Annotated in this window: 30 protein-coding genes; 13 read left to right on the forward strand and 17 right to left on the reverse strand. The window is 70.1% G+C overall.

From position 1 onward, the window contains the following. Positions 1 to 62 precede the first annotated feature (62 nt). Positions 63 to 1,244 (reverse strand): acyl-CoA dehydrogenase, encoded by a 1,182-nt coding sequence (locus AB0B66_RS25245; protein WP_360534447.1) that lies wholly within the window; start codon positions 1,242 to 1,244, stop codon positions 63 to 65. Positions 1,245 to 1,516: 272 nt separating this feature from the next. Between AB0B66_RS25245 and AB0B66_RS25250 the strand changes: the two genes are divergently transcribed. Both AB0B66_RS25250 and AB0B66_RS25255 read left to right on the forward strand, forming a co-directional pair. Continuing rightward, a complete protein-coding gene (locus tag AB0B66_RS25250; protein WP_360534449.1) occupies positions 1,517 to 2,263 on the forward strand; it encodes an SDR family oxidoreductase in 747 nt (248 codons plus the stop codon). Between the two features lie 38 nt (positions 2,264 to 2,301). Beyond that, the gene (locus AB0B66_RS25255) at positions 2,302 to 3,141 is read left to right on the forward strand and encodes an NAD-dependent epimerase/dehydratase family protein (protein ID WP_360534451.1); all 840 of its coding nucleotides are present in this window, start codon (positions 2,302 to 2,304) and stop codon (positions 3,139 to 3,141) included. Positions 3,142 to 3,215: 74 nt separating this feature from the next. Here AB0B66_RS25255 and AB0B66_RS25260 read toward each other — a convergent pair whose 3' ends face one another. Beyond that, on the reverse strand, positions 3,216 to 3,914 hold the full coding sequence (locus tag AB0B66_RS25260; protein WP_360534453.1) for a DUF899 domain-containing protein: 699 nt from the start codon (positions 3,912 to 3,914) through the stop codon (positions 3,216 to 3,218). A gap of 142 nt (positions 3,915 to 4,056) precedes the next feature. Next, complete coding sequence (locus AB0B66_RS25265) at positions 4,057 to 5,292, reverse strand: cytochrome P450 (protein WP_360534455.1); 1,236 nt, start codon at positions 5,290 to 5,292, stop codon at positions 4,057 to 4,059. Between the two features lie 246 nt (positions 5,293 to 5,538). Between AB0B66_RS25265 and AB0B66_RS25270 the strand changes: the two genes are divergently transcribed. Further along, positions 5,539 to 6,297 carry an LLM class F420-dependent oxidoreductase gene (locus AB0B66_RS25270; protein WP_360534457.1) on the forward strand — a complete coding sequence of 253 codons (759 nt, stop codon included), beginning with the start codon at positions 5,539 to 5,541 and terminating at the stop codon, positions 6,295 to 6,297. A gap of 19 nt (positions 6,298 to 6,316) precedes the next feature. Here AB0B66_RS25270 and AB0B66_RS25275 read toward each other — a convergent pair whose 3' ends face one another. Together AB0B66_RS25275 and AB0B66_RS25280 are read right to left on the reverse strand one after the other, a co-directional pair. After that, a complete protein-coding gene (locus tag AB0B66_RS25275; protein WP_360534459.1) occupies positions 6,317 to 6,802 on the reverse strand; it encodes a histidine triad (HIT) protein in 486 nt (161 codons plus the stop codon). 94 nt (positions 6,803 to 6,896) lie between these two features. Continuing rightward, a complete protein-coding gene (locus AB0B66_RS25280) occupies positions 6,897 to 7,124 on the reverse strand; it encodes a hypothetical protein (RefSeq protein WP_360534461.1) in 228 nt (75 codons plus the stop codon). Between the two features lie 186 nt (positions 7,125 to 7,310). Here AB0B66_RS25280 and AB0B66_RS25285 point away from each other — a divergent pair, with 186 nt between their 5' ends. After that, entirely contained in the window at positions 7,311 to 7,874 is a 564-nt protein-coding gene (locus AB0B66_RS25285; RefSeq protein WP_360534463.1) for a GNAT family N-acetyltransferase, read from the forward strand. 30 nt (positions 7,875 to 7,904) lie between these two features. Here the strand turns inward: AB0B66_RS25285 and AB0B66_RS25290 are convergent, their stop codons facing one another. From AB0B66_RS25290 to AB0B66_RS25315, 6 genes are read right to left on the reverse strand one after another with little or no spacing between them, the layout of a single operon-like run. Next, positions 7,905 to 8,894 carry an LLM class flavin-dependent oxidoreductase gene (locus AB0B66_RS25290; RefSeq protein ID WP_360534465.1) on the reverse strand — a complete coding sequence of 330 codons (990 nt, stop codon included), beginning with the start codon at positions 8,892 to 8,894 and terminating at the stop codon, positions 7,905 to 7,907. A gap of 16 nt (positions 8,895 to 8,910) precedes the next feature. Next, positions 8,911 to 19,995 (reverse strand): amino acid adenylation domain-containing protein, encoded by an 11,085-nt coding sequence (locus tag AB0B66_RS25295; protein ID WP_360534467.1) that lies wholly within the window; start codon positions 19,993 to 19,995, stop codon positions 8,911 to 8,913. A gap of 53 nt (positions 19,996 to 20,048) precedes the next feature. Then, on the reverse strand, positions 20,049 to 20,258 hold the full coding sequence (locus AB0B66_RS25300) for an MbtH family protein (RefSeq protein ID WP_360534469.1): 210 nt from the start codon (positions 20,256 to 20,258) through the stop codon (positions 20,049 to 20,051). Positions 20,259 to 20,302: 44 nt separating this feature from the next. Then, positions 20,303 to 21,622 carry an MFS transporter gene (locus AB0B66_RS25305; protein ID WP_360534471.1) on the reverse strand — a complete coding sequence of 440 codons (1,320 nt, stop codon included), beginning with the start codon at positions 21,620 to 21,622 and terminating at the stop codon, positions 20,303 to 20,305. Positions 21,623 to 21,652: 30 nt separating this feature from the next. After that, positions 21,653 to 23,026 carry a condensation domain-containing protein gene (locus tag AB0B66_RS25310; RefSeq protein WP_360534473.1) on the reverse strand — a complete coding sequence of 458 codons (1,374 nt, stop codon included), beginning with the start codon at positions 23,024 to 23,026 and terminating at the stop codon, positions 21,653 to 21,655. A gap of 11 nt (positions 23,027 to 23,037) precedes the next feature. Then, positions 23,038 to 23,301 (reverse strand): phosphopantetheine-binding protein, encoded by a 264-nt coding sequence (locus AB0B66_RS25315; RefSeq protein WP_360534475.1) that lies wholly within the window; start codon positions 23,299 to 23,301, stop codon positions 23,038 to 23,040. Positions 23,302 to 23,533: 232 nt separating this feature from the next. Here AB0B66_RS25315 and AB0B66_RS25320 point away from each other — a divergent pair, with 232 nt between their 5' ends. Next, positions 23,534 to 24,361, forward strand: coding sequence for a hypothetical protein (locus tag AB0B66_RS25320; protein ID WP_360534477.1), 828 nt, complete (start codon positions 23,534 to 23,536; stop codon positions 24,359 to 24,361). Positions 24,362 to 24,518: 157 nt separating this feature from the next. Then, positions 24,519 to 25,250, forward strand: coding sequence for a DUF899 family protein (locus tag AB0B66_RS25325; RefSeq protein WP_360534479.1), 732 nt, complete (start codon positions 24,519 to 24,521; stop codon positions 25,248 to 25,250). Positions 25,251 to 25,504: 254 nt separating this feature from the next. Here the strand turns inward: AB0B66_RS25325 and AB0B66_RS25330 are convergent, their stop codons facing one another. After that, entirely contained in the window at positions 25,505 to 27,385 is a 1,881-nt protein-coding gene (locus tag AB0B66_RS25330; protein WP_360534481.1) for a hypothetical protein, read from the reverse strand. A 228-nt stretch (positions 27,386 to 27,613) separates the two neighbouring features. Between AB0B66_RS25330 and AB0B66_RS25335 the strand changes: the two genes are divergently transcribed. From AB0B66_RS25335 to AB0B66_RS25345, 3 genes are all read left to right on the forward strand, one after another. Then, entirely contained in the window at positions 27,614 to 28,711 is a 1,098-nt protein-coding gene (locus AB0B66_RS25335; RefSeq protein WP_360534483.1) for a hypothetical protein, read from the forward strand. Between the two features lie 301 nt (positions 28,712 to 29,012). Beyond that, positions 29,013 to 29,435, forward strand: coding sequence for a DUF6188 family protein (locus AB0B66_RS25340; protein WP_360534485.1), 423 nt, complete (start codon positions 29,013 to 29,015; stop codon positions 29,433 to 29,435). Positions 29,436 to 29,583: 148 nt separating this feature from the next. Next, positions 29,584 to 30,183 carry a HEAT repeat domain-containing protein gene (locus AB0B66_RS25345; RefSeq protein ID WP_360534487.1) on the forward strand — a complete coding sequence of 200 codons (600 nt, stop codon included), beginning with the start codon at positions 29,584 to 29,586 and terminating at the stop codon, positions 30,181 to 30,183. Here AB0B66_RS25345 and AB0B66_RS25350 read toward each other — a convergent pair. Then, positions 30,161 to 30,325: a hypothetical protein gene (locus AB0B66_RS25350; protein ID WP_360534489.1), complete on the reverse strand. Its 165-nt coding sequence runs from the start codon at positions 30,323 to 30,325 to the stop codon at positions 30,161 to 30,163. The genes AB0B66_RS25345 and AB0B66_RS25350 overlap by 23 nt on opposite strands. A gap of 254 nt (positions 30,326 to 30,579) precedes the next feature. Next, a complete protein-coding gene (locus tag AB0B66_RS25355) occupies positions 30,580 to 33,642 on the reverse strand; it encodes a BTAD domain-containing putative transcriptional regulator (RefSeq protein WP_360534491.1) in 3,063 nt (1,020 codons plus the stop codon). Positions 33,643 to 33,774: 132 nt separating this feature from the next. Between AB0B66_RS25355 and AB0B66_RS25360 the strand changes: the two genes are divergently transcribed. Beyond that, entirely contained in the window at positions 33,775 to 34,320 is a 546-nt protein-coding gene (locus AB0B66_RS25360; protein WP_360534493.1) for a redoxin domain-containing protein, read from the forward strand. Continuing rightward, positions 34,317 to 36,176, forward strand: coding sequence for an ABC transporter ATP-binding protein (locus tag AB0B66_RS25365; protein WP_360534496.1), 1,860 nt, complete (start codon positions 34,317 to 34,319; stop codon positions 36,174 to 36,176). The genes AB0B66_RS25360 and AB0B66_RS25365 overlap by 4 nt, the downstream gene beginning before the upstream one ends. Here AB0B66_RS25365 and AB0B66_RS25370 read toward each other — a convergent pair. Next, positions 36,173 to 38,974 (reverse strand): BTAD domain-containing putative transcriptional regulator, encoded by a 2,802-nt coding sequence (locus AB0B66_RS25370; RefSeq protein WP_360534498.1) that lies wholly within the window; start codon positions 38,972 to 38,974, stop codon positions 36,173 to 36,175. The genes AB0B66_RS25365 and AB0B66_RS25370 overlap by 4 nt on opposite strands. 33 nt (positions 38,975 to 39,007) lie before the next feature. Then, on the reverse strand, positions 39,008 to 39,529 hold the full coding sequence (locus tag AB0B66_RS25375; RefSeq protein WP_360534500.1) for a S26 family signal peptidase: 522 nt from the start codon (positions 39,527 to 39,529) through the stop codon (positions 39,008 to 39,010). 116 nt (positions 39,530 to 39,645) lie between these two features. Between AB0B66_RS25375 and AB0B66_RS25380 the strand changes: the two genes are divergently transcribed. Beyond that, entirely contained in the window at positions 39,646 to 39,858 is a 213-nt protein-coding gene (locus tag AB0B66_RS25380) for a hypothetical protein (RefSeq protein WP_360534502.1), read from the forward strand. 113 nt (positions 39,859 to 39,971) lie between these two features. Here the strand turns inward: AB0B66_RS25380 and AB0B66_RS25385 are convergent, their stop codons facing one another. After that, positions 39,972 to 40,568, reverse strand: a complete 597-nt coding sequence (locus AB0B66_RS25385) for a MauE/DoxX family redox-associated membrane protein (protein WP_360534504.1) — start codon at positions 40,566 to 40,568, stop codon at positions 39,972 to 39,974. Between the two features lie 237 nt (positions 40,569 to 40,805). On the opposite strand from AB0B66_RS25385, the gene AB0B66_RS25390 reads away from it, so the two are divergent. Continuing rightward, positions 40,806 to 46,646: a ThuA domain-containing protein gene (locus AB0B66_RS25390; protein WP_360534506.1), complete on the forward strand. Its 5,841-nt coding sequence runs from the start codon at positions 40,806 to 40,808 to the stop codon at positions 46,644 to 46,646. Positions 46,647 to 46,694: the final 48 nt, after the last annotated feature.

The following is a 46,694-nucleotide window of genomic DNA, read 5'->3' on the forward strand; positions in this document are numbered from 1 at the left end:
GGCCCCCGGGGTGCTGCTGGTGGTGCGCCTGCCGGTCGGCCGCCCGCCGCTGGCGTCGTGGCTCAGACGAAGAAGGTGTTGGGCTCCAGGCCGCACAGCACCCGGCCGTACAGCTCCAGCGTGGTGGTGGGCAGGTGCAGCGCATGCAGGGTCACCGCTCGCACGTCGCGGCGGATGCGCTGGACCGGGTCGTTGAGGTAGATCGAGGACGCGCCCAACCCGCCGGCGAGCAGGTCGACGGCCTCGGCAGTCAGCTGCGGCACCCGGCCGCCGACCGCGCGCGCGAACGCCCGCTCCTGCAGCGTCCACTCCTGCCCGGTCAGGCCTTTCTCGTCCACCATCGTCGCGATGCGCCGGGCGTGCCCCTCCGCCTCGTCGATCTTGAGGGCCGCGTCGGCCGCCTGCAGGTGGGTGATCGGCGCGTCGGCCTGCCGCTCGTAGGTGGTGTTGGCGATCGGGCGGCGGTTGATGCGGTCGTAGAAGTGCTCGGAGGCCGCGCGGGCCATGCCGATCATCTTGCCCGCGGTCGACGCGGCCACCGCGCCGACCAGCGGGGCGCGGAACATCGGCAGGTCGATGTTGAGCTTCGAGCCGTACTCCCCCGCAGTGAACGCGGCGATGCGCATGACGTGCGACATCGGCACGAACAGGTCCTCGGCCGCGGCCGACACGCTGCCCGTGCCCGACAGTGCGGAGACCTCCCAGTCGTCGATGAGCCGCAGTGACTTCATCGGCACCACGGCCATCACGGGCTCCGGGGCGCCCTCGGCCGGGATCATCAGGGTGGACAGCAGTTTGTACTTGCTGTGCGCGGCGCCGCTGTTGAAGGCCCACTGCCCGTTGACGACGAGGCCGCCGGGCCGTGCGACGCCGGTGCCGTTGAGCGCCAACGTGCCGGCGATACGCGTGTCGGGGTCGGCGAAGACCTCGTCCTGCACCTCGTCGGGGAACAGCCCGACGTTCCACGACGTGATCCACCAGGCGGCGACGTCGAAGGCGCATGCACCGTCGCCGCGGCCCAGTTCGATGCCGACGTCGACCATCGTGTGCGCGTCGGACTCGTAACCGCCGTAGCGGGCCGGGGTGCGCATCCGGAAGATCCCGGCCGCCGTCATCGCCTCGACGCTCTCGTCGGACAGGCGGCGGTTCTGTTCCTGCCAGAGGCTGTTCTTGCGCAGCAGCGGCACGAGATCCGCCGCCCGCCGGGCCAGTTCGGTGCGCTGTGGTGCTTGAGTCGCTTGCACGGATTCCTCCTCCTGGGCATGGCGATTTCGCTCGCGAAGGTCATTCGCCGCAGCAATGCGAAAGCGCGCAAGGCGTGTCGTTCCGGGCCTGCGAACAGCAACTCCGAGCGCCCGGGGCGAATGCCACGCTAGCGGGCCGACACAGGCCGGAAAAGGGGTTCGAAAGCGCATGACGACAGTGCGCAATATGGAAGAAGAATCGCACGGACCGCTGCGTAGAGTGGGCGTGGCCGATAGCGGATCCCGTATGCGAAATGGCGAGGCGACATTCCATGGAAGACCTGTCTGGACAGACCGTGTTCGTCGTCGGCGCCAGCCGCGGCCTGGGCCGTGGCGCCGTCGACGCCTTCCTCGACGCCGGGGCGCGGGTGATCGCGCTCGCCCGCGAAACCTCCTCGCTGCGTGCGCTCGCCGGGCAGCGGCCGGAGCTGACCGTGGAGGCCGCCGACGCCGCCGATCCCGGGCGCGCCGCCGACCTGCTCAAACGCCACGATCCTGACGTGCTGGTGCTGGTCGCGGGGGCGCAGCCGGTGCTGCGGCCGCTGACCCACCAGACCTGGGAGACGTTCTCCGTCAACTGGCACAGCGACGTGCGCATCGCCTACACGTGGCTGCGCGAGGCACTGCTGCGGCCGCTGCGGCCCGGCAGCCGCGTCATCGTCGTCAGCAGCGGCGCCGCGCTGCGCGGCTCGCCGATCAGCGGCGGTTACGCCGGAGCGAAGGCCACCGTGCGGTTCCTGGCCGACTACGCCGCCGAGGAGTCGGCGCGCGCCGGTCTCGGTCTCACCGTCACGACGGTGCTGCCGCAGCTCACCGGCGAGACCGCGCTGGGCCGGCCCGCCGTCGAGGCGTACGCCGAGCGGGCCGGGATCAGCGTCGAGGAGTTCCAGACCCGGCTCGGCCCCGCGTTGACCCCGCAGCTCGCCGGGGCCGCGCTGCGGCGCCTGGCGGCGGGGACCGCCGCCGGTGACGCCCCTGCCTACCTGCTCACCGGCCAGGGCCTGCAACCGGTGCGGTGAACCGCGATCCGGCCGGCCCTCTACAGAACGGAGACACCGTGGACTTCAAGGATCCGCACGAGACCGATGTCCTGGTCATCGGCGCGACGGGCTACGCGGGCGGCTACGCGGCCGCCGCGCTGGCCCGAGCCGGATACCGGGTCGCCGCCCTGCAGCGTCCCGGCGGCAAGCCGGTTCCACCGGAGTACCGCCCGGTGCCGGGCGACCTGGCCGACCCGCCCTCGCTGGCGGCCGCTGCCCGGGGGTTCGACATCGTGGTGCAGGTCGGCCGGATCGAAGGCGATCTGGAGAGCGTCGGCGCTGAGGCGATCATGGACACCGGCGCCCGGCTGATCCACACGTCCGGCGCGGACGTGCTCGGCCCGGGCCGGACCCACGAGGACACCGTGCCCGTCCCGCCCGCGGTCGTCGCCTGGCGCGCCGACGTGGAGCGGCGTGTCCTGGCCGGTGGCGGCATGCTGGTGCGGCCCGGCCTGATCTACGGCAACGGCGGTGGCGTGGTGCAGGACATGCTGGTGCCGCTTCAGGAGCGCGTCGGGGCCGGGGTGTACCTGGGCCGCCGCGGCATCCACTGGCCGGCCGTGCACGTCGAGGACCTGGCCGACCTGTACGTCCTCGTCGCGCAGCAGGCCGCACCGGGCACGGCCTGGAACGCCGTCACCGACAACGTCGCCATAGACGAGCTGGTCGCGGCCGTCGCGGGCGGTCACGCGGTGTGCTGGCCGGCCGACCGCGAGTGTCCCGAGGAGATCCGGGTCATCGAAGAGCTGTACCTGATGGACCACATCGTCAGCGCCGACAAGACCCGCCGGGAGCTGGGCTGGAAGCCGGTCCACCCGTCCGTGCTCGACTACTACCGGGCCGCCGTCGCCGGTTAGCCCACTCCGGCACGTGTACGCCGCCACCGTCGGTGGCGGCGTACACGTGTACTGGCTCACCCCCCGGACAGCGGCTACCGCCGGTAGCGGTCGTGGTGGCGCAGCCACGGCCGCTCGGCCGGGCGGCCACTCGGCGTCAGGTCCAGGAAGTTGAACGTGTTGTGGAACACGTCGATGCCGTCGCCGTAGCACGAGTAGGTGTGCAGCACACGGTCTCCGTCGCGCACGAAGACGCTCATGCCGCCGGCCTCGCCCTCGGTGAACCAGTTGCCGTGCGCGGCGAGCGTTTCCTCGTCCTGATAGTCGTACTCCACCGGGGTGATCGACCTGTCGAGCGTGGCGTGGTAGTCGTAGTTGAACATGCTGTCGTAGGACGAATACCACGGCACCTGCCAGCCCATGCGCTGGTGGAAGGGGCCGATCTTCGAGTACGGCGCGCGCGACACGATGGCCAGCGTCGTGTCCAGGGCGTGCAGGTGCGAGGTGTCGCCGATGCCGTCGCTGAGCATCGAGCAGTGCCGGCAGCCCTCGTCCCAGCTCGGGTCGAACATGAAGTGCTGCACGATGAGCTGACCGCGCCCCTCGAACAGGTCGATCAGCGTCGCCTTGCCCGCCGGTCCCTCGAAGACGTATTCCTTGTCGACCACCACGGCCGGCATCTGCAGGCGGGCGGCGTTGACCTCGTCACGGACCTTGAGCAGCTCACTTTCGCGGTGGCGCAGCTCCTTGCGGGCCGCCAGCCACTCCTGCGGTGAAACGACCTGTGGCACCATTTCCGCTCCTCTCCACGAGTCGCCCTGTCGGGCGCCTTCATGGGGTAGTCGGAGCCGGCGGTCCCGCCCTCGACATCGGCCCGACCCCGCACATGGTTGCGCCCCGGCACCTGGCGGGGGGGCCGGGGCGCGGTGGCGGCGGTCAGGCGAGCGCGGGCACCGGAGCGTTGAGGTACACCGGGACGCTGCCGTAGCCGTTCATGATGAAGGTGCCCTGTGGCGGAATCTCGGACACCGGAACGGCCAGCCGCATGTTGGGGAAGCGCTCGAACAGCGCCGGCATGGCGATCATCGCCTGCATGGTGGCAAGCGACCGGCCCAGGCAGTAGTGCGGGCCGTGGCCGAAGGCCAGGTTGGTCTTGTCGGCGCGGGTGAGGTCGAACTGGTCCGCGGTCTCGCCGTGCAGCTCGGGGTCACGGCCGATGCCGGCGTAGGCGATCAGCACCAGGTCCCCCTTGGTGATCTGCACGCCGGCGACCTCGGCGTCCTCGGTGGCGTAGCGGAACGGCAGCTGCGCGATGGCCGCATCCTTGCGCAACGCCTCGTTGAACGCGTCCTGCCAGGTGTACTGCCCGCTGCGAACCAGCTCCAACTGCTGCGGGTTCTCCAGCAGGTCGACGACGAGGTGGGACATCACATTGCCCAGCGTCTCCGAGCCGGCGCCGAGCATGACGTGCAGCGTGCCCACCAGCTCGTCGTTGGTCATCATCGAGCCGTCTTCCTTGGCCTGGACCAGCACGCTGGTGAGGTCCGTGCCCGGGTTGGCCTTCTTCTCCGCGACGAGTTCCTCCATGGCCTCATGCCACTGGTGCAGGTTGGCCCCGGACTCCTCGCGCGTGTTGGTCGTCTTGCTGTTGGTGACCGCGCCCTGCAGCATCCGGTCGCGTGCCTGCGGCGGCACCCCGAACAGGTCGCAGATGACAAGTGCGGTCAGCAGGTAGGTGAACTGGCCTTTGATGTCCACGACCTCGCCGGGCGGCACCCGCTCCAGGTCGTCGAGCAGGCCCGCCACCAGCTTCTCGATGTGGCCGCGGGCGGCCTCCACCTGCCGGGGAGCGAACGCGTGCGCGACCAGCTTGCGCAGGCGGTCGTGGTCGGCGCCCTCACGGGTCGTGACGTTGTCCATCATCACCCAGGTGATGAGCTCCCAGTCCGGCGGAACCTCGCCGTTGATCAGCGCCGGCCAGTGCTCCCTGGCGTTCTTGGAGAATCGCGGGTCGGCCAGGATCTGCCTGCCCACCGTGTAGTTGGTCACCGACCAGGCCAGGTAACCACCGGGCACCTCTACCCGGGTCACCGGCCCTTCGGCCCGGATCCGGGCCGCCTCGGCGTGGATGTCTTTACCGGTCCGGTCCAGCACGATCGGACATTTACCCATCGCGGGCCTCCACAGAATGGGAGATATGTACACCGGCACTCCTACGCACCGATGACGCCGATCATTCACGGCGCTTGTACGAGCGTATCCACAGCGCTTCTCAAACACTTCTTCCAACGTGCCGCAAGGCCTTTGCCGACGGTCCCGGAAAAGCATTTCGGAAGATGCCGGAACCCGGTGTGGAATGGACACTGTAACGGCTGAACGGACCTGTTCGGCGACGGCTGCCCGGTGGAGGTGGAGCGCATGGCCAGGTTCAAGGTCGGGGTGCAGATCAGGCCGCAGCACTGCTCGATGGAGCAGCTGCGAGAGGCATGGCAGGCGGCCGAGGACCTGGGGGTGGACTCGGTCTGGAACTGGGACCACTTCTACCCGCTCTACGGCGACCCCGACGGCGCGCACTACGAATGCTGGACGATGCTCGCCGCGATCGCCGCCGACACCAACCGGGTCCAGTTCGGTCCCCTGGTCAGCTGCCACGGCTACCGCAATCCGGACCTGGTCGCCGCGATGGCCGGCACCGTCGACCAGCTCAGCGGCGGACGCCTGGTGGTCGGGCTCGGCGCGGGATGGTTCGAACGCGACTACACCGAGTTCGGGTACGAGTTCGGCACCGCCCCCGGCCGGTTGCACGGTCTGGAGGCGGCCACCCGGCGCATCCAGCAGCGGCTGCCGCGGCTCAACCCGCCCGCGCCGGCGATCCCGCTGCTGATCGGCGGCGGCGGCGAGAAGGTGACGCTGCGTATCGTCGCCGAGCGAGCCGACATGTGGAACGACTTCGGCTCGCCCGAGCGCTTCGCGCACAAGAACGCGGTGCTCGACCAGTGGTGCGCGAAGGTGGGGCGCGACCCGGCCGAGATCGAGCGCACGACGATGATCGGACCCGACGAGATCGACGGCCACGAGGCCTACCTGGCCGCCGGGGCCACGCACATCATCCTGGGCTGGGACCCGCCGTTCGACGTGAAGGACGTGCAACGGCTGCTCGACCACGCCAAGGACTAGGTCCTGCCTCGACGTCCGCTCATGAGGTTCGTTCCGGAGTCGAGCCTTCGTCGAGGTAGGGCCGCAGCCTGCTGCACAGTCCCACCACCGCCGCTGTCGTGCCGCGGGGCGCATCGGGCCATTGATCGCCGGACATCCAGCCGTACTCGGCTGGTGTGCCGGTATGGCGGACGAACACATGTTGATGGAAGTGCGCGTGACTCATCCCGGCGATCGCGGCGAACACGAAGTCCGCCGCCAACTCCGTCCGCAATCCCAGCGCTGCTCGTCGAACCGCACGGCCGATCGCCTCAGCCTCGCTGTCCGTGAGGTCGGCCAGGTAGGGCACGTGGCGGCGGCTCTCCACGAACAGGTAGCCGAGCACGGTCGTGCCGTCCTCCCCCACAGGACGGTGGGAGATCACCAAGTGCTCGTCCTCCCAGACGGTCGGCCCGACCAAGGGCCCGTCGCTCCGATGCTTGTCGCAGATCATGCAGTCCAGCTGCGGTCCCCCGGCCGATACCATGCCCGCACGGTAGCGTCCCCGAGCGCAACTCGCCGACCTGGCGGTCCAAGCCAGCCCGCGTGGATGTGCGGGTCGGCCGGCTCTGGCCCAAGCGTCAGAGAAGTCGGAAGCTCCGGTTGACCGCCGCCGAGCCGGAACGGGGGCGCACCGTGGTGCCGTCGAGTCGTTCCACGACGGGCTCCGAGCCGTCCAGCCACAACGTCTCGCCTTGGCGCAGGAACAGCGCTTCCTCAAGGGTGATGGTCAGGCAGCTGCGGGTGACCATGATCTCGCGGATCATGAGGTTTCTCGGGGCGACGATTCGGTCTCCGGACAGCTGCATGCACTCATGTTGCATCTCAGCCGGTCGCGTGTCGACCGGCATAGTGGTCGAGTCAGGCGAGGTCCGTGAAAGTCGGTGGCGGCGGCCCACTGGCCTACGCGTAGTCTCCTGCGGATGATCTCCGATGAAGTAACAGGCGTACTCCGCAGTTGGGCAAAGGGTTTGGCCGCGGTCAGACGCAACTCCGTGCCCGTCGAGACCGCGTGGGGCCTGCGGATCGACGAGGTCCGGCCGAAGACCCGCGCCCGCTGTCTGGTGTTTCGCGACGACCTCGACGCGGTACGCAGCGCGGCGGATGACGCGCCCGCCCCGCACGGGGTGGTCATCGTCGTCGCCGCCGAAGATGCGGCAGCGGCCCTGCTCGGGCCGGCCTGGCCGAGCACGCCGCCGGAGCCGATCATGACGACCGCGCTGCGGCGGATGCCGTCGAGCGTCCCTGCCGGGTACGAGCTCAGCATCACGGTCGACGCGGGCGTCATCAACGTGCGCGTACATGCCGAGGGCGAGGTCGTCGCGGCAGGGTATACCGCAGTTGTGGACGGTATCGCCGTCGTGGATCGGGTCGGCACCGAACCCGCACATCAGCGCCGTGGTCTGGGCACAGCGGTGATGAACGCATTGACCGCCGCGGCCATGGACCAGGGGGCGGTGAGCGCCGTACTCCATGGGACAGAGGAAGGACGCGCGCTCTACGAGGGCCTCGGCTGGCAACTGCACTCAAAGATCACGAGCTTCAGCCACGCGGCATGATCTCGCGCAGGTACGGCGGCCGAATACCGCTCAGACCGCGGCGCGCGCCCGCCGGAGCGCGAACAGGATGTGGTCCAGGTCCTCAGGGTCCTCCGGGGTGTTGAGGATGATGGTGTTCACGCCCGCGTTGAAGTACTCGGCGAGGGCGGCGGCGACCTCGTCGTAGTCACCGACCAGGTACGGGCAGAAGGTGTGGTACGCCCGGAACGGGTAGAGCCAGTAGACCTGGTCGAGGACTCCGGTCCGCCGGACGTCGTCGGCGAGGTTGCGGTGCCAGCGCGACTCCGCCTGCTGCGCGACCCAGTCGTGCAGTTGCTCGCCGTCCTCGTCATGCGGGAACCTGGCATGCGCGAGCGCCCAGGCCTCCTCGGAGGTCGGACGGGCGATGATCCCGAAGCGGACCCCGCCGCCCTGGAGCACGCCGCTGTCGCCGTAGCGGCCCAGCAGCCGGGGGTACGTCAACCAGCCCGCGTCCAGCCGGCGCCTGGCTTCCAGGCTCGCCTCGGACCCGCCGGACACGTAGATCCTCGGCATCAGCTCGGGGTCGAACCGCATGCCGAGCATCGCGCCCTTGACGGTGTAGTGCTCGCCCGCGTGGGAGACCGTCGCGTCGTCCGACAGCAGGCGCGTGATGATCTGCGCGTACTCGGTGATCCGGTCGTAGCGCTCGTCGTGGTCGAGACGGCAGCCGAGTTCCTTCAGATGGCTGGGGAACCCGCCGCTGACCAGGTTCAGGTCGACCTGGCGGTGGTACAGGTAGCCGATCGTGGCGATCGCGCGCGCCGCGGCGAACGGGTGGGTGTACACGGGGTTGACCGCGATCAGCGGCACCAGGCGTTCGGTGTTCTCCAGCAGGAACTGGGCGGCCGACCACGGGTCGACGCTGCGGTTGTCGGTGTGCACGAGCACCCCCCGGCAGCCCGCCTCCTCGATCCACCGGCACTTGTCCAGCAGGGTGCGCCGGTACTCCTCCGGGGGTAGATCCGGGTCCGTCGGAAACGACGTGTAGACGGTGAGCATGTGGTGTCCCTGCCTTTCAGGCGTCTGCCGACTCGGCCGCACGGGCGGCGATGCGTTCGTTGACGGCGCGCACAGTCGGCTGCGCGACGAATTCCCGCAGCCCGATCCGCACGCCGAAGCGCTCACCGATCCGCGCGACGAGCACGGCGGCGAGCAGGGAGTGGCCTCCCAGGTCGAAGAACCCGTCGTCGATCCCGACGTGCTGCGCACCGACGATCTCCGCGACGAGCTCGCACAGGGCTGCCTCGACCGCGGACGTCGGGCCGGTCGCCTCGCTGCCTGCGTACTGCGGTGCGGGCAGGGTTCTGCGGTCGAGTTTGCCGTTGGCGTTGAGGGGAAGCCGGTCGAGCACGACGACCGCCGCGGGCACCATGTACTCCGGTAGCCGAGTCGCGGCGTACCGGCGCAGCCCCGGGGCGTCGACGGCGGTCGCGCCGGATCCGACGACGTAGGCGACCAGGCGGCGGTCGCCGGGCCGGTCTTCGCGTACGACCACCGCGGCCCGGTCGACCGCCCCGTGGCCGGACAGCACGGCTTCGATCTCGCCGAGCTCGATCCGGAACCCCCGCAGTTTCACCTGGTCATCGGATCGGCCGAGGTAGTCGAGCTGGCCGTCCGGCGTCCAGCGCACCACGTCACCGGTGCGGTACATCCGCTCGCCGGCGCCGAACGGGCAGGCCACGAACCGGGCCGCGGTCAGGTCCGGGCGGCCCAGATAGCCGGCCGCCACGCCCGGGCCAGCGATGTAGAGCTCGCCGGCCACCCCGACGGGCACCGGCCGCAGGCGCTCGTCGAGCACGTACAGGCGTGCGTTGGCCAGCGGCGATCCGATCAGCGGGGTGCCGTCACCGGTGGCGCGCCATGCGCTGGCGTGTGCCGCCTCGGTGGGCCCGTACATGTTCAGCACGCGTGCTGACGGGAACGCGGTTCGGGCGCGGTCCAGCACGCCGCGCGGCAGCGCCTCCCCGGCCAGGACCACCGCGCGCACCGAGGCGAAGACCGGCACGTCCGACAGCACCTGGCTCAACGCGGACGGGACTGCCGAGATCAGCGTTCCGGGCCACGTCGCGGGCAGCTCCCCCAGCGCCAGCACGTCGCGCGCAAGTTCCACGCAGCCGCCCGTCGCCCAGGTGCCGAAGACCTCGAACACCGACACGTCGAAACTCAGCGACGTCGCGGCCAGCACCCGGGACAGCTCGCCGCCGGCGAACTCGTCGACGACCCAGTGCAGGTAGTTCACGACGTTGCCCTGTGAAACCAGCACACCTTTCGGCCGGCCGGTGGAACCCGAGGTGTAGATCACGTACGCGGGGCTGTCGGCGTCCACCGGCACCGCCAGGTCACCGTCGGGCTGTTGGCCCAGTCGTTCGAAGAGTCCTGGGTCGTCCAGTACGGCGACCGGTTCGACCTCGTCACGCACCAACCGCGCGCGCTCGGCCGGCCACCGCGGATCCACCGGCACGTAGGCTGCTCCGGACTTCACCACCGCCAGCACCGCGACCAGCGCATCGACGGTCCGGGGCAGCATCACGACCACGAACCGGCCCGGCCCCGCGCCCACGGACACCAGATACCGGGCCAGCCGGTTGGCCCGCGCGTTCAGCTCAGCGAACGTCAGTTCCTGCGGGCCGTCCACCAGCGCCACCGCGTCCGGGGACTTGGCCACCCGGGCCTCGAACAGGTCGGCCATCGGCTCGAAGGGCACCGTGTGCGCAGCGTCGTTCCACCGGCGGAGTATCAGGTCCCTTTCGTCCTGGTCCAGGATTTCCAGGTCCGCGACTGGCCTCAGGGGGTCTGCGGTGGCCTGCTCCAGGATCAAGCGGAACCGCTGCGCCAACGAACGGGCGGTGTCGGGGTCGAACAGGTCGAGCGCGTATTCGAGCGAGCCGTCGATACCGGCCGTCGTGCCGTCGCCGGAGGGGCGCTGCCTCAGGTTGAGGGTGAGGTCGAACTTGGCCACGTCGGCCACCAGCCGTACCTCGCCGGCTTCGATTCCCGGCAGGTCGCACTGGCCCGCGGTTTCGGGCTCGACGGCCAGCGTCACCTGGAACAGCGGGTGGCGGGCGGTGGAGCGGGCGGGGTTGAGCACTTCGACCAGGCGCTCGAACGGCACGTCTTGGTGCGCGAACGCGGCGAGGTCGGTCTCACGCACTCGGGCGAGCAGTTCGGCGAATGTGGGGTTGCCTGACACGTCGGTCCGCAGCACCAGGGTGTTGACGAAGAACCCGACCAGGTCGTGTACCGCCTCGTCCAGCCGGCCCGCCACCGGTGTCCCGATCGGGATGTCCGTGCCTGCGCCGGAACGTGACAGCGCCAGTGCCAGCGCCGCCTGCACCACCATGAACACCGTCACCTGGTGCTCGCGTGCCACGTCCACCAGCCGTCGATACAGGTCAGCGCCGATCTCGAACTCCACTTCGCCACCCCGATGCGACGGCGTGGCGGGCCGCGCACGGTCGTAGGGCAGGGCAAGTTCCTCGGGTATCCCAGCGAGCGCCGCACGCCAGAACTGCAGCTGGTCACCGGCCGGACTTCCGGCGGACTCGTCACCGAGCAGGTCCCGCTGCCACAGGGTGTAGTCGGCGTATTGGACGGCAAGTGGCGACCAGTCCGGAGCAGAGCCGGCCAGTCGTGACGCGTAGGCCTGTGACAGGTCGCGCAGCAGCGGACCGAGCGACCAGCCGTCGCTGGCGATGTGGTGCGTCAGCAGCAGCAGGACGCACTCGTCGGGTCCGAGGTCGAACAGCCACGCCCTGATCGGCACCTCGGCCGACAGGTCGAACACGTACCCCGCAGCCCCCGACAGACCCGCGGCCAGGTCGCTCTCAGCGATCGAGACCTCTTCCAGGACCGGTGCCGTGCCGGCATCGAGAAATAGCTGGTACGGCCGCCCGTCCACCACGGGGAGCACAGTGCGCAACGCTTCGTGGCGGTCGACCACGTCGCCCAGCGCCGCACGCAATGCAGCCCGGTTCAGCCTGCCATGCAGCCGCAGCGCCGACGGCACGTTGTAGACCGCGCTACCGCCGTCCATCTGGTCCACGAACCACAACCGCTGCTGCGCGAACGACAACGGCAACCGCTCCGGTCGCGACCCCACCGCCACCAGCGCCGGACGCGCCACACCGGAATCATCGAGCACCCGGCACAGACCCGACACCGTCGGCGACTCGAACAACGCCCGAATCCCCAACTCCACCCCGAGCACCGCACGCACCCGCGCGATCAGACGCGTCGCCAGCAGCGAATGACCACCCAGATCGAAGAAGTTGTCGTCGACACCCACCCTGTCGACACCCAGCACCTGCGCGAACAGACCACACAGGATCTCCTCACGCGCCGACAACGGCCCGCCCGCCTCACCGACCGCATACTGCGGCGCAGGCAACGCCCTGCGATCGAGCTTGCCGTTGGCGTTGAGCGGCAGAGCGTCCATGAGGACCACGGCGGAGGGAACCATGTACTCGGGCAGGCGAGTCGCGGTGTGTCGACGCAACACCGCAGCATCCGCTCTGACGTCAGCCGACGAGACGACGTAGGCGACCAGGCGGCGGTCGCCTGGCTGGTCCTCGCGCACGATCACCGCCGCCTGGTCGACCGACTCGTGCCCGGACAACGTGGCTTCGATCTCGCCGAGTTCGATCCGGAACCCACGCACCTTCACCTGGTCATCGGCCCGGCCCAGATAGTCCAGCTGACCATCCGACGTCCAGCGCACCACATCACCGGTCCGATACATCCGCTCACCGGCACCGAACGGGCACGCCACAAACCTGGCCGACGTCAGATCCGGACGACCCAGATAACCGGCAGCCACACCATCCCCGGCGACGTACAGCTCGCCGGCCACCCCGGGCGGCACCGGCCGCAACCGCGCGTCCAGCACGAACAGGCGGGTGTTCCAGTTGGGCCGGCCGATCGGAACGAGTGCGCCCGCCGCGCCGTGGACGCATTCGCCCGACGTCACACCGATCGTCGTCTCGGTCGGCCCGTACGTGTTGTGCAGGTGCACGCCCGGGAGCACGGCGAGGGCCTGGTCGCGCAGGTCCCGCGAGAGTTCCTCGCCACCGCTGACCAGCTGACGCAACGACGTGCACGACGCTGCGCCCGGCTCGTCCACGAACATCCGCAGCAGCGAGGGCACGAACTCGGCCGCGGTCACGTGCTCCCGACGGATCAGGTCGGCGAGATACGCGGCGTCGCGGTGGCCGCCGGGGCGCGCCAGCACCATCGTCGCGCCGGTAACGAGCGGCAGGAGCAGCTCCCACACCGAGACGTCGAACGTGATCGGTGCCTTCTGCAGAACCCGGTCCGCGGCGGTGAGCCGGTATTCGGCCTGGAGCCAGAAGATGTGGTTGACGATGCCGCGGTGCGTGACGACGACGCCCTTGGGCGTGCCCGTCGAGCCGGAGGTGTAGATCACGCAGGCGGGAAGCCGAGCGGCGTCGAGCCCTCGCGTCGCATCGAGATCATCGTCGGCGAGCGCCTTGTATTCCCGGTCATCGCCGATGACGAGCACCTGCGGACCGTCCGGTCCGGGCAGAGCGGCGACGACAGCGGTGGTGATCAGCAGTTCCGGGCGGACATCGTCGAGCATCAACAAGATCCGGTCGGCCGGGTACTCCGGGTCGACCGGCACGTAGGCCGCACCTGTCTTGAACACGGCGAGTATGGCGACGACGAGGTCGAACGACCTGGGCAGCGCCACGGCCACGAACCGCTCGGGCCTTGCGCCGAGGGACACCAGATGCCGAGCGAGGCGGTTGGCCTGCGTGTTCAGTTCGGCGAAGGTGATCTGTTCGCCCTCGTGGACGACGGCCACCGCGGCGGGGGTTGCCCGTACCTGGGCTTCGAAGAGTGCCGGCAGGGTGTCGGCGGGAACCGTGTGCGAGGTGTCGTTCCACCGGTGGAGCAGAAGTTCCCGCTCGTGCGTGGCCAGGACTTCCAGGGTGCCGATCGGGTCGCCGGGTGCGGACAGGCCATGGTGCAGGACCCGTAGCACGCGGTCGACGAGCGCTCGGGCGGTGTCGGGGTCGAACAGGTCCAGTGCGTATTCGAGCGAGCCGTCGATACCGGCCGTTGTGCCGTCGCCGCTGGAGCTCTGCTTGAGGTTGACGGTGAGGTCGAACTTGGCCACGTCGGCCACCAGCCGTACCTCGGTGGCTTCGACTCCCTTCAGGTCGCACTGGCCCGCGTTTTCGGGCTCGACGGCCAGCATGACCTGGAACAGCGGGTGGCGGGCGGTCGAGCGGGCGGGGTTGAGCACTTCGACCAAGCGCTCGAACGGCACGTCCTGGTGCGCGAACGCCGCGAGGTCGGCCTCACGCACCCGGGCGAGCAGTTCGGCGAACGTCGGATCGCCCGACACGTCGGTCCGCAACACCAGGGTGTTGACGAAGAACCCGACCAGTTCGTGCACCGCCTCGTCCAGCCGACCCGCCACCGGCGTCCCGATCGGAATGTCGGCGCCCGCACCCGAACGTGACAGCGCCAGTGCCAGCGCCGCCTGCACCACCATGAACACCGTCACCTGATGCTCACGAGCCACGTCCACCAGACGACGATGCAGGTCAGCGCCGACCTCGAACCGCACCTCCCCACCCCGATACGACGGCGTGGCGAGCCGCGCACGGTCGTAGGGCAGAGCAAGTTCCTCAGGTACTCCGGCCAGCGCCCCACGCCAGAACCGCAGTTGCCCGCCCGCAAGGCTGCCATCCGATTCGTCGCCGAGCAGTTCTCGCTGCCAGATGGCGTAGTCGGGGTACTGGACGGGCAGCGGTGACCAGTCGGGGGCCCTATCGGACAGGCGTGACGCGTAGGCCTGTGACAGGTCGCGCAGCAGCGGACCGGACGACCAGCCGTCGCTGGCGATGTGGTGCGTCAACAGCAGTAAGACGCACTCGTCAGGTCCGAGGTCGAACAACCATGCCCGGATCGGCACCTCGGCCGACAGGTCGAAGATGTGCCCTGCCGCTGCCGACAGACCCGCAGCCAGGTCGTCTTCGCCGATGGAGACCTCTTCCAGGACCGGCACCACACCGGTGCCGAGAATCTCCTGGTACGGCTGCCCGTCCACGGCCGGCAGCAGCGTGCGCAACACTTCGTGACGGTCGACCACATCGCTCAGCGCAGCACGCAGCGCGGCCCGGTCCAGCCCGCCGCGCAGCCGCAGCGCCAACGGCACGTTGTAGACCGCGCTACCGCCGTCCATCTGGTCCACGAACCACAACCGCTGCTGCGCGAACGACAACGGCAACCGCTCCGGTCGCGACCCCACCGCCACCAGCGCCGGACGCGCCACACCGGAATCATCGAGCACCCGGCACAGACCCGACACCGTCGGCGACTCGAACAACGCCCGAATCCCCAACTCCACCCCGAGCACCGCACGCACCCGCGCGATCAGACGCGTCGCCAGCAGCGAATGACCACCCAGATCGAAGAAGTTGTCGTCGACACCCACCCTGTCGACACCCAGCACCTGCGCGAACAGACCACACAGGATCTCCTCACGCGCCGACAACGGCCCGCCCGCCTCACCGACCGCATACTGCGGCGCAGGCAACGCCCTGCGATCGAGCTTGCCGTTGGCGTTGAGGGGAAGCCGGTCGAGCACGACGACCGCCGCGGGCACCATGTACTCCGGCAGCCGGGTCGCGGCGTACCGGCGCAGCCCTGCGGCGTCGACGGCCGTCGCACCCGACCCGACGGCGTAGGCGACCAGACGCCGGTCACCGGGCCGATCCTCACGCACGACCACCGCCACCGCGCCCACGGACCCGTGCCCGGATAGCACGGCCTCGATCTCGCCGAGCTCGATCCGGAACCCTCGCACCTTCACCTGGTCGTCGGCCCGGCCGAGGTAGTCGAGCTGACCGTCGGGCGTCCAGCGCACCACGTCACCGGTGCGGTACATCCGCTCACCAGCACCGAACGGACACGCCACAAACCGCACCGACGTCAGATCCGGGCGCCCCAGATAACCGGCCGCCACACCATCCCCGGCGATGTACAGCTCACCGGCCACCCCGGGCGGCACCGGCCGCAACCGCGCGTCCAGCACGAAGACCCTCGTGTTCGCGATCGGCGACCCGATCAACGGTGTTCCACCGTCAGCACGCCATCCGGTCGCGTACACCGTCGCCTCGGTCGGCCCGTACAGGTTGACCACCCGTGCCGACGGAAACACCGACCGGACTCGTTCCAGCACACCGGCGAGGACCGCCTCACCGGCCAGCACCACGACCCGCACCGACGCGAAGGCCGGCGCGTTCGCCAGCGCCTGGCTCAACGCGGACGGGACCGCCGAGACCAGCGTTCCAGGCCACGTCGCAGGCAGTTCACCCAGCGCCAGCACATCGCGCGCCAGCTCGACGCAGCCGCCCGAGGCCCAGGTGCCGAAGACCTCGAACACTGACACGTCGAAGCTCAACGACGTGGACACCAGCACCCGGGACATCTCGCCTGCGCCGAACTCGGCCCGTACCCACGACAGCAGATTGACGACGCCGCCGTGCGAGACCACCACGCCTTTCGGTCGTCCCGTCGACCCGGAGGTGTAGATCGCATATGCGGGGGTGTCGGCGTCGACGGAGACGGAGAGGTCTTCGTCCGGCTGCTGCTGCAACCCCTCGATCGAGGCGAGGTCGTCCAGCACGGTGACCGGTCGGGCCTCGTCGAGCACGATGCGCACGCGCTCGGTGGGCCACCGCGGATCCACCGGCACATAGCCCGCCCCCGCCTTCAGCACCGCGAGCAGCGCCACCATCACGTCGGCAGTCCGTGGCAGCGCCAGCGCCACGAACCGTCCCGGCCCCGCGCCTTGAGCGGCCAGGTGCCGGGCGAGGCGGTTGGCCCTCGCGTTCAGCTCGGCGTACGTCAGCTCCTGCTTGTCGTGGACGAGCGCCACCGCGTCCGGCGACTGCCGCACCTGGGCCTCGAAGAGCGCGGCCAGCGGCTCGAAGGAGACCGGGTGCGAGGTGTCGTTCCATTCCTCGACGATTCGGTGGCGTTCGGCCTCGGACAGCAGAGCCATGTCCGCGAGGCGGGCATCGGCGCGTTCGACGAACTGGTCGAGCAGTCGGGTGAACCATGTCGCCAGCGATCGCGCCGTGGGCTCGTCGAACACGTCGAGCGCGAAGTCGAGCTTCACGCCGATGCCGAGCGGTTCGCCGTCGGCGTCGTGGCGTTGCTCGAAGTTCCAGAGCAGGTCGAATTTGGCGGCTCCGGTCGGCAGCGGTTCGGCCTGGGCGCGGGTGCCGGGCAAATGCCAGTTTCCGAGGTCTTCTCCCCCATCGAAGGCGAGCATGACCTGGAACAGCGGGTGGCGGGCGGTGGAGCGGACGGGGTTGAGCACTTCGACCAGCCGCTCGAACGGCACCTCCTGATGCGCGAACGCCCCCAGGTCCGTCTCCCGCACCCGCCCGAGCAGTTCGGCGAACGTGGGGTTGCCTGACAGGTCTGCGCGCAGGACCACCGTGTTGACGAAGAACCCGATCAGGTCGTGTACCGCCTCGTCGGATCGTCCGGCCACCGGCGTCCCGATCGGGATGTCCACACCGCCGCCGACCTTGCTCAGCATCGCGGCCAAGGTGGCGTGTACGACCATGAACACGGTCGACTGATGTTCGCGTGCCAGATTCGTCAGCCGGCGGTGCAGGTCGCGGCCGAGTTCGAACCGCACGTCGCCGCCGCGATACGAGGCCACCGGCGGTCGCACGTGATCGTATGGAAGCGCCAGTTCCTCGGGCAGCCCGGCCAGGGCATCACGCCAGAACTGCAGCTGCTTCCCGGCGAGGCCGCCATCCGATTCGTCGCCGAGCAGTTCCCGCTGCCAGATCGCGTAGTCGGCGTACTGGACGGGCAGCGGCGACCAGTCGGGGGCGGTATCGGACAGGCGTGACGCGTACGCCTGCGACAGCTCGCGTGTCAGCGGACCGAGCGACCAGCCGTCGCTGGCGATGTGGTGCGTCAGCAGGAGCAGGACAAACTCATCGGGCCCGAGTTCGAACAGCCATGCCCGGACGGGCAGCTCGGCGGAGATGTCGAAGACGTACCCGGTGGCGGCGGCCAGCACTGCCGCCAGGTCGCCCTCGGCGATTCTGGCCTCTTCGAGCACCGGTGCCGCGCCGACGTCGAGGATCTCCTGGTGCGGCTCCCCGGCCACGACCCGGAACACCGTGCGCAACGCCTCGTGCCGGTCGACGACGTCGCCGAGCGCCGCACGCAGGGCATCTCGGTCGACGGGACCGTGCAGCCGCCACGCGTACGGTTCGGTGTAGGCGGCGTTGTGTCCTTCGAACTGATCAACGAACCACAGCCGCTGCTGTGCGAACGACAGCGGCAGCGGCTCCGGGCGAGGCACCACCGGGGTCAGCGCCGGGCGTGCCGCGCCGAGACCGTCGAGCACGCCGCAGAGTGCTGCCACGGTCGGAGCGTCGAACAACGCCCGAATCCCCAGCTCCACCCCCAGCGTCGCACGCACTCGTGAGATCAACCGCGTGGCGAGCAGGGAGTCGCCGCCGAGGTCGAAGAAGTCGTCGGCGAGGCCCACGTGGTCGACGCCCAGGACATCGGCGAACAGTCCGATCACGGTCTTCTGCTGCGCGGTGACCGGTCCGTGTTCGACGGATCCGTCGAACACGGGTGCGGGCAGGGCTTTACGGTCGAGTTTGCCGTTGGCGTTGAGGGGAAGCCGGTCGAGCACGACGACCGCCGCCGGCACCATGTACTCCGGTAGCCGAGTCGCGGCGTACCGGCGCAGCCCTGCGGCGTCGACGGCCGTCGCACCCGACCCGACGACGTAGGCGACCAGACGCCGGTCACCGGGCCGATCCTCACGCACGACCACCGCCACCGCGCCCACGGACCCGTGCCCGGATAGCACGGCCTCGATCTCGCCGAGCTCGATCCGGAACCCGCGCACCTTCACCTGGTCGTCGGCCCGACCGAGATAGTCCAGCTGACCGTCGGGCGTCCAACGCACCACGTCACCGGTCCGGTACATCCGCTCACCAGCACCGAACGGACACGCCACAAACCGGACCGACGTCAGATCCGGACGCCCCAGATAACCGGCCGCCACACCATCCCCGGCGATGTACAACTCACCAGCCACCCCGGGCGGCACCGACCGCAACCGCTCATCCAGCACGAACACCCTCGTGTTCGCGATCGGCGACCCGATCAACGGTGTCCCGCCGTCAGCACGCCAACCGGTCGCGTACACCGTCGCCTCGGTCGGTCCGTACAGGTTCAGCACGCGTGCCGACGGGAAGACGGTGTGGACGCGCTCCAGCACGCTGCGCGGCAGCGCCTCCCCGGCCAGGACCACCGCGCGCACCGACGCGAAGACCGGCACGTCCAGCAGCACCTGGCTCAACGCCGACGGGACCGCCGAGATCAGCGTTCCGGGCCACGTCGCGGTCAGCTCGCCCAACGCCAGCACGTCGCGCGCCAACTCCACGCAACCGCCCGACGCCCACGTGCCGAACACCTCGAACACCGACACGTCGAAGCCCAGCGACGTCGTGGCCAGCACCCGGGACAACTCACCGTCGCGGAACTCGCCCACGACCCAGGCAAGGAAGCTAACGACGTTGCCCTGAGTGACCAGCACGCCCTTCGGCCGGCCGGTGGAACCCGACGTGTAGATCACGTACGCGGGGCAGTCGGCGTCCACCAGCACCGCCAGATCACTGTCCGGCCACTGCCCCAGCCGCCCGAACAGGCCCGGGTCGTCCAGCACGGCGACCGGCAAGACCTCGTCACGCACCAACTGCACACGCTCGGCCGGCCACCGGGGATCCACCGGCACGTACGCAGCCCCGGACTTCACCACCCCCAACACCGCGACCAGCGCATCCACGGTCCGCGGCAGCGCCACCCCCACGAACCGGCCCGGCCCCGCACCCAGCGACACCAGATACCGGGCGAGCCGGTTGGCGCGTGCGTTCAGTTCAGCGAACGTCAACTCCTGCCGCCCGTCCGCCAGCGCCACCGCCTCCGGGGACTTGCGCGCCCTTGCCTCGAACAGGCCGGCCAGTGACTGCGCGGAGGCGGTGTCGGTGTTGCAGTCGTCGAACATGGCGGGCTCCTTCATGGGTACGCGCTACGCAGAGGCGGTGGGGTCGGCGGAATGCGCGGGTCGCACCGTCAGCCGTGGTCGGCGTGGCGAACAGGGCGCAGCAAGCGGTCCGTCCAGCTCGCCTCCACGAAGGCGATCGCGGCCGTACGGCTGTCAGGGCCGAAGACCGCCGTCCAGCCCGCCGGGACGTCGACGGCCTCGGGCCAGAGGCTGTACTGCTCGACGTCGTTGCACAGCACCAGGAAGACGCCGTCCTCGGCGTCGAAGGGGTTGGACATGATCCGGCTTCTTTCGCTCGTGGTCGATGGCGGGTGGCGTGCGGTCAGCCGAGGTTCGCCGCAGAGGCGACCGCCGGCGTCTTCTCGGCACCGTCGGTCTCGAAGTCGACCTCGGCTTTGGCCCCGCCGCGCACGTACGTGTAGTCACGCACCTTGCGGTTGAGCACGACCGCCCCGCAGAGGACCATGAGGATCCCGCTCGCGGCCATGGTCCAGCGCACGCCGACGGCGTCCACGGCCATGGCGGCGACGGCCAAGCCGAACGGCCCCGGCAGCAGGGAGATCATCCAGTCGAGCGAGGAGACGCGGCCCTGTAGCGAGGTCGGCACCTGTTCCTGGATCAGCGCGAACCAGTTGATGTTGCCGTAGGAAACGCCGAACAGGTACGCGACCCCGGCGACGGTCGCGACGACGATGTTCGGCGAGACGGCGAGCAGGACAACGGCCAGTCCTGAGGCGCCGAAGCCGATCCAGACCGCGGGCACCCGCAGCCTCGGATCACGGGATTTCTTCAGCACCGCGGCGGCCACGCCGCCGATGCCGCTCACGGCCACGTTGATGCCGTAGGCCACCGGGCTGGCGTGCAGCACGTCGCGCAGCAGCAGCGGCGCGAGCAGGGCCAGCGGGATGAAGCCGACGAAGCTCGCCACGCCGACGGCCATCATGTTCCACCACAGCCACGGCCGGTACCGGCTGTAGGCGAGCCCGATGCTGATCTCCTCGCGCACGGACGTGGCGCCGTCGGTCTCGCCGCCCGCTTCGGGCGCGGTGCGTTTCACGCCGCGCATGGCGAGCAGGCCGACGGCGCCGATCAGGAAGCTGAGCGCGTCGAGCCCGAAGGCCCAGGCAGGTCCGATCGCCACGACGATGATGCCGCCGAGCACCGGTCCGGCCACGAACAGCGTCGCCGTCCGGCCGAGGGTGACCAGGGAGTTACCGGCGACCATCAGGTTCGCGGGCAGCAAATCCCGCATGATCGCGGTGGACGCCGGCAGGAAGAACGCGTCGGCCAGGCCGAAGACGAACGCCACGCCGACCAGCGCCCACACGTGGGCCTGCCCGACGGCGTTCATCACCGACACCAGCCCGATCGCCAGGCCACAGATCACATTGGTCGTGATCATCACGACGCGGCGGGAGAGCCGGTCCACGAACGCTCCGCCGATCAGCATGAACACGACGGTGACGAGGGTGTCCGCGCCGACCGCCATGGCGACGACGAGCGGGTCGTCGGTGAGTCTGAGCACCTCCAGCGGCAGCGCGACGAGGAACACCCCGTTGCCGAGGAACGAGATCGTCTGCGCGAACAGGAAGAGCGAGAAGTTGCGGTGCCGCAACGCGAGGTGCGCATCCTTGTCGATCATGGGAGGTCCTTTCGATTCCGCGACAGAGGGCTAGAGCTGGCGCCACGAGGCGCCGGGATCCGCGACAGCGCCGTCGAGGATGCGGCGGTACGCATCAGTCCAGCGCGCGATGGTGGACTCGTCGAATTCGTCCCGGTTGTACAGAATCCCGCCGCCGAACCGGCCCGAGGGAAGGACCTCCAGGTTCCAGGACGAGCCGAACGGCATGTCACCGGTCTCATCGGGCTCCAGCACGCGCTCGCGGATCTCCACCGCGCCGTCGCCGATCGGGTAGGTCTCGGCAGCCGAGGGCGCCTGGTGGAAGATGAAGTTCATGAAGCAGTCGGACGGGTTCTGCTCCGGCCGCGTCAGATCGGGCGCCAGCTTGGTGATCTCACCCATCGGGATCTCGTAGCTGAACGCTCCGGCGACGGCCGCGCGGGTGCGCCCGAGGACGTCACGGAAGCTGGCGCAGTCGGCGATCTCGACCCGCATCGGCAGGAAGTCGATGAGCAGCCCGACGGTCTCCTGGAACGCGGCCTCGTTGCGGCCGGACGTCAGGACACGGAAGGACGCGTCGGTCACCCCGCGGATCTCGTACGCCAGCACGGCCATCGCGGCGAGCAGCAGCATGAACAGCGAGCAGCGCTCCCGCCTGGCCAGCGCGGCCATCGACGAGGTGAACTCCTCGTCGCACTCGAAAATGTGCTCCGAGTACGGCACCGTGTACCGCTCGGGCATCGGCCGGTCGGTCGGCAGGGTGAACATCTGCGCCCCGGCGAGCCGGTCGCTCCAGTACGCCCGGATCGCCGCACCCTCGGCGTTGTCCCACTCGCGGGTGCGTGCCCGCTGCCAGTGCGCGAATTCGCGCGCCTGCCTCACTTCGGGCAGCTGGGGCTCGCGGCCGGCGACCCGGGCCGCGTAGAACTCGGCGAGGTCGCGTATCCCCACCCCCACTGACCGGCCGTCCATGCCCAGGTGGTGGTGCACGAGGACGAACACCGAGTCCTGGTCGTCGAAGCGGTGCAGCTCCGCGCGGATGAGCGGCAGCTCGCGCGGATCGAGCCGGCCGACCTCGGCCTCGATGATCAGCTCCTCGGCCCGGATCTCCCGGCTGCGTCCGGTGAAGGGTTCGATGTCGGCCACCAGCAGCGGGACCGGGCAGGGCGGCAGCACCTGCTGGTATGGTGCGCCGTCCTCGTGCCCGAAGACCGAGCGCAGGATCTCGTGGCGGGCGACCAGGTCGTCGAGCGCGCCCCGCAGTGCCGCGGTGTCGACGTGTCCGCGTACGCGCCAGGCGTTGACGACGATGAAGCGGTCGGTCATGTGCCGCTCGTCGGAGCAGAACACCTCCTGCATGCTCGACAGGGGGAATCGCTCGTCGCTCGGCGCGCCGGGCGTGGCCGGGCGTTCGCTGGTCCTCATTCGACTGTCGATCATGATGATGGGCCTAGCTTCGTCAGCAGCCTGCCGACGGTCGGGTGGTCGAACAGGTCGATCAGCGTGACGACCGCGCCCAGTTCCGACTTGATCCGGGCGGCTATGAGCATCGCCTGCAGGGACTGCCCACCGAGGTCGAAGAAGTCGTCGTCGACGCCGACCGTCGGCACGCCCAGCACGTCGGCGAAGATGGCGCACAACCGATCCGCTCGGAGGTCGTGCACGGCATCGTCCATCTGATGATCGATCGGGGTAGTCATCGTCGACTCCTTCATATCTGCGAGCGAACGGGAAGGGGCAGAAGATCTGGATCAGCAGGCCGGCACGGCGGCGGCCCGCTGCACCGAGACTGGCACCGGGTCGCGTCCCGGTCTTCTTCAAAACAGTCCTGTCGCCTCCCGGAACCGTGCCGCGCAATATCGAAGACGTGAAGCACGCTCGGGGCTGCCACGTTTGTTGGATGGACGCACCCCTCCCCCATGGCGGTGAGCAGTGATCAACGAGGTTAAGACGGACCCCTTCGCGGTGGCGCGGCTCGGCCACGGCGGCGCGGATCCCGTCTTCGTCATCGACTTCCCGACCTACAGCGCCTCGCCGCGACTGAGCGAGATGCTGACCGGCCGCATCGGCGACCGCCCGCTCTACCAGGTCGATCCGCTACGCCCGATGGTCGACGGCCCCGCGTTCCTGTCCCTCGACGTCCTCGCCGGGCAGTACGCGGCGAGGATCGCGAACCTGCGCGGCCCGTCCGACCGTCTCACGGTGGTGGGGTATTGCAGCGCCGGCGACCTGGCGCTGCGCGTCGCCGGGCTGCTCCAACGCGTCGCCCCCCGCGGCGTCAAGGTCCTGCTGGTCCGGCCCGCGTCGCAGGACCGGGCGGCCGCGTTCGCGACGTTCCGCGAATACCTGCTCGGACTCGGCGAGACCGATCCGCCGACTCCTGCCGACTCCAGCAGCGCCGAGGACCTGGTCGAGTGGATGGGGGCGCAACTCGAGCAACAGCTCGCCAGACTCGCCACGCAACACGGCCTGACGAGCGCGGACGAGGCGTTCACCGAACTGCTCTCGCGCTACCGCGCGTGGCTCGCATTCGTCGTCGCCTGCGCCGACGCGCGACCGGCCCGGCTGTCGGCGGGGGTGGACGTGCTGAGCCTCGAAGCGACGTCGCCGGGTCCGGTGATCCGGATGGACCCGCCGCGCGGATACCGGATCTCGCGGTTCCCTCTGCTCGACGAGGACGACATCCTCGTCCCGGAACTCGCCGACCTGCTCGTCGGCCGCATCGCCGGCACAGCAGACATGGTTTCTTCAGAACTCTGACGGTCGCTTCCCGCCTGGGCACTGCCGTCCGGCACGGTCCTCGAACATCGATGACCGTGCGGCCCGCCGACTGGTTCACGTGCCCCATCCGGACTAGGTTGGTTAGGCCTGAGCCGAGCCTCGAACATCAGGCACTGTCGAAGAAGAAGGAGCGACTGTGCGCCACCTACCCACCGAGCCGCTGGCGGTCTCCGCGCTGCCAACCGCCACGAGCCGCGACGAGTACGAGGCCGCCCACGCCGCGTTGCTGGTCAAAGAGAAGGCGCACACCCGCGCGGGCGACGCGATCGCCGCAGAGCGCCGCCGGCAACCGATGGTCGAGATCCCCGGGTCCGTCACCGTGGTCGGCGCGAAGGGCGAGGTGCCTTTCCTGGACGCCTTCGAGGGGCGGCGGATGCTCGTCGGCTACTTCCACATGTGGCACGACGGCGAGCCGGCCGAAGGGCAGTGCATCGGCTGCACGTACTTCGCGTCCCAGGTGCAGGGCCCGCTGGCACACCTGCACGCCCGCGACGTGACGTTCGCCTACTTCTGCGAGGGCGCCTACGACGAGAGTCGGAAGTACGCGGACTTCATGGGCTACACAGCACCCTGGTACTCGGCTCGTGACGCCGGTGACGCGCTGCTGGCCGGGCGGGATTTCGGCTGGCTCGGCTGCTTCGTACGCGACGACCAGGACCGCGTCTACGAGACCTACTGGACGACCGACCGCGGCAATGAGGCGGGCTTCTGGTCCTACAGCCTGCTCGACCGGACGGTGTTCGGCCGGCAGGAGGCGTGGGAGGACTCCCCCGAGGGCTGGCCGAAGATCCCGGCCGGCCAGCACCAGTGGCGTGTCGACGGTCGTCCGCTGGCCCAGTGGGACGTCACCGACGAACCCGCCGCCTAGACGGGCGTGCCGGTGATGGTCATCTCCAACGGACCACGCCGATGACGAAGCCGACGCCCGGGCACGGTCAGGCATGTGTACGAGCACCAAACGCGCGTGCACCAGGTCCGTGCCCGGTAGCGGCCGCAGGTTCGCCGACGATCGTGCCAGAGAAACCGGCACCGGGGACGCACGTCCAACCAGCCCCGATGACGCTTCGCACGCCCGTTCGGCGAAGCCGGGTGGCCGTGCCGGAAACCGGGCGCGTCGGCGCGCTAGGGGCGGCGGATGGCACGCCCCGCGGCGGCGATGATCGTCGTGGCGAAGATCCAGCCGCTGAGCAGCAACGTCACCATCACCACCTTGTCGATTCCTGTCACGTCCCAGGCCTTCTCGTGGCCGAGGTCGACCAGTGGGATGAGCAGATCCAGGGTGTACAGGAACGGGTCCCAGTGCGGGTGTTGTCCAGGCTGGACCGGGCATGGTCCAGCTCGCCCGACACAGTCGGCGGCCGCCGCGAAGTAAGCGGTCCCGGCAGCCAGCAGCGCCGCGAAGATGACGGCGGCTCTGGCAGGTAGGTAGCCGTATCCGATGGTGAGGTCCTGGACACGGCCCCAGGCACGGCGCACCAAGCCCCCGGATCGGGATTCGCGGCGCAGCTTCTCCCGCAGCACACGCTGCGCCTCACGTTCCCGGCCGGCGGAGCGGAACACCGCGGCCAACTGCTCGTACGGTTGCGGCTGCCCGGACGGCGTCGCCCGTGCGAGCAGGTCGAGCCGGGCCGCCATCGGCACGTCCTGGCGCAGGCGGCGGTAGGTGAAGTCGGTCAGGTGAGGGCGGCCGGGGCCGTCCGGCCATGCTTGGGCGGTGTCGCACAGCACTTCGACCGTGGCATGGCCGAGGTGCACGTCGCCGGGCGGGGTGTGGCACATCAAGCCCAGCTGGAAACAGGTCAGGCCGTCAGCCTGCAAAGAGACGCCGCCGGTGGACCCGAACCTGGTCCGCTCCAGGTCGACGGTGTCTTCGACGCGGGCACCACGCAAGGTCACCTCACCGGTCAGGGCCGTGTCGGTGAGGTCGAAGTCCCCGGTCAGGACGAGGTTGTCGGCATCCACGCGACCGTCAACGCTGCCGTCGACGAAGTGCAGGCCTGCGGTGATACGCGCGTACCGGAGACGGAAATCGCCCGACAGCCGCGCGCCGGTCAGCTCCACGCCGCCGCCGACCGCGGCGCGGAACAGGTGAAGCGAGCCGTCGGGCCCGGGGTCGGTGACGCTCAGCCCGGCCAGGTGCAGACCACCGCGGATGTCGGCGCCCTGAAGGTCGACCGTGCCGGCGAGTTCGGTGTCCGCGCCGGCTGTCAGCGACCCGGACACGCGTATGCCGAAGCCGCCGAAAGCGACCTCGCCGGGGTTGGCGATCCGCGCGCCGCTCAGCTCGATCGGGCCGTTGACTTCGGCGTAGGGCAGATTCAGCAGTCCTTCGAGCCGGAACCCGTCGCGGGCGTAGACGCCGCCTGCGACCAGGCTGGGGGCGTGCAGGAACCCGTCCGGGCAGGTCGCGCCGTTGAGGATGACGGCGCCGTTGACGCGGGCCAGATTGAGGAACAACCCGCCGCGCCACACGACCCCGGCCGCGCCGAGGTCACCGCCGACGGTGATGTTCTCGGCGTCGATACCGACGTACTGGTCCGGAGTCCTGCCGTCGATGGCCGGTGGCCGACCGGGCAGATAGCCGGTCGGCGTGATCGTGCTGGCGGTGAGGTCGAGCTGGCCGCCGATGCGCGCGTCGCGCAGATACACACATCCGTTGACGCTCGACTGTGCGACGCTGAGCCCGTGCGTCGTGGTGAGACGGTCAGCGCGAAGTCCGGCCAGTTGGCAGCCGGTCAGCCGCACCGCGACCGCGGTCGCGCCGTCGAGGACGAGCGGTTCCTCGAAGACGCATCGGTCGAACGCCACGACCACCTCGAGTGCGCAGTCGCCGAGGTCCAGCGGACCATCGACGACGAGCCCGCGCAGACGCAGCGCGGGCTGCCGCCCCGGCTGCGGCGCGGGGCGTGTGAGCAGGAGATGTCTGACGGCCGCCGCGCGCACCGTGCCGGCCGAGCCATCCGCGGACGTGTACCACTCGCCCGTGCGGTAGGCGTCCCACATGGCACGCTCGGAGGCCCTCCAGCCGCCCGGTGCACGGTCGGGGTTCGGATGGAATCGAAGCCCTGTGCCGCCGCGCGCTGTCATACCCGGGCACAGTATCGACATCGGGCCACGCCAATCGGCCTCCCTGCTGCCGCCGTCCATCCATTCGAACCATCCGGCTGCCGCCCTGCGGTGGATGCGGATGTGTGGCGGCCAGTCCGGTGAGGCGACCGTAGGATGCCTGACGTGTCCGATCTTGCAGCACGGTTCGCCAAGCTCGCTTCCGAGCGCGACTGCCGAAGGAGCGCAGCGACCGCGCTCGTCAAGCGCTGGGATTGGTACACCTGGCCGGGCCTTGATCCTCGTCCGCTGCGCTTCGAACGGGACCTGCTCAAGGCCGGCCGCAGGCTGGACGCCCGGCCGCCGATCGGTCGGGATGTGCTGCGCATAGGGTTCGACGCCGAGGACCGGGCGGTGGTGACCGAGGAGTACAGCGGGTTCCTCGACGGACGTCTGTACTACGAGACCTTCGTCCGCTACGACGGCGACGTGGTCGAGGCGGCGCACTTCGATACCGACGAGCCCATCTACCTGCACGAGTACCGTTTCGTGGACGGGTTGATGCGCTCGGCTGACATGATCGCACGGCGCGGTTCAGGGCGGGAGGTGTACGCATACACCGAGGGGAGGATCAGCGGCGTCCAGATCGAACACGATGGCCGGGCGCGTTCGACGCTGACGGCCGAGCACGACGACCACGGCCTGGTCCGAGTCGTCGAGGTCATGGACCGCCGGTCCGAGGTGCGCTATGAGCGGCCGCCGGCTGGATTCGACCTCGACGCGGCTTGCCGCAGCATCGAGGACGCGTTACTCACGCTGATCCCGGACGCCGTGGCGCGTCTGACGATCGACGGCCCCGCGGCCTGTGTCGCGCTGGGCTACTTCCAGTCGAACGCGCTGTCCTTCGAGGTCTATGCGGCCACGCCGGACGAGCGCGCCGCCCTGGCGGCGATCGACGTCCTTGCCGCATGGGCGCCGGAAGACTTCGCGACCAGTACCCACGTCGACCTCGACGACGCGGCATCGGTACGGCTGCTACGGCAGGAACTCACCCTGCTCGACGCCGACGACCGCGACGCCGCCGCCGGATCCGAGATCGGCCGGCGGCTGATGTGCGCGGTGGCGGCCCGGCTCAACCTGCGCGACTGGTCAGACGTCCTACCGGTCACCGACGACTTCGTGGTCTACCCGGTCGACCTTGAACTGGTCGACCTGAAGCGGAACCTGGCCGACTGCCTGCCGCCTGACCGGCTCGCCCGGCTACGCGAGCGCGGCCTGCTGTGACCGACCCGACCAGTGCGTCCGCACATCGCTGGCGCGTGAACCATGATTGACGCGAACGATCCTCATGCCGCTTCGCGCCGACGCGACGCCGAGGTCGCACCGGTGCAGAACCAGTTGCGACATACGGGGGCAAACCAGGTCGAGTTGCTGTTGGCGTGAGCGAACCTGCCCCACGGTTGCGCGTATCGCAGTCAGGTGATCGAGCCGGCCGGCCGAACGAGGTCGTACCGGACGTCGGCGTGGTGCCGTCCGGCTGCCCCTTGCCGCGACGCCGGTGGGGACGGGACGGCAGACTGGTTTGATGATCGACGAGTCGCGAGTGTTGACCGAGCAGGCCGACCGATGGATCCTGCCATTTCGGGGCTTGACGGTCATACAGGTTCAGGTGGACTTCGCGTTCGGGCTCACCTTCAACGATCAGAGCACTGCCAGGATCAGCAGCACGGCGACGTTGGGATGGGTCAACATCGCCGCGCATCCGGACGAGGTCGAGCTGGAACCTGAACGTCAGGACGTGGCTGCCGGCCTTGCACTGTTCAACACGCAGGTGTTGTCGGCGGTCGCGTTCAAGTCCGGTGCGCTTCGCATCGTCTTCTCCACCGGCCGCAAGCTCACGGTCGACCCCGATCCGGATCATGAGGGCTGGACCGCGACCGGCCCTGATGGCATGCGTGTCGTCAGCCTGCCAGGCGGCGATCTCGCCGTGTGGACTTCGCAGCCATGATCCGATTGCCGCGAACGGTCGCGCCGGCGGCGGTCGAGGTGGACGCCGCCGTGGGTGGCAGCGCCGCAACCGGATTCGCCGGGCAGTCCGGATGCCGTGGCTGTGGCACCCATCATGCGGTCGACAAGATCAATGGCATCATGGGCCGATGAACGATGGTCTCGACGCCGTGATCGCCAAGGTGCTCGACTGGGAGCCCGGGGCCGACGAAGCCCTGATCGCCGCCGGGCCCACCGGAGCCAGACGCGTCTTCGACATCTACTACGGCAGGGCCAGGGCGAACCTGGTCACGAAAGCCACCGGCCGGGAGCTGGGCGACAATTGGTCGGCCGCCCTGCACATCGCCGCCTCGGTCGCGCCCGAGGAGTTCCTCGCCCAGCTGCCGAGCCGTGTCGGCACCACGGAGATCGTGATCCTCGGCGACATCGACGACCCCCGCGCCACGCGCATCCTCTGCGAGCATGCTCGGCACAAGGACTTCCTGCACCGCGTCAACTCCGTCAAGGCCCTGGCCAAGCACACCGGCCCGGCGAGCCGAGAGGCGGTCGAGCAGGCCCTCGCCGATGAGAACCTCGTGGTACGCAGCGCGGCGATCCGCTGTGTAGCCGACGCGGATCCCGGCCGAGGCACGACCTTGTACGAGGCTTTGATGGCAGAGCCGGGCCTCACCCCACTCCTGCGGCAGGAGGCGCGGTGGGCGTTGTCCTACCTGCGCGAAGGCAGGCCTATACCGCTCCACCCGTGGTGAGCCCGGCCGGGTTCAGCTCGGCGGACACGGCGAGGTCCCCATCGACCTTCGCGATGAACGAGTCGATCCGGTCGGCGCAGCCGTGCCGGCGGCCCCAGGCGCGCAGCGCCTCGAGGAAGCCGATCAGGTCCTGCCCCCCCATAAAAACAGGGCAGGTAGAGCGGAACGGGGACGGCGGGGCGCATGGTGATCATCGTGTTATTGGACGCGACGGAGGCGTAGCTCGCGAGCTGCTTCGGCCTCGGCGATTACTCGTTGCGTTCAGCTGCACTGTGGTGCGCGCCGGCTCTTCGATGGCGTCGTCGGATCCGGTGGCGGGTCGGCTGCCCGTGGTGGGGCGTGCCCGCACTGTACGGGTCTCGGCAGACGGGCTACGGGCTGATTGCAGGCCACCCGCTACCGGTCAGCCGCGAGCAGCGCCGTCTGGTCGGCCTCGGTCTCGTTGCCCAGCTGCCGGAAGAGCAGCACGGCGGCGTGGGCACTGGACCGCGCCTGCTCGGCGTCGCCGGCCAGACGATAGGCCTCCGCGAGGCCGGCGAGGGCCTTGGCCTCGGCGTAGGTGTTCTGCGCCTTGCGGTAGAGCTGTGCCGATGTGCTGAGGCGGTCCAGTGCCGCGGACGCGTCACCGTCGGCGAGATCGAGTCGGCCGAGCGCATTGAACGCCAGCGCCTGCCCGAACACGGAGCGGCTCGCTCTGCTCAGCTCCAGCCCGCGTTCGAGGACCGGCCGCGCCCGCGGGTGCCCGCTGCCGACATAGAGCGCGCCGAGGTGCCCGTGCAGGAAGGCCAGCTGCACCGGATCCCCGGACTCCTCGGCGATGTCGATCGCCGCCACCAGCGCCTGCTCGGCCTGGTCGGGCTCGTCCTGGTCGCGCCGGATGATGCCGATCAGGCCCAGTGCGACGCTCTGATCCCGGGAGCTGCCCAGGTCCCGCGCGATGGTCAGGGCCCGGGTGGCGTAGGTGAGCGCCTCGTCGTTGCGCCCCTCCTGCCGGCGCACGATGCCGAGTAGCTGCCAAACGTGCAGCTCGCCGAGGTGATAGTCCGCTGAGCGGCAAGCCTGGAGGCTCTCCTCCAGGCGCGCGACCGCCTCGGCGTGGTCGCCGCGCGTCCGGTGCACCGTCGCGCACAGGTAGAGTGCGTCGGCTTCGCCCTGGGTGTGGCGTACCTGTTGGAAGAGGTGCAGTGCGGCGGTGGCGAGTTCGAGCTTGCGCCCGATGTCGGAGCCGGGCTTGGAACTGTAGAGGTCCGCGAGGTCGCGCAGCATGACCGCCTCGCCGAGCTGGTCGCCGGCGGTGCGGCAGGCGGCGAGTGCGGTCTCGTGGGTCTGTTGGCCGTCGTCGTGGAGGTCGCGCAGCTCGTAGTAGCGGTGTGTCGCCGCGGCGAGTCCCCACGACAGGTCGGCCCGGCCGAGTCTGGCCGCCTGCGCCACGGCCGCGGCGATGGCCGCGCGTTCGGCCTCGAACCACGCCGCTGGGGAGCCGGCGGCGGCTTCGATCCCGTCGCCGCGGGCGGTGGTCGGGCGGGGCGGCCGGATGTCGGCCAAGGTCGCGGCCGCCAAGGCTGCGCCGGCGGTCTGGGCCAGTGTCAGCCAGCTGTCCAGCGCACGCTCTATCACCGCGAGCTGTGCTGCCGGTGGCTCCTGCCGGGCCGGCTCTCGTGCGAAGATCCGGACCAGGCAGTGGAGTCCGTAGCGCAGCTGGCCGACCTGGTCGACGCGGACCTCGTCGAGCAGGCGCCGGTCGACCAGGGCGCGCAGCACCTGGCGGTTCTCAGCCGTGCTGAGATCCGCGGCCGCGGCCACTGCCCAGGCCGGAAAATCGGCGGCGTCGAGCAGGGCCAGCCGGCACAGCGTCCGTTGCTCCACGGCGGACAGGCCCTGGTATCCGGCGGCGATGGTGGTGCGCACGTCGAGGTCGCCGATGCTGAGTTCGTCGAGCCTGTTTCGCTCGTCTTTGAGCTGCTGGACGAGCCATGACATCGACGTTCCGGGCGACGCTGTGACGCGGGCGGCGGCGATGCGTACGGCGAGCGGAAGGTGGCCGCACAGGGCGGTCAGAGCGCCGGCGGCGGCCGGTTCGGCGGTGACTCGCTCGGGGCCGGCTATCTGCTCCAGCAGGCTCAGTGCGCAGGCCGGGCTGAAGACTTCCAGGTCGACGAAGTGGCTGACGTCCAGTGCGGAGAGCCGTCTGCGGCTGACCACGACGGCGGCGCTGGGGCCGGCGCCGGGCAGCAGCGGCCGGACCTGCTGTTCGCCGGCGGCGTTGTCGAGCAGTATCAGCAGTCTGTTCCCGGCCAGTCGGCTACGCAGCAGGGCCGAGCGTTCGTCGGTGGTCTCCGGCATCTCCGATCCCTGGACGCCCAGGGCCCGCAGGAAGCGTCCGAGCACCTCGCCGGGTGCGGTCGGCTCCGCGGTGTCGCCGTGCAGGTCGGCGTAGAGCTGGCCGTCGGGGTAGGTGTCGCGCAGCAGGTGGGCCAGGCGCGTGGTGAGCGTCGTCTTGCCCACGCCGGCCCGGCCGGAGATCGCGACCAGGTGCATCGCCGTGCCCGGCCCTTGGTCGAGAACCTTCAGGCAGCCGGCGAGTTCGGCGTCCCGTCCGGTGAAGTCGCTGATGGAGGCCGGTGCCTGCCACGGCGCGTCGCGGGTCGCGCCAGGCTGCTTTCGGCCGGCGGCAACCTGAGCCGCCACCGGAACCGAGGCGGGCGGATCGTCGGCGCCGTCCTCGGCGAGGATGTCGCGATGGGCCTGCCGCAGAAGCGGTCCCGGTTCGATGCCGAACTCCTCGGCCAGCCTGCGCCGTGCATCTACATAGGAGTTGAGTGCCTCCGCCCGCCGCCCCTGGGCGTTGAGCGCCCGCATCCACAGAGCGATGATCCGTTCCCGTGCGGGATGCTCCTGCATGAGCTGGCGCAGCGGGCCGAGGAGCTCCTCGGCCCGCCCTGCGAGCAGGTCCGCCTCCATCCGCGCCTCGAGCGCGGCTAGGTGCAGCTCGTGCAGGCGGGACGCGTAGGCCACGATGAGCGGCGAGGTGGCCACGGCGGCGAAGGCCGGGCCGCGCCACAGGGTCAGGGCCGCGCCGAGCAGGCGGGCCGCCCGGTCGACGTCACCGGCTCGCAGCGCCCCCTGGCCGTCCACGGCGAGCTGCTCGAACCGGTACGCGTCCACAGACTCCCGGCCTGTCTGGAGGCAGTAGGCGTTGGACTCGGCGGTGAGCACTGCCGTGCCGTCCGGGCCGATGGCTCGTCGCAGCGACAGGACGTAGCCGCGCAGCAGCGACCGCGCCGAGGCCGGCGGACTGCCGCACCAGAGTTCGTCGATGAGGCGGGCGACGGGGACCGGCTCGCCGGCATGGATCATGAGGATGGCGAGCAGTGTTCGTGCCTTGCCCCCGGTGACCGCTTGCCACTCGTGCGTGCCGCGGATATCCAGCGAGCCGAGACACCGAAACCGCAGGGACAACCTTCGCACCAACCCTCGATTGATCAACCGACCTGAATTCTACCGGGCCAGAGCGGCCAATGTGGACTGACCATCGTCACATCTGGATCAGGTTTGTATGGCGCTTGTATGCGCGCTGGCTAGCCTGCGCGGATGGCATACCTATGGATCGCTCTCGCCGTCGTCACCACCATCTGCCTGCTCAATCTGCTTTTGATCTTCGGCATGATCCGCCGCCTGCGTGAGCACACCGCGCTGCTGTCCAAGATGCCGACCGGCCCCACGGCCACGGACCTGATCCTGCCGGCGGGCGCGCAGATCGGCTCCTTCTCAGCCGTCACCACCACTGGGGAAACGGTCTCCACCGCCTCGTTCGCCGACGGGACACTCGTCGGCTTCTTCTCGCCCGGCTGCGCGCCCTGCCGTGAGCGCCTGCCCGAGTTCGTCGCCTACGCCGGCGAGCTCGGCGGCCGGGACCGGGTCTTCGCCGTCGTCGTCGCCGATGTGGCCGCCGAGGCGACCGCCACCGTCGAGCAGCTGTCCGATGTGGCACGGGTGGTGCTGGAGCAGGACGAGGGACCGGTCGCGGCCGCCTTCGGCGTGAAGGGCTTCCCCGCGGTCGGCCTCGTCTCCGCCGACGGGACGATGGTGGCCAGCGGCTCCATGCTGTCCGGCCTGCCCCGGCCCGCCGCCGTATGACCACCGAGTTCACCGCGGCCGCCCCGCCCAGCCGCCGGGAGCTGCTGTCCGCGGGCAGGCTCGCGGCCGTCATCGCGCGCCGTGGGGCCGCCGCCGCCACCGCCTCGTACGCCGTCTGCACCCTCGCCGGGGCGGCGGTGCCGGTGGCCGCAGCCTGGCTCACCAAGATGCTTGTCGATTTGATCACCACCGGCGGCGCGCCGGCCACGGTCACGGCGGTCGCCTGCGGCCTCGCGGTCGCGGGCCTGGCCACCGCGGCGCTCCCCCAGCTGACCCAGTACCTGCGCACGCAGCTCGACCAGCGCGTCGCCCTGCTGGCCCAGGATGAGCTCTACCGCGCGGTGGAGCGCTTCAGCGGGCTGGCCTACTTCGAGAACCCCGCCTTCCTGGACCGGCTCCGGCTGGCACAGCAGGGCGCCGCCGCACCGGCTCAGGTGGTCGACGGCTCCCTCGGCGTGACCCGGGGCGTGCTGACGCTGCTCGGCTTCGTCGGCTCGCTCGCCGTGATCAGCCCGGTCATGACGCTGGCCGTCCTCGCGACGGCGGTGCCAACACTCCTACTGGAGCTGCAGTTGTCCCGGCGGCGGGCGGCGATGGTCTGGGACCTGGGCCCGACCGAGCGGCGCGAGTTCTTCTACCGCAACCTGCTCGGCAGCGTCGACGCCGCCAAGGAGATCCGGTTGTTCGGCACCGGCGGCTTCCTTCGCGGCCGGATGCTGGCCGAACTGCGGGAGGTGTTCGGGGCCAAGCGCCGGATGGACCGCCGCGAGCTGATCACCCAGGGCGGGCTCGCCGCGCTGAGCGCGATCGTCGCCGGGGCGGGCCTGGTCTGGGCCGCCCGGCAGGCGCAGGCCGGGGCGCTCACGGTCGGCGACGTCGCCATGTTCCTCGTCGTCGTGCCGGGCGTGCTGGGGGCGATGCAGCAGCTGATCGTGGCGGTGGCCCACACGCACCAGCAGGTCACCGTCTTCCACCACTACGCGATGGTCGTCAACGCCGCACCGGACCTGCCGCTGAGCACCGATCCTCGCGCACTGCCCGCGCTGCGGCGCGGCATCGAGCTGCGCGACGTGTGGTTCCGCTACAGCGACGAGCACCCGTGGGTGCTGCGCGGGGTGAACCTGTTCATTGCGCACGGCACGACGGTCGGGCTGGTCGGCCTCAACGGTGCCGGCAAGAGCACCCTGGTGAAGCTGGTCTGCCGCTTCTACGACCCCGACCGCGGCACCATCACCTGGGACGGCGTGGACCTGCGCGACGTGGAGATCACGCAGTTGCGCGCGAGCATCGGCGCGGTGTTCCAGGACTACATGAGCTATGACCTCACCGCCGCCGACAACATCGGGCTCGGCGACGTCGCGAGCATCGGCGACCGGCCGGTGCTGGTCGCCGCGGCGCAGCGGGCGGGCGTGCACGCCGCGGTCGAGGCGCTGCCCCGAGGATACGACACGATGCTGAGCCGGATGTTCTTCGGCGAGTCCGACCATGGCGACCCCGAGACCGGAGTCCGCTTCTCCGGCGGGCAGTGGCAGCGGCTGGCGCTGGCCCGCGCGTTCCTGCGGGACAAGCGGGACCTGATGATCCTCGACGAGCCGAGCGCGGGCCTCGACGCCCAGGCCGAGTTCGAGGTGCACCAGCGGCTGCGGGAGCACCGGGCGGAGCGGACGAGCCTGCTCATCTCCCACCGGCTCGGCTCGCTGCGCGAGGCCGACAGCATCGTCGTGCTCGCCGACGGGGTCGTCGCCGAGCAGGGCGACCATGTGACGCTGATGGCCGCCGACGGCGCCTACGCGCAGCTGTTCCAGTTGCAGGCCGCCGGCTACCAGCTGGAGGAGCCGGCGGGCCGCGGCGATTAGAACAAGAACTCGGCCGCCAGGCGGTGCTTCAGGTCGCCGTCGTCGCCCCGGCTGAGTTTGTCCAGCAGCACGGCGGCGAAGCGTTCACGGTCGGCGTCCCCGTACGACCGCGACAGGTCCCAGGCCGACCGCAGATCGGCCGCCATCTCGCTGCTCTGCCCGAGCCGCTGGTGCGCCGCGGCGCGCCACATCAGCGCCTGCCAGCTGTGGCGGTGTGCCACGGTGGCCCGGCACCGGGCGAGCGCATCGGTCAGCCTGCCCACGGCGCGCAGATCGCTGCCGCGCAGGCAGTCGGTGATGCCCATCGCGGCCAGAGTGGCCGCCTCGCCGGTGAGGTCCTGCTCGGCCCGGCGGACCGCCAGCGCCTGCTCGAACGAGGTCTCCGCCTCGGCGTAGCGGCCCAGGCGGCACAGGACCTCCCCGGCCTCGTGCAGCGCGTGGCTCGCCGCCGACCCCAGGCCGTGCCGTTCGTAGAGCGCCGCGCCGTCCTGGAGCCGGGCCAGTCCCGTCCCGAGGTCACCCGAGCGGACCAGCGTCCGACCCTGCGCCGTCAGGCACTCGGCGACGCCGCGCTCGTCGCCGAAGCGCCGCCGCAGATCGCCCGCCCGCTCCAGATAGGAGACGGCCTGGTCGAACGTGCCGCGGGCCCGGCAGACGGCGGCCTGGCACACCATCGCCTCCGCCTCGGCATGCCAGGCGCCATCACGCACGGCCACGGCCCGCGACAGCCGGGCCAGCTCGTCCAAATCGTCCCAGCTGTCGTCGGCCGCGAGGTACTCGTGCAGGCAGGCGAGCAACAGCGGCACGAAGCGGGCGACGGCGGCGGGCTCGTCGACCACCTGGCGCGCCAGCGTCAGCAGGTTGGCCCGCTCCTGATCCAGCCACACCTTCGCCGCTGGCGCGTCGGCGAGCTCCAGCCGTGGCACGGTCTCGAAGAACCCGTCGTCGCGGGCCGGCCGGAACGCCGGGTGTACCAGTTCCCAGGCCCGGCGCGCCGTGCAGAGATAGAAGCACAGCAGGCGGTGCAGAGCCTCGGGACGGCCCGCGACGGTGAGGTCCCGGGCGAACAGCCGGACCAGGTCGCCGATCCGGAACCGGCCGGGCCCGGTCTGCTCGACCAGGCGCTGCTCGATCAGCTGGTCGAAGGCCGGGGCCGCCTGCGCGGACGACAGGTCGCCCAGGGCCGCGACCGCGGTGAGCGTGAACTCGTCGATGCGGACCAGACCGAGCAGCCCGAGCAGGGTCGCGGCGTCGCCGCCGACGGCACGCAAGCTCAGCTCGACACTGGAGCGGACGGCCAGATCGCCGAAGGCGAGCGTATCGAGCCGGGTCCGCTCGTCGGACAGCTGCCGGACCAGTTCGCCGATGCTCCACAGCGGCCGGGCGGCCAGACGGGCACCGGCGATGCGCAGGGCGAGCGGCGACCGGTCGCAGAGCACCGTCAGGCGGGCGGTCTCCGCCGGTTCGGCGGCGATGCGCTCGGGTCCGCACACTGCCGCCAATAGCTGCGCCGCGGCCTGCTCGGTGAGGCGGTTCACCTCGATGTGGACGGCGCGGTCGATCGTGGCGAGCATCCGCCGACTGGTGATCATGACGACCGTGCCGCCCCCGCCGACGAGCAGCGGGCGGACCTGCTCCGCGCTGGTCGCGTTGTCCAGCAGGACGAGCATCTGGCGCTCCACCACGAAGGACCGGTAGCGCGCGGACGCCTCCGCCTCGCTCTGCGGCATCTGATCGGCCGGTACGCCGAGAGTCCGGATGATCCGACGCAGCACGTCCACGGGTGCCTGGGGCTGCGTGCCGGGTCCGCCCAGGTCCACGTAGATCTGGCCGCCGGGGAACGACGGCGCCAGCTGGTGGGCGACATGGACCGCGAGCGCCGACTTGCCGACGCCGCCGGTGCCGTGGAAGGCGATGGTCGGCACGTCCGCCAGCGCCTCCGTCGCCATCGCGATCTCTCGGTCCCGCCCCACGAGGCGCGCCACGTCCGAAGGGAGCTCCCGCGGGCGGATCTCCGTCCCGTCGGCGGCCCTCGACTCCGGCAGGAGCGCCGGGTCGCGGCTGAGCACAGCCTGGTAGAGGGCGGACAGCTCCGAACCGGGATCGACGCCGAGATCGCGGACGAGCGCGGAACGGGCCTGCTCATAGGCGTCCAGGGCACCCGCGATGTCGCCGGTGCGGTAGAGGCAGACGATGAGCTGCTGCCAGAACTGCTCCCGCAGCGGGTGCTCGTAAGTGAGCTGCCGCAGTTCCGGGATGAGCTGCGCGTTCTCGCCAAGCTGCTGCCGGGCCGCGACCAGCTCCTCGACGACGCTCAGCCGCTGCTGGTCCAGCCCGGCCAGGCGCGTCGCGAGCAGGCCGGACCGAAGGGTGTCCTCGCCCGCCGCACCCCTCCATCGCGCCAGCGCCTCCCGGAAGGCGCTGACCGCCTGCCGCAGTTCACCACGGCCCATCGCGGCCCGCCCGGCGGCCGCGCGCTGGGTGAAGACAGCGAGGTCGAGCTCATCGTCGGCGGCTGTCAGCAGATAGCCAGGCGGGCGACCGGCGAGCCGGCTGTCACCGTTGCCGTCGGTCAGCGTCAGGCGCAGCTGCGAGGCGTAGGTGCGGATGTTCGCGATGGCCGAGGTGGGCGGATCGCGTTCCCACAGGGCCGCGACGAGGCGGTTCACGGAGACGACCCGGTTGGCGTCGAGCAGCAGCGACGCGAGCAGCATCCGCTGCTTGACGGAGCCCGTGGCCACGGCGACCCCGTCGCGCCTGAGTTCCAGCGGGCCGAGCAGGCGGAACTCCCAACCCATTCACGCCTCCCGATCGATTTGCCGCTGTCGATACTAGGCGTGCGGTGGCGCGACAGGTTCGAGCCGCTTGACCACCAGACCCCACAGCTGCTCGTCGGTGAAGTAGCCGCAGGTCCGCGAGTCGAAGCTGAGCTCGGCGTTGTCGCCGACCGCGACGAACCGGCCCGGGGGCACCGCCTGGTCGGCGGTGTGGCGCAGCGCCTCCACCGTATCCCGCGGCACCTCGTCACCCGGGACGGCGACCACCCGCTTGATCAGCCAGTCGCCGGTCGCGCCGGCCCAGGCGTCGTCGGCGACGACGGCGGACTTCGCCACGCCCGGCACGGTCCAGGTGGCGCTGTCCGCCGGCGACGGGCGCGCCACCATGACCACGTCACCGTTGCGCACGCCATCAAGGGCAGTGCGGCGGACGAGCACGCGGTCGCCCGGGTGCAGCGCCGGGGTCATGCTCTGGCCGTGGACCGTCACCACGGTCAGCCGCCCGCGCATCCGCCGGATCACCAGCGCGACGCAGACGGTGACAATCAGCAATCCGGCACCGGCGATGGTCCACATCGACCCAGCATGCCGTCGCGACATACAAAACGGATACATGCCTGGATGCGTAGCGCGATCGGGCGGTTCATGTACGCCGCGGCGTTAGCGTCAGCCACCCGAAGAGAGGAGCTTCAATGATCAAGCTGATCGAGCGTATCAGCGACCGCATGACCGCCTTCGTCGTGCCGAAGGCCGACGCGGCAGCGGCGTGCCCGCCGTGCTACGTGACCGGCTGCTACTGCAGCGGGACACGGACGCAGGGTTACCGCTACTGCTACGCCTACGACGGGTACAACTGCTACAAGGTCTACAGCGGCTGCGCCAGCAACTACTACAACTGCAACTGACCGGGGTACGGCGTGGTGGCGGCGTGTCCTCCGCCCCACCACGCTGCCGGAGGCACGGCTCCTGGCTTTCGCGGCGAGCGGGCGGTCGGCCATGTCGGCACGAGTAGCGGAATCTAGATCTTTTCCGAAGTGTGCCGTTGCCGTACAGCCGCGGGCATGCTCGCCCGTCCGGCCGGGGTGGCCGTGGGCGCGAAGAGTCCCACCAGGTCATCGAACATGATCATGAGAGCCGCGAAGACTCCTGCGGCCAGCAGGGTGATCGCCACACCAGCGGGGTGTAGCCCGGTGACGACGTTCGCGGCCCCCACCGGCCCGGCCAGGACGGCTCCGGTGACCGCCAGCGCGGCAAGAACACCACTGCGCACAGCGTGCGGCCCGGCCAACGGCTTCGTCGACGAGCCGAAGCAGCGACAGGACGTGCGCACGCCCCGCCGCACCGCCAGCACGATGGCGGCACTGAAGGCGAGCAGGAGCACGGCGGCAACGGCCAGTCCCGCCGTCGGCACCGAGAACAACAGCGGCACGATCGCCACTTCAGCGACGACCACGGTCAGTGCGACAGGAGCCGCCGGTGGCCAGGGTCGTGGCAGCAGCTCGCGCGTCGAGGCGACGAAGGCTGCGTACGAGGCGCGACTGCGAAGCTTGCTGATCGCGGAGACCGCGAACACCACACCGAGACACACGACGCATCCGAGCAGGACGTATCGCACCGTCATACCTCCAAGCCGTGACAGGACCCGAGTCGCCTGAGGTCCTAAATAGATTGTCCAGCTAGGCCACCATTGGCTCACGCGCGTTATCGAAACGTTATGAAATTGACCAGAAACAATCTGACCACAACTTCGGTGGTGGCGCTAATTTGTTGGGGGCGTCAACTTTCACCACTCCACTGGTCTTCGGCGAGCCGCGGCGGGCTCTGAAGTCCCGTCAGGCATTGGAGACTCTTCGTGTCCGCACAACGTCGCAGCCGCACCCATCCGAATGTCAGAGCCCGATCTCTTCTCGGTTCGGCGCTCGCGCTCGCCATGACCGTGACCGCGCTTGCCGTCGGGCAGTCGCCCGCACAGGCCGCGCCGTCCACCACCCGTCAAGCCAACGCGGCGCCTGCTCCGTTCTCGGTGCTGGTCTTCTCGAAGACCGCCGGGTTCCGGCATGATTCCATTCCCGCCGGTATCGCAGCGATCCAGCAGCTCGGCGTCGACAGCGGGTTCACGGTCGCCGCGACGGAGGACGCCGGCGCGTTCACCGACGCCAACCTCGCGCAGTACGCGGCGGTGATCTGGCTGTCGACCACCGGTGATGTGCTCGACACCGCCCAGCAGGGGGCGTTCGAGCGCTACATCCAAGCCGGTGGCGGTTTCGCCGGCGTGCATTCCGCATCGGACACCGAGTACGGCTGGGCGTGGTACGGCAACCTGGTCGGCGCCTACTTCTCGGCGCACCCGAACAACCAGCAGGCGACCATCAAGGTCGAGGACCCGGCCCACCCGTCCACGGCTTCACTGCCGGCGCAATGGTCGCGGGTCGACGAGTGGTACAACTACCAGACGAACCCGCGCAGCAAGGTGCATGTGCTGGCCAGTCTGGACGAGCGGTCCTACTCGCCGGGCACCGGCGCGATGGGCGCCGACCACCCGATCGCGTGGTGCCAGGACTATGACGGCGGCCGGTCCTGGTACACCGGCATCGGTCACACCATCGCGTCGTACACCGAGCCTTCATTCCTCGCCCACCTGCTCGGCGGCATCCAGACGGCGGCCGGCGCGCTCGACTCCGACTGCAGCGCGTCGCTGAGCAGCGGATACGAGAAGGTGACGCTGGACAGCAACACGCAGAACCCGATGGAGCTGGACATCGCGCCCGACGGCCGGGTCTTCTACATCGAGCGCGACGGCCGGGTGCAGATCATCAAGCCCGCCACCGGCACCACGGTGACCGCGGTCGACCTGGATGTCTTCACCGGCAACGAGGACGGCCTGATCGGGATCCGGCTGGACCCGGACTTCGCCACCACCAACTGGGTCTACCTGTACTGGGCGCCCAACGACGGCGTGACACGCAACCGGATCTCCCGCTTCACGGTCAGCGGCGACAGCATCGACCTGGCCAGCGAGAAGGTCGTGCTGGAAGTGACGACGCAGCGCACCACCTGCTGCCACGCCGGCGGTTCGATGGTGTTCGACAGCGCCGGCAACCTGTACCTGGCCACGGGCGACAACACCAACCCGTTCGAGTCCGACTCGTTCACCCCGATCGACGAGCGGGCCGGGCGCCAGAACTACGACGCCCAGCGCACCGCCGGCAACACCAACGACCTGCGCGGCAAGGTGCTGCGCATCCACCCGGAGGCCGACGGCACGTACACCATCCCGAGCGGGAACCTCTTCCCGCAGGGCACGGCGATGACCCGGCCGGAGATCTTCGCGATGGGCTTCCGCAACCCGTTCCGGATCGGCATCGACGCGAAGACGAACACTCTGTACGTGGCCGACTACGGCCCGGACGCGAGCGCGGCGAACCCCAACCGCGGCCCGGAAGGCACAGTCGAATGGAACATCGTCCAGCCCGGCAACTACGGCTGGCCGTACTGCCACGGCGCTAACTACGCCTACAACGACTACACCTTCCCCAGCGGTCCGTCCGGCGCGAAGTTCGACTGCGCGGCACCGGTCAACAACTCGCCCAACAACACGGGCCTGACCAACCTCCCGCCCGCGGTCAGCGCCACCGTCGACTACGACTACAGCGGCAACGCGCTGTTCCCGGAGCTCGGCGGCGGCGGCGCGCCGATGGCCGGGCCGGTCTACCGCTACGACCCCGACCTCGTCTCCGAGCGCAAGTGGCCGGCGTACTACGACGGCAAGGCGATGTTCGGCGAGTGGAACCAGAACAAGATGTACGCGTTCCAGGTCGCCGCCGACGGAAAGTCCCTGGTCGACATCAACACCATGCTCAGCAGCATGACCTTCCTGCGGCCGATGGACTTCGAGTTCGGCCCGGACGGCGCGCTCTACCTGATCGAGTGGGGTACCGGATTCGGCGGCAACAACGGCGACTCCGGGATCTACCGCATCGACTACATAGCGGGCGAGCGGGCCCCGATCGCGGTGGCGACCGGCACGCCGGACTCCGGACCGGCACCGCTTTCGGTGCAGTTCTCCAGCGCCGGGTCGCGTGACCCGAACGGCGGGGCGCTGAGCTACGCGTGGACGTTCGGTGACGGTGCCACCTCCACCGCGGCCAACCCGTCGCACACCTACCCGGCCGCCGGCAACTACACGGCGCAGCTGACGGTCACCAACACCGCCAACCGGACGGCTGTCGCGAACGTGACGGTCACGGTCGGCAACACCGCGCCCACCGTCACGATCTCGTTCCCGCCGGACGGCGGTTTCTTCGAGTGGGGTGACCAGGTCAAGTACACCGTCGCGGTGACCGACCCGGAGGACGGGACGATCGACTGCTCGCGGGTGAGGCTGCAGTACTACCTGGGTCACGACCAGCACGCCCACCCCCTGCAGTCGTACACCGGGTGCACCGGCACCGTGCAGACGTCGCTGGCCTCCGGTCACGGCGCCGACGCCAACGTGTTCGCCGTGTTCGAGGCCACCTACACCGATGCCGGCGGAGTCGGCGGCGCCAACGCGTTGACCGGCAGGGCGATCGAACAGCTGCAGCCCAAGCGCAAGCAGGCCGAGTACTTCACCGCCACCGGACGGGCTCCGGACGGCGTCGGCGGCGGCGACCCGGGCGTGCAACTGGAGACGACGACCGACACCGCCGGCGGCTTCCAGAACATCGGCTTCATCGAGGACGGCGACTTCTGGTCACACGCCCCGGTGAACCTGACCGGCATCGACGCGCTGCGGTTCCGGGTGGCGTCGAACACCGCCGGTGGACGCATCGACGTACGGGCCGGCGCCGCGGACGGGCCGGTACTGGCCACCGCGACAGTGCCGGGCACCGGCGGCTGGCAGACCTTCACCGATGTCACCGCGACGCTGAGCGGCCCGAGCACGGTGACCGGGCCGCTGTTCCTGGTGGCGAAGAACCCGGCAGGCGACACCGGCACGGGTTCGTTGTTCAACGTCAACTGGGTCGACTTCCTGGGACGCGGCGTGACCGACAACGCGCCGCCGGTGGTCACCGCTTCGGCGACGCCCACCACCGGCACCGCGCCGGTGCTGGTCACCTTCACCGGCTCGGCGACCGACGCCGAGGGCGACAACCCGCTGACCTACCTGTGGGAGTTCGGAGACGGCGCCACAGCCGGCACCGCCAACGCCACGCACACCTACGCCACCCCGGGCACGTTCACGGCGACGCTGACCGTGTCCGATGCGCGCGGCGCGAAGTCGTACGCCAATGTGGTCGTCAGGGTCGAAGCGCCGAACAACGCCTGCCTCGGCGCCCGGTCGGACAACTTCGACGGCACGGCGCTGGACAAGGGCCGCTGGTCGACGGTGGTCCGGGAGAACCAGCTCTACTCGGTGGCCGGTGGCACGTTGCGGTTGCCCACCGCGGTCGGCGACCTCTACGGCGCCCGCAACGACGCGACCAACCTGATCCTGCAGCCGGCGCCGGACGGCGCCTGGCAGGCGACCACCAAGGTCTCCGTCGCCGTGGCGGCCGACTACCAGCAGGCCGGCCTGATCGTGTACGGCGACGACGAGAACTACGCAAAGCTCGACCTGCTGTACGGAGGCAACAGGAAGTTCGAGTTCATCCGGGAGACCGCCGGCACGCCGCGCAACGGCAGCGCCGACGCGGTCAACGCCCCGGCAGAGCTCGGCAACACGGCCTACCTGCGGTTGATCAGTGACGGCGTGAACCTGACGGCGGCCTGGTCAGCTGACGGCGTGACGTTCGCGCCGGTCGGGCAGTCGGCCGCGCTGGCCGGCATCGTCAACCCGAAGGTCGGCATGTTCGCCCTCAACGGCGGCACCACCGCGCCGGTCGTCGACGCGGCCTTCGACTGGTTCCAGCTCACCCCGGACGCTCCGGCCGGGCCGATCGACCCGTCCGACGAGTTCGCCGGGTCGACCCTGGACCGCTGCAAGTGGAACGCGGTAGTCCGCGAGGACGCCGGCAAGTACCGGGTCACCGGCGGCAAGCTGGAGATCGATGTGCCCAACGGGGACATCTACACGGCAAGCAACACCGGGCCCACCAACTTCATCCTGCAGAACGCGCCGTCCGGTGACTGGACGCTGGAGACGAAGGTCGACGGCAGCCGGCTCAACGAGCAGTACCAGCAGGCAGGCCTGCTGGTCTACCTCGACGACGACAACTACCTGAAGCTGGACTACATCGTCGACAACACGGCCGGCTCGCCGGTCAGCCGGCGGATCGAGTTCCGCAGCGAGATCGCGAGCGTGGTGCAGAACCCGCAACCCGGAATCACCAACCTCACCGACGCGGTATGGCACCTGCGACTCGCTCGGGTGGGCAGCGTCTACACGGCTTCCTACTCGGCCGACGGCACCACCTGGACGGCGCTGGAGCCGCTGACCAATACGGCCGTGGGTGACACTCCCAAGGTCGGGCTGTTCACGCTCGGCGCCAACCAGGCGGCGTCGAAGCCGGCAAGCTTCGACTACTTCCGGTTGACCACTCCGGGCACCGGCGACACCACGGCGCCGGTCACCACGGCAGCGGTGACCGGCGCGGCCACCGCCGGCTGGTACACCGAGTCGCCGACGGTCACCCTGACCGCCGCCGATGAAGCAGCCGGCAGCGGCGTCGCGAGCACCCAGTACCAGCTCGACGACGCCACGACGTGGACCGCCTACACCGCGCCGGTGCTGATCAGCGGAACAGGAACGCACCAGCTGCGCTACCGCTCGACCGACACCGCGGGCAACGTCGAGCAGGCCAAGACCGTCGAGGTGAAGGTCGACGCCACGGCGCCGATCACCACGGCGACGTTCGCACCGGCCAACGACGACGGCTGGCACGCCGGGCAGGTGCCGGTGGTGCTCGCCGCCACCGACGCCGGTGCCGGCGTCGCCAAGCTGGAGTGGTCACTGGACGGCGGGCCGTGGACGCCCTACACCGAGCCGGTCGACATCGCCGGCGACGGGCAGCACGAGTTGCTCTACCGGGCCACCGACGGGGCCGGCAACGTGGAGACGCTGAAGTCCGCCATCCTGAAGGTCGACGGCAACCAGCCGACCGTCATCGTGGCAGGGTTGGCCGACGGCCAGCTCTACGGCGACAGCCAGGACATCCGGGTCACCTTCCAGGCCGTAGATCCGACCTCCGGCATCGCGTCGGTCGTCGGGACGCTCAACGGCGCGCCGTACACGACCGGCACGCTGCAGGCCATGTACGAACTGCGGCTCGGCCTGCACGAATTGACGGTCACCGCCACCGACAAGGCCGGCAACAAGACGGTCTCGACAGTGCGGTTCTACGTGACGACCTCGTTCCGGGACATGCAGAACCTGCTGGACCGGTTCAAGGCGACCAGCCGGCTGTCGGCCAACGCGCACAAGAAGTTGACGGCCAAGCTGACAGCGGCTCGCCAGTCCGAGGCGAACGGCAACGACGCCAAGGCCATCAACCAGCTCAAGGAGTTCCGCGCGCTCGCGTTGAACACCTCGCTGGTGCCCGAGGCCGAAATCCGGGCGGTGCTCGTCCGCGACACCGATGCCATGATCATCAGGCTGGGCGGCACACCACCGACCAACGCCGGGGTCAAGGCCAACAGCGGCACGTCACTGGCCGGCGTCGGCCGGCTGGACGGTGACGCCGTCCGCATCGGCAAGAACGGCCGCCTGAGGTAGACAAGCACCATCTGGTACGAGGTCGCGCCGCCACGGAGTTCGTGGCGG

Origin of the sequence: Catellatospora sp. NPDC049111 (assembly GCF_040648615.1) — a bacterium.
Taxonomy (GTDB): domain Bacteria; phylum Actinomycetota; class Actinomycetes; order Mycobacteriales; family Micromonosporaceae; genus Catellatospora; species Catellatospora aurea.

Bases quoted from the DNA above. Each gene is read 5' to 3' on its own strand.
- AB0B66_RS25260 (WP_360534453.1), bottom strand. From the start codon at position 3,914: ATGGTGCCACAGGTCGTTTCACCGCAGGAGTGGCTGGCGGCCCGCAAG.
- AB0B66_RS25280 (WP_360534461.1), bottom strand. From the start codon at position 7,124: ATGCAGCTGTCCGGAGACCGAATCGTCGCCCCGAGAAACCTCATGATC.
- AB0B66_RS25310 (WP_360534473.1), bottom strand. From the start codon at position 23,026: ATGAGGACCAGCGAACGCCCGGCCACGCCCGGCGCGCCGAGCGACGAG.
- AB0B66_RS25265 (WP_360534455.1), bottom strand. From the start codon at position 5,292: ATGGGTAAATGTCCGATCGTGCTGGACCGGACCGGTAAAGACATCCAC.
- AB0B66_RS25345 (WP_360534487.1), top strand. From the start codon at position 29,584: ATGAACGATGGTCTCGACGCCGTGATCGCCAAGGTGCTCGACTGGGAG.
- AB0B66_RS25315 (WP_360534475.1), bottom strand. From the start codon at position 23,301: ATGACTACCCCGATCGATCATCAGATGGACGATGCCGTGCACGACCTC.
- AB0B66_RS25300 (WP_360534469.1), bottom strand. From the start codon at position 20,258: ATGTCCAACCCCTTCGACGCCGAGGACGGCGTCTTCCTGGTGCTGTGC.
- AB0B66_RS25350 (WP_360534489.1), bottom strand. From the start codon at position 30,325: ATGGGGGGGCAGGACCTGATCGGCTTCCTCGAGGCGCTGCGCGCCTGG.
- AB0B66_RS25290 (WP_360534465.1), bottom strand. From the start codon at position 8,894: ATGCTCACCGTCTACACGTCGTTTCCGACGGACCCGGATCTACCCCCG.
- AB0B66_RS25370 (WP_360534498.1), bottom strand. From the start codon at position 38,974: ATGGGTTGGGAGTTCCGCCTGCTCGGCCCGCTGGAACTCAGGCGCGAC.
- AB0B66_RS25250 (WP_360534449.1), top strand. From the start codon at position 1,517: ATGGAAGACCTGTCTGGACAGACCGTGTTCGTCGTCGGCGCCAGCCGC.
- AB0B66_RS25365 (WP_360534496.1), top strand. From the start codon at position 34,317: ATGACCACCGAGTTCACCGCGGCCGCCCCGCCCAGCCGCCGGGAGCTG.
- AB0B66_RS25305 (WP_360534471.1), bottom strand. From the start codon at position 21,622: ATGATCGACAAGGATGCGCACCTCGCGTTGCGGCACCGCAACTTCTCG.
- AB0B66_RS25340 (WP_360534485.1), top strand. From the start codon at position 29,013: ATGATCGACGAGTCGCGAGTGTTGACCGAGCAGGCCGACCGATGGATC.
- AB0B66_RS25270 (WP_360534457.1), top strand. From the start codon at position 5,539: ATGGCCAGGTTCAAGGTCGGGGTGCAGATCAGGCCGCAGCACTGCTCG.
- AB0B66_RS25360 (WP_360534493.1), top strand. From the start codon at position 33,775: ATGGCATACCTATGGATCGCTCTCGCCGTCGTCACCACCATCTGCCTG.
- AB0B66_RS25275 (WP_360534459.1), bottom strand. From the start codon at position 6,802: ATGGTATCGGCCGGGGGACCGCAGCTGGACTGCATGATCTGCGACAAG.
- AB0B66_RS25380 (WP_360534502.1), top strand. From the start codon at position 39,646: ATGATCAAGCTGATCGAGCGTATCAGCGACCGCATGACCGCCTTCGTC.
- AB0B66_RS25295 (WP_360534467.1), bottom strand. From the start codon at position 19,995: ATGAAGGAGCCCGCCATGTTCGACGACTGCAACACCGACACCGCCTCC.
- AB0B66_RS25375 (WP_360534500.1), bottom strand. From the start codon at position 39,529: ATGTGGACCATCGCCGGTGCCGGATTGCTGATTGTCACCGTCTGCGTC.
- AB0B66_RS25330 (WP_360534481.1), bottom strand. From the start codon at position 27,385: ATGTGGGACGCCTACCGCACGGGCGAGTGGTACACGTCCGCGGATGGC.